The sequence below is a fragment of the Bacillus sp. FSL R10-2780 genome (assembly GCF_038006125.1).
Classification (GTDB): domain Bacteria; phylum Bacillota; class Bacilli; order Bacillales; family Bacillaceae_G; genus Bacillus_A; species Bacillus_A cereus_U.
In genome coordinates this window covers 1-57671 of the sequence record NZ_JBBOUQ010000002.1, presented here as the reverse complement: position 1 = coordinate 57671, position 57671 = coordinate 1, and the positions used below count along the sequence as shown (strand labels likewise).

Genomic DNA, 57671 nt, shown 5'->3' with positions numbered 1-57671 from the left:
TTGGCACAGCCGCTTTCTGACTCAAAGCGTTTAAACTTCTTCTAACATTAGCAGGATTAATTGGCGTTCCAGAAGGAGTACACATCACCAAGTCATTGTCTTGATATTCCTCACCTTGACTCAACTTCTCTTTTAATACGACTGCTCTATGCTTCTTTAGCTTTGCTACTGTTGATACAGGTAGTAGTATTTTTCTTAAACTTGCTTTTGTCTTTCCTCCAAGCAAAAACGTCTTCCCATCATGACTTAATGTTTGGCTAATGGCTAAATGTCCTTTTTCTAAATCAACATCTTTCCACCGCAAGCCTAACAATTCACCCTGTCTCATTCCAGTCACAAGAGCCATATGAAAGACGATAGAATACCTGCTATCCTGTGCAGCTTTCAAGAACAGTTGTACTTCCTGTTCGTTCCACACCGTTAATTCTTCCCTATCAACTTTAGGCAACTTGGTTTTAGCTGCAACATTTTTGGTGATTAACTCCAAATCTATTGCATGTTCAAGAGAGTTCCGAATGATTTTGATTATTTTCTCAATTGTTCCTCGCTTTAAACCTTCGTCTCGCAGTGAATTAACGTAATTTTGCATGTGCAATGATGTTAGCTTAGCCAATTTGATATTACCTAGAGAAGGCATGATACGGCTGTTTAAGTACCCTTTCAGTACTGTTGCTGTTTGGACGCCAACACTATGCTTCTTTGTATTAAACCAGCTTTCCAGATATTCACCATAAAGGAATTTGCTAGGTTCTACATATGTTCTAGTATGAACTTCTGAAAGCAGCTTTGTTAAAGCATTTTCTGCTTCTTTTTTAGTAATAAATCCCCTTTTCTTTTTTTGCTTTCTTTTACCTGTTAAAGGGTCAATACCAATATCTACAATATAAAAATACTTTCCTGTTTTCTTATCTTTTTTGACGCTTCCTTTCATCGTTAAGAGCCTCCTTGGAGTCCTTAACTATCTGTATATGGTACTTTAATTATAGCGGATAATCTTGGTATTACGGGCTAGAAATTTGCTCTATACTTGTATAAAGACAACTGAAAGTTATCTGCCTTTGTTTTCTAACAAATTAAATAAAAACATAGATATTTGTAGAAATAAGGAGTTTTTATATTTACAGATAATGATATAATCCCTTAAAGTTAAAATGAATAATTTTTTATTATAAAATATGGAAGATAAGGTGGTTATGTAATGAAAAAGATACTCTATTATCCAGGATTTGAAATACAAGATGAAACTTGGTTAAAATTTGCTTTATTATACTTATCTAGAATTAATACCATTGTACCCAATGAAGCAAAACCTTTTTTGAGTAAAGAATATAATTTAATATACAAAGAAACTAATTTACTAGATAAATATCCACCAAAAGATTATGAGACAGAAAGAGCAACTAATAAAGTTATTGAAATAATCTCTGCATTCTTGAAGAATCCTTTAAAGCATTATGGACCTCTTGGAGAAATAAATATCGTTAATTTCTGGAAACAAAGAGAAAATCAAAATTATGAGTTGTTTAATACAAAATTTGGTAATAAATTCGAACTCTTTTGTAGAGAATGGGGATTTGCACACGAATCAAGAAATGGAATTAAAATACCATCTCAATTAGCTACAACTTACATGGGAATCTTAGCACATACTATAGGTAAGAGGAAAAATATGTCCATAATAACAGACATTGAACACCAAAAACAGATAATAAGTTTAAGCGATGATTTATGGAATTATAATAAGGATTTTGAAGAAATCAAGTATATAAAGAATTATCTCTCTCTACTATTACCTGCTAACTTAAATAATATTCCTATTGAAAGAATTATAGATTTAAGAAACAAAGATGATTTCCAAAAAAAATTAAACGCTTTTCATTTGGCACTTGAACAACTAACTTTATCACCTAATCAAGGCTTGTCAGATATAAGTTACAAAGAAATAACAGAAAATATAGAATGGTCTATAAAAGAATTAGGAGCAGATATTTTGAATTTCGGTAGCAGCTTACTAATCACTACACTCGGAATCTCCCTAGCCTATACAGGAGGACCATCAAGATTAGAATTATTAAAGGAAAGTTTGGGATTCATACCTACGGCGGGAACTGGATGGCAGCTTTACAAAAATATTCATTCTAGTCAAAGACGATTGGCATCTCAATATATTACTGATATTCGAAACATAAATGCCCCTCAGAAAAGAACTAATCGAATACCAAACCTACCAATATTTTAGGGAGGGGTAATAAATAAGGAGGTAGATTACTAATACTTCTACCTCCTTATAAATTTAATAAGGCAATTAAGTTAACTAAATCATGAAATAGTACTCCCGTAAGAAATTTTTTTATATTATGGAGTGCCTACCTTCAAGTATAGTGTATCAATAAATGACGGAATGTCTCACTTTAAGATTTATTCGAAGTGTGTGGAGAATAAAGATATAACCAAATTTTAATTGTTAACAGAATTTAAAAGCTTATAGAGAGAAAATGGAGTAACGATGAAGCACTATAAAGTATATTTCTCTTCAGTCTAAAGCTCCCTTCAAAAAATATATCTTTTAAAACCAAGAATAAACCGTTATCTAAAAAATTACATTATATAGGGCTGCCACGTATACAACAGACACGAGGAATATTAAGTACTTTTACAATATAAAAAAATTTAAGACGCCCCTAATTTAAGCACTGCTTAGGGCGTCCTTTTATCATATTGCTAGATTTTTCATGTCATCAAGAAATTTTTCGCAGCCATTTTCACCGCTCCACCCTAATAGTTTGACAATTTCATAAGACATGTTTTCCTTAATTTTATACCCCGCCAATTGCAATTCACCTGTATTAATTAATGCATCAAAGACCGTTTCTACATTGGAATATATTTCACCTCGAAAATGAACTGCTTGATTACGCCCTTCCCAAATAATATTCACAGTATTTTGTCCCTTTATATTCCTTAGCGAGTTACCAAGACTTCTATATGTATTCAAAATGTCTTTCTTTTGGTCTGTATTATGTACTAAAATCAAAACATGCTGTGCAATTTGCAGTAATGCTGTTGAAAGTACAACCATTGACCCAAACTTTCCTGTATCTTGGGAACTTTGATACAATTCTTCAAGAACTTTTTTTGCCTTATCCCATTTTTCACCAGACATTCTTTTCCACGTTGCATTATTATCTTCAAGACATGCTTTATCAGCTAAAATAGCTTCTCTAACAGCAGTTAAGTATACTGCCTCATTATGTGGTCTTAAAGTTACACTCTGTTCCATTGAATAAATTGAATGAGTGATGCTTTTTACAGCATTGTTTACACTTGATAGAAAAACATCCATTGTCGCCACCTAATTTCCTCCTTAAAATCACAATTCCATAACTTACCATTATAATATATTACATCCAGAGACCAGAGAAAACCCTTTCATTTAGATAAAAATAAATACTTTGATTAATAAAATCAAAATTTTATTACGATTGTACCAAAAAAGGATAGCATTGTAGTAGCTATCTCTTTTACACAAATATCAATTATATATTTACTATCACTTATTAAACCCTTTTAACATTTCGATAACATTCAAACGATAATAAAAAGGATAGGCTCAAACCCTTTCTGGCATTTCATTTGTAATTTACTTTCATTAATAAATGCTTACTTGCAGAAAGCTAACATATTAAGTAGCTACCTGTAATCCACTGACTTTATACTCAACATTAACTTGCAAGTTAATTGTTTTAAACCATTTCTTTTCAAAATCAAAAAATACATAATTCATTTCACTGTTATCAACGATACTTTTGTATCTTATGCCAGTTATTCCATGATATTTTGCGCATTGCGATAAGAAATTTGGCAATAGATACTCTTGTTTATTACTAGTTGTCTTTTCAAAACTACTATATTGCACTAAAGGAGAGTCGTAACTAGATAAGTCAAGTAGGCTTACAGGTTGTAACAGCTCCCATTCTATAATGTCGTATCGATAATCTGGATTTTCGACTGCCACTTCTTTTAAAGCTATTTCTCCACTTGAACAAGTATACAACTCACCCTGACCGATAACATTAAACCTTCCATGACTAGCGAACCCGTATGGAGCTTCAAACATTTCTAAATCAACAAAAGGCATCTCTCTTTTTTTTACATCCCTCTCTCTTACACGGTATAATACTAAATCGTTAAAGGTTCGAAGATTCACTTTGTTTATTTCATTAAATATTTTTTCACCTACTGGGTGTTTCAAACCAAACATCGGAAATTTAACTAAGTATCTAAAAAAATCAAAAATCTCTTCTACTGTTAAATCTTTTATAATATCAGTAATCGCTATTACATTTGGAATATCTCGTACTGGTATCGTCTCTTTGGTCTCTTTATTCTCTAAAACATATTCCAGATTGTTACTTTCGTTACTATATCTTGGATTGAGATTATAGTTCTCTCTTGGAATTTTACTAAAAATTTTCCTTGCATCTGTTTCTTCGCTTACTAACGACATTTCCTTAATAACTGGTTTTGAAAGCACCCAATTTGTATTTAAGTTCGCTGGCATCTTCAAACTTTCAAGCGCTGCACTGATTCCACTCATTTGGTTCGCTGGCATCTTCAAACTTTCAAGCGCTGCACTGATTCCACTCATTTGATTCGCTGGCATCTTCAAACTTTCAAGCGCTGCACTGATTCCACTCATTTGATTCGCTGGCATCTTCAAACTTTCAAGCGCTGCACTGATTCCACTCATTTGATTCGCTGGCATCTTCAAACTTTCAAGCGCTGCACTGATTCCACTCATTTGATTCGCTGGCATCTTCAAACTTTCACCTTCTTCTTCTATTTCTCTCATCTAACATTTATTATTTTCTTAATAACTTGAAAGCTCTATCTTTAATACTTGCATAATTCTTATCGAACTGAAGGGACTTAGCACCTAAATCCTTTCCAATATATTCTCTATCATCTAATTCTTTTTCCCAACACCTTTTCGGTATATTTATCCCTATTCTACCTATCATGTCCCGTCGTTCATTTAAAGCATCACACGCTAAATCTACTATTTCCCCATATTCTGTTACTACCCAAGCATGAAATTCTATTGGGGGCTTCCAATCATAAAATATTGGAACACCCTTCCATGTAGAAGACCCTGCAACAACGTAACTTTTTATACTCGACTCATTTAATAAATCTTTTACCAAGGTAGAAACATATAAGCAAGTTTCTCCCCTTGTTTCACCTATATCATTAAATGTAGAAATAACTATTTTAGTAATATTATTTTTAATCTCATCTGGAGTATTGCCATCTTTGGGATATTTACAGCAATCAGAAAATTGTATTCTACTCCCGCATGGACACATTCTTTCTTTCTTTTTAGCCATCTCCTCACTCCTTTAAATTAATTTTACTTACTAATTTTTATCGATTTCTTAACTAAATTTGAATTTTGTTGCTACATCTCTCCTACAAAACATAACTTAATAACTTTTTATCCATTTTCTTCAATTATACAGGAAAATCATAACATAATCGTAATAGACTGTTAAAGATGTAAAAATGAGAACCTCAGTTAAGAGACCCTCTTTATCACATCTGACCGTATCTAATTCTATGAAACACTTCAAGAGGATTGTTTGTAGTTCGTTCCCATTTGACAGGCTGTCCCCCCTTAAACTGCTTCTCCCATTCCTTGTGTTCTCGTTGTTTTTGATGTTCATATTCAGCTATTATCTCTTTTGCTGTAACCTTTCTTGTCCCATGTCCCAAAACAGCATCAAGCTTCATGTGTTTCATACCATCATCACCATACTTTTCTTCATAAACCCGAATCTCATCTCTAATGGTTTGCATAACATCAAGATATTCATAATCTGTAATTTCTGTACAATATCCAATTTCCAGAAATTCTTTTTCGTATTCATAGAATTCTTTTTCAACATAGTACTTGGAAGGTTCGATATTTGGTTTGGCTTTAATGTTGTTGTCTTGCTGTGCTAGATTTTCTAATTCAACCTCTCTAAAGGCTTGATTTTGATTGTTTTGTACTTTCTTAGTCAATTCTATATGTTGTTCAGTGTTCACACAGGGTTCATAATTACGAATCCCATTCTTAACACTTTTCTCATGCTCTGCCTTCGCTGAGAGTGACAGTCCTAGCTGTTCAAGTTCTTTCCTTTCATATTCATCAATCATTTTTTGAACTGCTTTAATTTCATCGGATTCAGTGACACTCGTACCATGTAATTGAAGATGGAGGTTTCTAATACACTCTACATATATATCACTCTCAAGTAGTGCTATATAAGGGGATTTCTCTTTCCCCTTAAAATAAGCCCCTTCTTCCATACGCTGCTCATTAGATGCGATGATTTCTTCCTCTGATGTACCGAGTGCTATCAGTAACTCTTTCACATCTTCTTCAAGCTGAAGTTTCTTGGCATGCTTCTTCTCCAAATAATTGTGATGCTTTTTTTGAGCATTATCTACAACATAATCAAGTAACTTAGAGTGGTATGTTTGTTCATTTTCATGTAAATCAAATGAATCAATCTCAGTAGGATAATGTGCCATAATATATTCTTCAAATGCATATTTGTTTAATACTTCGATTCGAAACACTTCATAAATATACTGCAATTGCATTGCATCACCTTCTGCATCTTCTACATTCTTGATATATTCAAGCCACTCAGCTTTAAAAGCTTTGGTCTTTGGGCAGTTCTTAAACATTAGTGAATGTGTTTTAGAGATTTCATGCTTCTTAAGCAACTGTTCTTCAATGAATTTTATCTCCATGGCAAGGGATTCATCAATTTCAATCGGCTTATCAGAGCCTTTTATCTTTCCTTTCCATGAATATATTCTGCTAATTAGTTTCAACTTCTCTGCTTGATTAAGTACAGTCTGTATTTGTCCTTTAGCAACCTTAGTTAACGTGTAAGCAAGGTCTTGGAATATCTTCTCTTCCCCATCCTCTATAATTCCTAACCTAATCATGGATTGCTTATATGGTTTAATTGCTTCTTCACTGAAAACGCCATTCATGATATCTTTTTCAGCAGAGGATATAAGTCCAAAATAGGTTGCCCACCCATTTCTAGTCCTTACCTTGTTATCAATATCATCCATCTTACTCATAACCATGAGTGCTAAATGCTTTGAATGAGATGGTGCTATTCCTTTATTAAATTGTCGTCTGTCTTCTTTCTTAGCTTTTACTTTTCGCTTCTTATCTGTGATGATAATTCGGTTCTTACCAATACCTTTGTCCCTAACCTCTTCGTAATAGCATTTAATTTCTTTGATAAGAGAATCGTATTCACGTTTGTTTAAATTCCCATTATTCTTATTCAAAGATTTCATCTTTTCTGGTTTAAACTTCTTAACTGCATTTTGTAGTGTCCATTCTTTTGCCATCTTTTTACCTACTTTCTCCTTATTTTTATTAATGAATTTGAGGATTAATTTCTGTGCAAGATTTACCTCTATATAGAGACATTTTTATATAAGTATTTAGAGATAAATCTTGCACTGTTTTTTTGCCTTAGATTCGCCTTATCTTTACTAACTGTTTTGTTATTTTCAGTTGATATTTTTTAATTTACGTTTATCTGAATCCGATTCAATGTCATAACCTAAAGACATCCGTCCATGTTTTCCTAAGACAACGCAAAAAAGGAGCGAATCTACACACAATCTGCTCCATTAGAAAACACACTTATCCCTGTCAAACATAGGCGGAAAATTAGCCTACTCCTATGATTACATCATAGGCATACAGAAATATATAAGTGTGCCTCCTTAAGAGGCGATTGCATGTAAATTCACTCCTTACATAGTTTATTTGTTTGATATCTCATTTAATTATTAATGTTTAAGTTATAATATTATAATACTATAAATACTGTAATGCAATAGATTCTTTCACATTTCTTATCTACTAGGAATGTGTAGGATATTCTATGGGATATGTGTATATACGTTTCGGGCTTTACTTTAGAAATACTTACCATCGAGGTATTTTTACTAGATAAAAACCATCAAAAATCCGTCTCGTATCGAGAATTTTACAGCTGTTCCTGGTGTGGATTGAGGTGCTTATAGCATTTCAATCCATACCAGGAGCATAAAATGTGGAAAACACCCCCCTCCTCTGTTCAACTCTTATATGACACACCCATCCTCTCATGACTACTTATAACGCCCTCAATTGCGCTGATGCGTACACAACAACACCTAGCAAAAATTACAATTGCAATTACAGTTGTCACAATGTGTTCCTATCCGTAAAATAATGATATGCATGGGAAGGAGTTATAGTATGCCAACTTTTCAATATGGAACTACAGCTATTGAGTATGACATCGAATATGCCGACGATAAAAAAGACGTATCAATTATTGTTGGATGGAAGGTATTCGGCTCATCGCCCCTACAGGCATTACTATTAAGCAAATTGAGGATATTGTGCGAAAGAAAGCACCCACTATCTTCCAGAAGCTAAAAGAAGTGAATGAGATAACTGAGCCTCCTTTTCCAAAGGAATTTGTTAGCGGTGAAAAATTTGCTTATTTAGGACGAAACTATCGATTAAAAGTATATAGAGCAGAAGTTCTACAAAAAGTTCAGTTAAATTTCGTAAGAGGAAAATTCATCGCAACCGTTCCAGTTGGAATAGACGAAAAGGAGAAGAGACAGCAATTGCTAGACTTGTTCAAAACTTGGTATCTTGAACACGGTAAAGCGAAGGTACAGTCACGTTTAAAGCTATATTGTGCTAAGATGGGTATTACAACCTAACGATGTGCAATTGAAAGAGCAGAGAATGCGTTGGGGTACTTGCACACTTGAGAGCAATATCTATTTAAATTGGCGAATTATCATGTCACCAATGTCCATTGTAGACTACGTATTCGTGCATGAATTGGCACATTTAAGATATATGAATCACAATAATGAATACTGGAACTTTGTACGTTCTATTCTATCCGACTATAAACAACGTAAAGAGTGGTTACGTGTTAACGGCCTTACTTTGACTATATAAATAATCTAGTTCTTTCAAGATAACGAAGACATTTCCTTTTTTGTTTTTGTGGAATTAAAAATCATATTTATAGAAAAATTCCACAAAAAGTATTATCCTAATATGGATGGCTTTTCCAAAGGGGTAAAAGTCTAAAATTTCATATGGGGGAATAAAGATGAGCAAAATTGATTATCTGAAACAACAATACGACACACAAAAGATTGTTGAAGTGGGAAAAGATAAAATCCAAGGCGACTTATTTCTAGTTGAGCAGAAGGATAAAATCCTACTCGTAGGAATTGGGGAAGAAAAAATTGACGGTAAGTATATAGTTTATGAGAAAGCTACAACCCTTTCCGTCCAAGATTCTTTTAATGCAGTAAAGGACATCATAACTATGTATCAAAACATACTAAGTAAAAACCAATAAGAAAAATTATCATAAATAAGACAAAGGGGTGTTAATCCTTTGTCTTATTTACATTGTTAACTTCCCATAAACTACAGAAAAGATACGATACATAATTGAATCTATAATCATTTAATGTCCCATTTCCTGTAATACAATTGCTGCCAAATCAATCCATTGAAGTGTTAAAATCTCCAGCTTTTCCTTTGGACAAGGACTTACACGTAACTGTTTTTTAATTTTCTTACTCATCTCACATTTTACGTCTTCTTTAAAGGGGCTACTAGCTATTCTTCAGCATAATGTAATCTAATTTAACATTGTTGAAAAATCAAATATATTCCTCATCCCATTCCATTCGTTCTTTTCGACCTTTAATAATTGACCTAATTATATCTTCTGCTTCTTCCATAAAACTTAACATCTCATATGAACTAAACCTTTGCTTATTAAAAATTATATTATCTAAGATACTTTGATAAACATCCTCACCAGACCCCCAGTAAGAGTTAGGATAGAATGCACTGTAGAGCATATTTAATTTTTCCACATCATAGCATCTAAATGTTAATACTTCGACCACATTAAACCAAGCAGGTATTACTGGTAATTTTCTCAATATACCCATAACTAAATCAATCCACTTTTCATCCGCTTCTAATAATTCCATAAGCACATCATAAATTTTACTATCATTATTTGTTAATTTAACAATTAAGTCTATAATATCCTCTTTAATTGAACTTTTTAACATTTTGTTCATAAGCCCTTTGTAGAAATTACTACTACCTTCAAATTGATTAATAAACATAAAGTAATCACTACGACTTGCTAGCAAACCATATTTATAAGAGCGTACAAGTTCTTTCTGCTTAATCCTACCTTCGAGATACTCAAGAAATACTGCCAGCCCCTCTATATTAACCAGATGTTTCATACACTCTGATAAATGATAGTCTAGAGTATCATTAGAAATAGAATATAAACGAATTGTTCCAAAGACTAATTCTTTAAAAAACCCCGTATCTGTTTTAAAAAACTTATAAGTATCCTGCTCTTCTTTTGGTTCTAGTAACATCAGTAATTCTGAATAAACATCCGTTCCACAACGTTCTACAATTGCTCGTATACTGTTTTTTACGAATTGCTCATCTATGTCTTGATAATGACGTAAAGCGTTTACCAGATGGTATTCAACTAAATGGTCATTAAAATCAATTAGCAAGGTAAATACTTGTATATCTTTAAAGTCTCTACTAGGCTGGTTATTCCAAGCGTAACTTAAAGCCACTGCTCGACAATATTCCATTTCATTCTCTGCGATTAATTCTAAGCATATTTTTCTCTTTAAATCAGGGGCATTTATCCCTATTCCAGACAATATATCTTTTAAATATATCTTTAGCGATAAAAATTTATTTCCCTTTAGTTCATCAATTATTTTGTTGCCCAAGAATAAATTTCCCTTACCTAAATTGTGTAATATCTCCCCAATCATCGGCAAGTAAGATTGCTTGTCCATTAACAGCAGAGACTGTGACAATTCCATCTTGTTTAAAAATTCTAGGTAATTTTGTATATTTATCTTCCTAGCAGTATTTAGGGCAAATTCTTTCTGCTCTACCTCTACCTCTACTTCTCTCCAGTCCGTACTCAATCTTTTCCTGTACCAATAAGTTCCTTTCACTTTCTCAAATCTTGTTAGTTCCTCATTTTGTAACTTGGTAAGTAATAAGTGTGCTTTCTCATATTTGTAGACACGACTTATCCAATGTATAAGTTCATATATCTTACTCTCAATAAGTAAGTTATCTTTGGAGTTAACAAGTCCCTCTATATCCTGTAAAATAATGTTTGCATCGAAAGTTGTAAGGCTTTCTGTAGGAGCCTCTCCATGCCGCAAATATTCAAAGGGATACGATAATACTTTAACTATTTCCAATCTATGAATATCAGTAACCCATTCCTCTTTAAAAAGTTTTATTAACAAATTAAAAGTCCTTGCTCGTATCTTAAGTAAATCGTCAGTGACTTGAAGCCCACCCGATTGCATAATAAATTTATTTTTATCTATATAATCCATGTAATCATTTGAATAGTGATTTTTGCACAACTGTGAGAGCATATCTATAACCAAACTAACCTCATCTTTAGTAACCCTTTTAGTTAGCCATCTCTCAATAATGTCAAGTATAATCTTCTGGTGCTGGTAAAACCATACATATCCACCTTCACATTCCATAGGTGGATGATATTTAGTAGCTTTAGACAGAAAATCGCTAGCGGCTATTTTAGCCTCCTGTAATCGTCCATCTAGAACTATTTCTCTAAGAAGCTCTACTACAAACCTTAAATGTGTATCCCACGCTGCGTAAATTACTTTTTTACATATATCAACAATTATTTCTGCCTGTGCATCCGAAATAGTACTCTTTTCGGTTCTCCAATAACGATTAATTACCTGAAAACACTCCTTTGGACAAGCTGGGACATACTTATTCATCCAATCTAAATATTTCAACTTTACTCTTTCTTCAACATCACTTTTCAATATTTGCAATGTTTTATTTGGTAAATTATATAAGACGGTCCTTAGCCTCTCACTTTCATATCCCTTAAGAAATAATGCAACTAGATTCTCAATAATATTATTAGCATGAGTTTCTTGAAAAGCGTCAAACATCTGTTCAAAGTTTATGACTTCTGTTAAATCTGATAGAACATATCTAAATAGTATATACTCAGAAACACTATCGTCAAAAATCTTAATTATGGAATTGTAAGGTGAAATTTCAATTATTTCATACTTATATAAATTGTTTATCGAATCTTTAAATTCAATATCATTGTTAAATTGTAAAACCTCTTTAATTTTACTTACTAATTCTGCATCATCTAATTGAATTGTTCTGAGCATGGATATTATAGCTAACAAAGCCTTATCTTTATAGTTTTCACTGATTAAATTGACTAACTCTGTAAACACACCTTCAAAATAACTCTGAAAGAGATTAAACGCTTCTTTATTGGTGATTATCCCAGCTTCTCTCTTCATAACTTCTGCCATTATAGCAGCCAATCTAGGATTCCCTTTGCAGGTTAGAACTATCTCTTTACGATATGATTCTATATCAATTTTAAAGGGTTCCTGTTGTAATATTGTATCTATTTCTCTATTAGTTAATCTTTTTAAATTAAAACTAAATATTTCATCTATGCCCCATGACTTAACCTCTTTAGTAACCATCTCTACATTATAACTACGAACATTTAAAATAATAAGAGGTTCTGTACTCAATGAATGATTAAATAAAAGTTCCTTGAGCTCGTGTAAATTCTCTACCCTATTTGCATCGTCCACCAGCAAGATATATCTCATATCTTTATTTAGCTCCACTAACAATGAAATACTTGAATTATAAATACTATCATTAAGTACAAGAATTTTATCGTAACGGTCTTTCAGAAGAATTTGTTCAGCGAGTTCAATTGTAAATCTTGTTTTTCCGATGCCAGGAACCCCATCTATAATAACTATCTTACTTCCTTTTAAAATCTTTTCAGTCAATTCATCTAATGCTTTGTTTCGACCAATAAATAGATTAGAAAAAGGAAGTTTTTTGCTCTTCTTCACCAATCTACTTTTAAATTCATCTAGCCCCATCAACTTTGGAATTGGATGGATTATACTTTTAATCATTTCTTTATTCTCTTCTACAGAAATAACTTTCTCTACATCAAAAAAACTGGCAATCAAATGTGAATGCTTTTTTAGTTTAATATTCAAATCATTTGCAGTGATTTTATGAACTTTTATTAACTTTAATATATTTATAAGTTCTTCTCTAATCGTATCTAAAGACATATCCTTGAAAGCCTTGTAAGCCTTTATTACTTCTGTAGTCCATGACTCAAAATCATCCTCTATATAAATTTGAGAATTAAAGCTGTTTAACAATTCTAGTGCTGGTTCTGTAAAATCATTTGATACAGCAAAATAATAGGAAAAACTTTTTGGATTTTCAATGAGTTTTTTGTCCAATATATAATGCAGGACAAATTTAATTATTTCTTTTGCAACTTCAGGTTTTCCTACACGTTTACTATATTTCTTACACTGTATTGCCCCCGCTACTTTCCCCTTAAAGTGTAATGTACAATCCCTACCTCTCTCTCCAGTTCCTTGCATTAAATTAATTGAATCAAATTGTTTTTTTAGTTCTCCACTGTTAATTTCTTCTTTATATATAAAGTATAATAGTACTTCAAATCCCCTATCTGTTAAGTCATTATATGGAAATCCTATACCATTTTTATAAACTATTGGTTTTTTAGTGTAGGATTTCTTCTCTTTTTCAATTTCATCAGATAACAAATACATAAATATCCTCCCATTTTGATTCATAGTCCAACCTCAAAATATACCAATCCCACTGATATATTTAGCATATCTTACTAAACAATGGACTAATATCAACTCTTGTCCAAACTTCACTTGCAGACATATTTTTATAGCAAGGAGAATAACTAAATATCTCCATATCATTCTGTCGTTTAATTTCTTTACTCACTTATTAGATACACTTTCAGTTGAAGCCATCACCATAATACGTATTAATCTTTACTCACCTGATAAAGTAAGTAATTTTATAGAATATATATCCCCTGTTAAATCCATAAAACAATCCTTTAATGTTGTTTCAGTAGATAAACTTCTAGGATACCTCGGCTGTTTATTATCATGTACATCAAAGCATTTTAATGCTCCATGGTAATTCATAATTAGTTGTTTAAATTTTAGGTTTCTACTTACTCTTGCCCATTTCTTTCCCCATGCTAATACAACCATTGATGAACTTTCAACTGCCTCTTTTATATATCTGAAATTTACTTGGTCAAATACTTTATATTCCTTTTGCAATTCCTTTTGACTATTGCTTGTCCTAGCAAACAAATTTACAACTTCTATTGCACCATAATCTCCATGTTCTAAAATCTTTGCTACACATTTACTGAGTGATTGACCAAGTATGAATGGATTAGGGTCAAGTGTACGAGGGTTATACATAATAATCGTCACTTTATCCTTTTGACCATCCCAGGCTCGTATCATTGAATAGCGACAATTCTTATCTCTATCTACAACATTATATGCTTGAAGATTTTTCGACCAAATTGTTGTAATTGTGCTCATCTTCTCCTCCATACACACAATTATCATCCATATTTTAACACATAGCTACTAGTAACAGAATTATAGTAGTGTTAATATTTTATTTTGACACATATATTTTGAATACTTCATTTTCTTCTAATTATATAATAACAATAAAATCTTATTTTAGATTCTCAAATAACAATTACCTCATCCTTTTCAAAGCATAAATAGTGAGAACATCAGATGTTCATATTAGCTTCATATATCATGAAGTGTAAATTACTGTTCTTCCCTCATAACAAAATAGGGATAGAGCGTTGTCCTCTCTCTACAAAAAAAGGAATGAATATCTCATTCCTTTTACCATTATACAGCCAGTTAAGAACATAATTTTGTGGTCACAACTGGTCACATAACTTACAATAACCATTGCTTTTTTAATAGAATTCCGTTTATACAAACCCGTGAAAATGCCTTAAAATCAGCGTTCATCCCATAACATAGCTATGAGAGCGCCACTTTGACAGGGTGGAGGTCGTGAGTTCGAGCCTCTCTGGGGTCATAAAACTCAATAGTATCAAGGCTTGAGAGGACATTCTCAAAAGCGAAAACTGTGGGAGTCTCCATCAGACACCACAAGTTAACAGAGGACTACTTCTAGTCAGCAAATCAGCTGGCTCAGAGGTAGCCCTCTTTTTTTGTGTCTATGAGACAGCTAACTAGTCGGCTACTCCTCTTTTTTTGTTTGCTGAGGAAGGAAACTATATAGATATAAGTCTGTATGGTTATTGCTGAAAAGTGAGTCCATCGAGGTGGGGGTTTTGCTAGTTAGTAGGATTCTTTAACAGTCCTACCTCTGTAGTTGTAACCAATCGAGCAAAACTTTATCGTTCCCCCTGAGCTGGATGCCTCACTTCTTTTTTGGTACATCGCTCCACAGGAAGAACCAACTCCCTATAGCTACAACTAACAAGGCGACCGAGCCAGCAAATCACTTGTTCATTACTATCTCCATAATATCCATTAGTTTCCTACCTCCCAATTGCTACTTTATAAGTTGTTCTCTTGTAGGTACCCACATGAGACACCCTAAATCGTATATTCGTTCCAGTTAATTTATTTTCAACATATAGAGTTTGGTATTTCTTATTAAAGTTAGCTACAAAGTTCATTGCATCAGCACCTATGAGAACGACTCTATCGTCACCGATATAAAACTCAATAGCAGCCTGATCTAGATTATCGTGCCCGTTAACCCACTTCTTAAACCACTTAAACATTTTATATTCCTCCTCTTAGTTTTCATAAATAGTTATTCTATTTATTCCCAATTCCCGCCTATCAATACCACCTGAGACGGCACCTATTTTAGTCTCCTACTTTTGTCGAATACTAGCTCACAAGTTTTGTCTGAATAGTACACCTTGTTAGTTTGCTGTCTCAGTGAATCTATTAGTTAATAATCATTTACAATATCTCCCTTGAGAGTACCAACTCAAAAGCCACACCTGTGGAGGTTGTTGCAAAAAGGACTTGACCAATGAATATAACTCCTTTAGTATTTTCCGTAAGAAACTCTAATTGAAGTAGTTCTCAATGAGGATAATAACTTGAGAGCTTTGATACATATAAGTTTTATCGACTCCCTTTCTTTCATCTGTTAGGAAAATTGCCTTGGCAGGGTGGAGGTCGTGAGTTCGAGCCGTTTCTGGTGCAAAAACCATTTGATAGAGACATAGAACCTACATGGATTGTTCAATGACAGATTATGATCCAATTCCAAACAACTTATGTATGAATCCGACTTCATTTTGGGCAGACTTCACCTGTGGGTGAAGTTGTCCTTTTTTCATCATATGCATGGCTTCAACGCCACTCAATATAAAAGTGGCTGTTTCATACGACTTGAATCCTAACATAGAACGCACACGTTTCTTAATGAAACGGTGATCCTGTTCCACTATATTATTGAGATACTACTTGCCTTATTTGTATGCCTTCAGGCATACGTTTCTCTTCTTTTAGCTCTTGAATCACTACGGGATAGGCTGGGTTTTTGTCTACTGTTATAACACGAGGTTTACAAATATTAGAAGCAGCCAAGGCTTTCTTGAAAAAGCGCTTGGCTGCTTGTTTATCTCTTGATTCACTTAGATAAAAATCAATGGTATTCCCTTCTGAATCGACTGCGCGATATAAATACATCCATTGACCTTTTACTTTCACTTACGTTTCATCGACTCTCCAGGAATCATTTGTCGTCTTAAGATGACGTCGTACTCTTTCGTCTAATTCAGGTCCATATTGATGCACCCAACGCATAATGGTGGTGTGAGCAATAGACAAACCTCGCTCCTCCATCATTTCTACCAAATCACGAAAACTTAGATTGTACCGTAGGTACAATCTTACCGTTAATAAGATAATATCAGGCTGATAGTGCTTCCATTTGAACAATTTTTCCTTTTCCATACCGATCACACACCTTTTTTAGAGTAATAGTATCAGTATGTCCTAGATTTAGAGATTCCTTGCAATTGCCCTGAAGTTATTGCACCAGAACCAAAAATCGTATCATCAAAAAATTGAAGAAAATGTTAATGAGACTTTGTCGGGCTTAGCGTGGTGAAAAACGAACTATAGTATTGGTTCGTTTTTTATTATGCACTTTTGCATACAGGATTATTTTCTCTTGTAAATAGGTAATAATAGTATATAATAAAAATAATGTTTTACCAATAAAAGGTAAAATGGAAGGTGGGATAAGTAAATAACCAAAACGTATTAACAGATTTATTCTATGTAAATCATGATACATATATGGAATCAAAACTATGGAATTTTATGTAGAGATTAGATTACTACAAGATAAAAGATTAATAGCGAATACACTCGAGGAAAAAAAGCGTTCGATTAGATTAATGTTATAAAACTACTTAATGTGATATCTATCGAACGAATTGAGAATATACTTAGGGGGAATTTCAAGTGAAAACATTTGGTAAAGTATTATTAACAGGAGCTTTAGCTTTAGGCGGTTTCACGGTTATGAACATTAACACACTTGAAGCACACGCTGACGGAGCAAGCGAATACTGTCGTTATATCTGTGGTCCTAGCGAAACGGTGAATGGTTTCACGATTCAATTACACGCTACGGAATACAGCTTCGGACAAAATATGATTGCAAAAATGACAAATGACAGAGCTGAAGATGTGCGTTATCGTGTAACTATTGAAAAGAAATGGGCGAGTGGTTGGGATTACTATGACAGTGATTTCCGTTTTGGTTCTGAATTACCAGCTGGCACAAATGAAGAGTTATATACTACCACTGGCTGGGGTGGAGAACTTTCAGAAAATGGAACATATCGTTACAAAGTTGAACTTACAAATGCTGACGGTTCTATAGATACAATTTATACAGCAGCAATGACGCTTACAGGACGATAGCTCATGACTGAGCTCCATTATTTATGATTGTATTTTTGATAATATCATTGATAATTGCGGTGATATTATTATTAAAATAAGCTCTTCGGAGCTTATTTTTTTATATAAAAATTGAATATTAATATTCAATAATGGAAATTTCAGATGATTATTATGACTTTTAACGCTCCATTTTCTGAATAAAAAATAATATTAAATACATGAATTTAATGTGATATTATATATTGAACTCTTCAAGAGATTATCATTCACACCAATATTTAGGGGGATTTATGAGTAACCAAAATAATACTGAAATAACAAATAAAATGGAAATCGTAGTCATGATTTTAGGACTATTTTTACCGCTTTTCCTTCCAGCGCTTTTAATGTTAGCATTGGGTAAATGGATGCCAGATGAAATTGCATATACTGGAGCAATGTCATTATTCCTTTTATCTTTCGGACTGTTCATCGTAGCGGCTATTTTCACAAAGATTTTCAGCATGGTTGGATTGACTGAGAAGAAATTAGACGAATTAGGTTTTTTAGGATTTACAATTTCAGTAGTCACATCATTCCTTGCAACGTATGTAGGATACTTTGCAATTGCAAAAATCGGACTAACGTCAGTTGTAGTATCGCCTCATGGCATTTTAATTGTAGCGATTGTTTCTACAATCATTTTAACGATTTTATTAAAAGTACTTGAGAAATTTGATACGGATACAAATGAATAATATATAAAAAAAGCGATACTAATTATGGTATCGCTTTTATTTCATTCTTGAGGTGGATATGCTATTTCTTGACCATCAATATTAATCACATATGGTTCCATGTCTTTAACTTTTTTCAGCAAATGTACCATGTGCATTGAATATCTACTGACTCCATTCATATTAACATGATACATATTATTGCTATCACGTAGATGTTTACCAGTATGTGTACAGACATCCTTTATTAAGTCATAAGCAGCGTGCCAATGTGTCTGTTCTTCACCACATACTCTTTTACAAAGCTCTGAAGCTGTTAGGGTATATTGTACCGCTAATTGATTTGGGTCTTGAATGTCTGCAAATGTAACGAGTGTTTTTCCAGCTACTTCACCGCTTTCAGCTGGATTAGTAAATGAATTTAAGAAGTTTTCTCTATCCGTTAGATAGCGTAACCTTGCTATGTCCACTTCTAAGTTTGTAATAGTATCTCTTTTTACTACATTATATACGGTTTCTTCTATCTGCTTCAGAAACTCAATATCAACAGAATCTTGATATAGAGCTTCATACAGCTGTTCATAGGAGTGCACTTTAATGTAATTTACTCGTACAGATTCACCATTTCCTACCGAGATAAGCTTTTCTTTTTGCTATGTTTCATCAGGATTGACAGGGTGGAGGTCATGAGCCCGAGCCACCGAAGTCATACAACTACTTTTAAAACAGTTTATAACTTATAAAAATCTATCTCATTATTTCTTATTTCAGACCTTAATTTTTAAACTTTAAACATAAAACTCCTACGGTTGGAAGATCCGCCGGGGCCCACTTTAACTCCAATAAATTATTAACATGAACCCATATCAACTCGGCATGCTCAAGCGCTTTAGGTATACCGGATTCTATGTATGCCTTATAAGTAGCAAGATGAACTATAATATTCTCATACTCATGATCCACTTCTTCTATTTTTTCATCAACAGTAATTAAACATCCTAGTTCTTCTTTGATCTCACGTATCAACGCATCTTGCGGCATTTCTCCTTCATTAATTTTTCCACCTGGAAATTCCCAATAGTTCGGTAATGACATTGCAGGAGAACGTAATGCACATAGTATTTCATTCTTCTCATTAAAAATGACCGCTCCAACAACCGATACTTTTTTCTTCATGAATCGTCACTTCTTTCACATCTTATTTAGTACATATACTCTCTATATCTCGTCTTTTTGCTTATATCGCGCCAGCTTTTTCTCTAATTTTGCAACATCTTCATGTAGATTTAAAACATGCAGCTTCCGATGACAATTCGCACATACTCCAACAGTATTATAAATCGTATCTTCTCCATCCTCTGATAGCCATTTCACATGATGTGCTTCTAAGTATGGATTCCCTTTTTTATCTTGGAAAGGAGCATGCTGTTCACACAACTCGCATATACCTTGTGCACGCCTTTTAGCTAGCTCAGCTACATACTCATTTCGTTGATATGTTGTAGTTTTTGTAAAACGTTTATTATTACCGTAAGATACTACCTTGGTAGCTCGATCCTTTAATTTGTTATAACTTAACTCTCTTGCTTTTTTCTTTTCTTTCTCTTGACGATTTTGAATAACACTCTCAGAAAGAACTACATGCTTATTTAATAAACGGATTGGAAAAATCCATACATTTCTATCTATTGCTTGTGTATCCTCTTGGATCTCTTGAAAAGGCTGCTTTACAAGCTCTACTCTCCCCATAAAGATGTGCTTTCCTGTTTCAAATGCTTCAAATAAGTAAACATCTACTCCATTTTCTGTAGATTCATATAGAGTCTTATTTTGATTCCCTTCTAAGACTTGATCTCTTTCTTGGCCCATCCCTGTGTAATATAATATATCCTCATCCCAGCGATCATCGTAAATACCTTTTGTATGATCAGAGAATAAAACTAAAGTGTTTGTTTTTTTCGATCGTCTCATCCCTCCCATATTCCCACATTTAAATATTCTAGAGATTTCTTTATTATCATATTCTTTATCAATGACCAGTGAATGAATTTCTTCTCTCATTCTTTGATACCATTCTTTTACTTGCTCTATATCATACTCTTTTTCACGATTTCCAATTCCCTTAAATGGAAGCCCCTCTTTTTCCATAGCAAGTAATGAATCTTTTGCTATATTAAAGTAGTCGATTAACTCTCTTTGGTTTACTATTTTTTTCTGTTCCAATTACTCTCAACCTACTTTACCAATTTTTTTCATCTATTAATAAATAACCTATCTTAACTATAAACCGTTTTCAAGTAATTCCTATTATAAAGAATGTAAAAAGGAGTGGAAAATCTACTCCTTTTATCACGAGAACATATTTTTTCTTTTAAATAAAATCTAATCAAATTAATACGAATAACCCTGATAAATATAATGCTTCTTCATCACTATTTGTAACTAAGTTCATTAATTTAGTTTTAATTGAATGCTCTATATCTAATGATAATTTGATTAGTAAATATCTTAACTCCGTATCTATAACTGCTAAACTTTTCAAACTAGCAAAATTCAAATTTCGGTATTTCTTTTCATCATCTTTTTCAAAATTTTTTCTATACGCTGTAAGCTTGTAGTAAGACGAGTTTGTGGCTAAATAATTTTTAGCAGTACAAAAAAAGAACGTATGTTGATAACCTTTCTTTTAAACTCTATGTTAAGTCAATTTCCCCTAATTACTTTTATGATTTTAATGGTTATGTTTACAAAAGTTCAAGTAGATCGTATAGATGCATGTCTTGCTGGACCACGTTTATCCTTTCTTACAAACTGATGCGGTTATCTAATTTTATAACGGTGTAGTTTTAGTGTTAAGTTGTCAGAAATACACTAAATAAGCACTCTACAAATAATAGTAAATTAAATCTCGTTAAAACAAAAAGGGATGTCCTAGTACCATGCCTAGGACATCCCTTTTACTTTACTTATCTACATTTCTAAATTCTATACAGCACTATCAATTAAACAATTATTAGATATATCTTCTACCTAAAACATAGTATTATCATTAGCTGCCTCATTTGGAATCTCTTGAATTACATCCCAATGTTCGACAATCTTACCATCATTTATACGAAATATATCCACTATAGCAACTCCCTTATCTTGAGAATTAGCACGAGAATGTACATGAAGAGCAACTGTATCTCCTTCAGCTACTACACGTTTAATCTCTGCAGAGGAATTAGGATTTTTAAAAAAATCCTCCTTAAAGAAATCCATGAAGGCTTTTCGTCCATCACCAACAAAAGGATTATGTTGCTTATAATCTTCGCTTACATATTTAGGGATAATATCGATATTATGTTTATTAAAAACTTCATTATAGAAATCAACTACCATCTTTTTATTCTTTTCATTTTCTGTCGCTTCTTTTGATACTGAGGCAACATTCCCACTCTTTATTGAGTTAGCTTTGTTATTACCTGTGGAAGCTTGAAATATCAAAGTCGACACAATTCCTAAAATAAACACAGAAATAATTATTATTATTAAATTTTTCTCTAACTTCATATATATACCTCTCCTAATCATACATAGTTATATTCCATAACATACTTGAAGAAGGAGAAACCTTCCCCAAAATATGCTGTAAGGGGTAATGTTAAAAAAATCCGTCTTTCCTAACACTCCCTCTTATACACGGTATGTTAGAAACGATTAGCTCTGACTTAATACCTCATTAACAGTTGCACTGTCCACAATTTGAATAAACTTCTTAACCTTATCGTTCTCATCAAACTCATAAAGATGACAAAAATCTGCTATAAACGATTTCCCTGTTGCTTTATATGTCCCACTATATTTCCCATAAACGATAACAGTATTATTATTAAATGCATAAACTTCATCCTTTGCACTATAGTTATCCCATTCCGTGCCAAGGCGTTCATGTACATTTTTCACCACTTCATCTGGACCTATATAAGTCCCCGCATATGGAAATCCAGCAGCTTCTGTCCAAGATACATTTTCACTTAAATACGTTTTGAAAGCATCTAATTTCCCTTCGCCAGTTAACACATACGTTTCATGTAATAATTTTTGATATTTATTCATAGCATTAACCCCAAGGCATTTCTTTTGTTACAACTTTTGCACTTAATTCTAATACACCTTTATTTGCATAGTCTGGATATGCTGTTTCAAGTTTCGCCACAAACTCTGTTGAAGTTTTACTTTCTTCAGAAGCTTGAATTGCAGTTCTCAGGTAATCCATAGTTGCAGTAATTGCTTGATTATCTAATGATTTTTCGATTGATCCATGGCTTGGTACAATAATGTCAGCATTTAATGCTTGTAATACTTGCAAGTTCTCAATCCATGCCTCCATTGCTGCTTTTGAGCTAGTATCTGCTAAGAACACATGGATTTCGTTAAATACATCAATGCCTCCAATCAATAATTTCAGTTCTCTATTAAATAAGCTAGTTCTGTAGTTATCTAAGCCTACTAGTTCAAATGTTAACCCCTGAAAATCAATAGATTTTTCCTTAAACACTTGAGGTAATACCACGTTGCTTGGTGCATTTTCTCCAAGTACGCCTTTCCAAACTTTTAATTTCCCTAAGACAGAATGAACAATGTGTTCAACAGTAGACTCTGTAGCATACGCTATGGCTTCTGGGTAAGCAGCTTTAATACTTTCTAATCCAAAGTAGTAGTCTGGATCCCCATGAATAACAAAGATTTTATCTAGAGATAAGTTGTTTTTTTTCAGATAATTAACAATTTCTTTCGAATCAGATTGAGTAAATTTTGAATTTATTAAAAATGCATCTCCCTCTTTCTCAACTAAGGTTGCAGTGACCATAAAACTTTTTTCGTCCGAACTAAACACTGTCAATTTCACATCTTTTTGATTTGTATCGATTGTTTTAAACATAGAATGTTATTCTCCTTTTGTTAAAGTTATTAAATAGATAACACATTTTTATCTTGTTCCGACAGAAGCTCACTCTTTAAAAACAAATTGAAACTATAACTGTTATAAGAAAGATTTAATTCCATCCACTTCTAGCCTTCTTTAAACATTAAATGTTATATACCTTACCCTAAAATTCCTTAATATAAATTTTTAAAACGTGCTTCAATTTTATCTGGCGTCATTACTCCACCACCAATAGGGATAATTTGATTATCCTTTTGTAAAAGCAAAGAAGGATAACTATTAACACCAAGCTGTCGAACCTTATTGAAATCATTTTGGACATCTACAATTGTTTCTTGAGCGTTTAAACGTTCAAGTACTTGTTCAGGGTTCAAACCATGCTCAATTGCAATCTTACGATATGTTTCAGGGTCACTCAGACTTTGTCCCTCATAATAAAACGCTTTTTGCATAGCCGAAGTGAATTCTAACAAACGGTTTGGCGCTAATGAGCGTAAAGCTGAAAAGCCAATTGCAGCATCTTTCGAATTCATTTTAAAAGTCCCTTCTTCCACCAATTTTTGATATGAAGGACCAAATTCTGCACCTGTAAGTTGATTAATTCTTTTATTTCCCTCTTCTATATATGAGAAATTTTTCATTGGTAAATTATCTAAAAATAACCCTCCACATAAAACCGTTAACGGCACTTCAGTGTGTTTTTGGTAAAATCCTTTAATACTTTCTGAAAAGCCATAGCACCATCCACAATATGCGTCCCATACGTATATAAGGTTATCTTGTTTTGTCTCCATTTAAATCTCCTACCTTTATTTTTATTAGCCAGTCCAGCTATCACTTAAAATTCTTAGCTAACTTTTTGGTTTGTAAAAGTACATCTTTTTTTATATCTTGTTCTTTTTTGAGGTACCTTACTACTTTTTTCACAAACTAATCCTTCCAAAGAAAGGTTAACTAAGATTTTTAACAAAAGATATCGCTGCACATTATTGCCCCAAAGCAGAAAATACTACAGTTCAAAATATGCATTGCTTTTAATACCTTAGTAACTTGTCTACACCGGGCGGCAGCGTGTGGACCACCATCCTTAATTAAATATATAAATCATATTTTTATTTTAAGTAGATACCATCTGTAACTAACTTAATTACAACTCTATGTAACCACTATAGTTACAACAATGATGGAAGTCAATTCTTTTTTACCAAAAACATTAATTTTCTACCTTTATGCTTTTAGAATTCTAGTATTAAAAACTTTCTTCTTGTTCTTAAATTTGTCCTCCCCATCTTTCTAAGAATACTTCAAAGCTTGAATAGAATACCTTATGTATGCAGAATTACATATCAATCTCCATTGAAAACTATTCTCAATGTAACTATAATGGTTTCAGGTAATGGTGTTTTCATTTCCTTTTCAAATCTCGCAATATATTAAAGGAGGAACTAGTATTATGAAAAAAGTTATTTTATCAGGGGCATTAGGAATTGCAGTACTATCAGGTATGAACTTACCAGGGGCAGAGGCACCAAAAGCGAGTGCAGCAACTACAAATTTAGAAATTCAAGAAGTTACAAAATATTACTCTATGAGTTCTTATGAAATGTCTCAAAAGGAAACATTTAATCTCAATAAAGGAGAAGAACTTACAGTCTTTGTACAAAATTCTGGGTTCCCAATTTCTTATACGGTCTTTGATACAGATAATCAAATAATGGGCACCTACAATGCTAATTCACCATATGGTCGCGTATTCAAAGCACAAAAAGATGGTAATATTTCTGTACAATTTCAAGCAGGTGCAAATTCTTCGTACATGAAGAAGATGAATTTCACAGCTAAATTTGCAGTTTCTAAGCTTAACTAACAATCAAAATTTCATTATCCTCTTTCAAAAAATTAAAAAGGTATATCCCTTCAACGGGATATACCTTTAACTTTAGTGAATTTTATATTGATCAGATAATTGCTCTTGCGCCATACGCACTAAACGTTTGGTAATTTCTCCACCTACTGAACCATTCGCTCGTGCTGTTGAATCCGGTCCAAGTGTAACACCAAACTCCTGAGCAATTTCATACTTCATTTGTTCAATTGCACTTGCTGCAGCTCCTACCAAAATCTCGTTTGAATTATTATTTTCGCGAATTTGCATTTCTTACACACCTCCGTTGAATTTGGTAATATCATGCTCTATTTCCAGTAAAATATGTAAAAAGATCAAAAAAAAGACGCATTAAGGTGTCTTTTTTCAATATGTTTTTATTTGTTAAAGGAAGTAAAGTATCCACAGGAGTAATTTCCTCATAATATACAGTTACCACAATGTTCTCTAATGTAATCATGGTTCTAAGATTTGTGCTTCTATAAATCCAAAATCCCCATAACTTCTTTTGTAAATAGTTTAAAATCTTTTAGATGTTTTTCAATAATTTGACGAACAATATCTAAGTTTACACTTTGGTAATCATGTACAGCGATATTTCGAAATCCAACCATAGCCTTTAACTTATTTGCCAGCTCTGCGCTAAGTAATCCTGCTGTAACCAATAAATCAAAAGCTTCTCGACTAGATTGGGGTAGTCCTAATTTTTTACCTGCAACAATATGCATTGCTAAATCAATACTCGCTTCACAAGCTCTTTGTATATTCAATATTATTGAATCTTGCTTTGTATAATCCTCCAAATTTTCAGGGTCATTTCCATACACATCTTGGATTCTTTTTATACAACGCTCTATTGTGGAAATTTTATTTAAAATAACCTCATTCTTCATATATAGAACCTCTTTTCTTTATATCATCGAGTACTATCTGACGTTCCTCATTCAATTTTGAATACATTTTTAAAGTTTTCATTTCAAAAATGATTTTCCGTTCTTCATCAGAACAAAATATTGTCTTTCCTGTATGTATAATCTGAGCTTGAAAAACTGTAGAAGCTTCGGATAAATCAACTAAATCAACATCTCTATGAACAATATCCGCTAACTCCTGTGCTAATAAAAAACGTTCATAATTCCCTAATTTTATGTCGCTTAAATAAGCTATATCAATGTCACTATCATCTCGTTCTCTGTCCTCTGCTGTGGATCCAAATACAATTATCCAATAGGGATTCACGGTCTCTTGTAATTTTTCTATAATAGCTGTAATCATGCTTTGAAAAATCATTTAATTCATCCCCCCTTATTATACTTGAATTTTATTATATCATAACCATTACCCAATCTTTTAAGCTGCACAACTACATAATTAAATTAAACCTTCTTGACGCTTAAAGCACTTTAAAATTATAGATTTTTTTGCTAGAAGAATCCCCTTGCAGGACTCAGGCCGCTTTTAATGATAGGATTAAGACCTAATGCTGTAAACAGAAAATTTAAAGTTCTTGTAGGTATAAATCTTATATCATTATTTAAAATGCAATAACTACACAGATTTATAAACCTTTATATTTTCCTCATTTAAATACACCAGAAAGGTGTTAGAATCATATCCTCAATTATATATAGAAATATAGTATGTCATAATGTTATTTCATTTTTGAAGTTTTCTTCACAAAATTCTTAATTTCTTTTAATGTTTTTCCACTAATATTATCTTTGATGGTTGAATCTATTTCATTTTCAATATAAAAAGTTTTCTCATTAACCTTTGTTTCAAATTTATATTTGTTTTTATCCCAATTTATTAGATTACTTTTTAGGTGTGCGATATTCACTAAATCAAATTGAATCATAAAAGGTTCTAAAGCTGGATAAAAATGTCCAAGTTTACTATTCTCTTTTAAAAAAACTATATATGTGTCACCCGATTTAGGTTTTATATACAATGGATCTTTATTTTTCACTTTTTTTGTAAACACTTTCGTAGCACCTTTCAGAATTATTCCATTGTCATCAATAACTTCATTACTTTCCTCTAATACGAGACTTTCTGAATATCTATGATTTATTAAAATTTTATTCTCTACAGAGTCCCCTTTTAAAATTTCTTTGACATGAAAATTAAACAGATGGCCTTCGACATCTTCACCTTGAATCTCATATGATGAATTGTTTGCCATATTCCATTTAGAGTGTAAACCGTCATATTCACCTAGTACAATTACATCTGCTTCTTCCACCATTTCCCTTAAATGATTTGTAGTTTTGAATGTCTTACTTAATACTATAGTTTCAGAATTCGATGAAACATTAGATATTTCTGCTATGTGTGTATTTGACCAAATTGTTTTACCAATAATAATTAAAAAAGTAAATATTAATAAACATAGACTCCATTTCATTACTTTATGTTTATACATTATAATAACGTCTCCTTAAAAGATATTTTATACCATTTTCTCAATATAAATATTCGGAATTTTTAAAAAATATTAGTCCAAAACAAGATAATGATGCTATAATTCTCTTGTTAAAAATAATCTTTGGAGGGATAATATGAATTTTAGAAAAGGGATTACTGCATTTTTATTAGGTAGTGTGTTTGTCTTTTCCAGCGTTGGAGTTTCAGAAGCTTATGTAAAAGAAGGATGGAAGCTACCTTCAAAATCAGCTACATATAAGTGGGGAGACAGATTAGACGATGGCTCCAGTATCATTAAATCCGGTTGGCAGGCTGCAGATTCAGCCTGGTACACTGCTTCTCGTATTAACTTTACAGTTTCTTCTTCTTCTGTGAACAAATTAAACTCTTGGTTTGAAAGTTCCTCTACTTATTATGGAAGAATGAACACAACTTATAATACATCCACTAAAAAAGTAACGAAATTCGCTGGTGATATTAATGCAGGGAATACAAATATTACAAAATCTAATGTTGCTAAAAGTACAGGAGTTCATGAGTTTGGTCATGCAATAGGAATAGGTCACAACAGTGGCACTTCAATTATGAACAGCAATCGAAATCGTACTACTATGCATGTCCCTCAAACCGACGATAAAAATGGTGTAAATGCAATCTATTAACAGAAAAAGGAGATGATTTCTTAATGTTAAGTAAAAAAGCAAAAACTATAGTAATTGCAATACCTTTGGCTGCAGTGATTGGTTTTGGAGGATATTCAGCATTTAATAGTCACTTCTCCCATGTTGCTGGCGAAGATAACAATGCTGAAACTGTTATTATCAGTAAGGATTTCCCTGCTACAAGTGATTTAAATCAAATGATTAATGAAGCCGATTTAGTTATAATTGGTGAATATGAAGGTCTTGACTCTAAGTGGAATATGGCACGTAATCCAAGTAATCCATCGGAAGAAGATACAGAAAATTATGTTGAAGGACATCTATATAATTTCAATATTTCCGAAACAATTAAAGGTGTGACTGAAAATAAACAAATAAAAATCAATCATCGTTTTGCTGAAACTATTAAGCTTGAAGATTCTAATGCAGTTGTTGCACCAGATGGCACAGTTACAAAAAAAGCTACTAAGATAAATACTAAAGAGGTTCAAAATAAGGATCCTTTATATATCGAACCTAAAGTTAATAAAAAATATATGATGTTTTTGAAGAAGGATCAATTATTTGGAAACTACTATGGAGCAATTGAACCATTCGCAATTACTTTTGATGAAAATAACAAAGCTGACCTTCAAACAAACATAGAAACTATTAATGAAAGTAAGATGTCTTCCAAGGCACAAATTGCAGGAAAAACAATTGTATTGAAAAATGAAATACATGAAACTATTACTGACAATATTAGCGGTAAGACCCTTAATGAATTAAAAGATCAAGTAAAACAAAATGTTAAGTAATAACCATGACTTATAATAATTTGTTCTAATTCATAAGATAGTTAAAATTAATTTATAAAAGTTGTCACAAATTAAATACAAATTACCTTGAACTACCCCTACTTTCACTTCGTTTAGAATTTTGGGATGGATGTCAGGAAATAATAAAAAAAGAAAGGGCTTATCTTTAAACAATCCTTAACATAAGCCCTTCCTTCTATCAAATTATTAAAACACATTCGTTTCTATCACAATTTACAGCAATTTTAATTGCAATGGATTACCTATTCCAAATAGCAAAGACTACAAATTAGGTGGAAAATTGAACGTTTATGCAGTTGGTTGGACTGCACTATTACCACCAATTTCCGTTATGCATACAATTGAAAAAGTATCCCATTTCTAAATTTAGAATGAGGCTATACTGAAAGTTATTTAATTTTTGATATAAGACACTTCATCTAAAATATCCACTGTAGTACTTTCCTACTCATATAGTTAAAAGGCTCTTATGCTACTACACATAAGAGCCTTTTTGACTAGTATCATAAACAACTAGTTATATAAGAATCCTGCAACAGAAAATAACAAAAAAGAATTACTTAAAGTATAAGTTACATTCTAATATTTTATTGTTGATAACTGACGGTATCATTATACAGCTTATTTAGAAGAGTCATGTACATTTCGAAGAAGTTCTTCAATAAGTATTGTTTTTTCATTCACCTTTGTGGCATATGTGAAATCACCATAACAATATGGATACCTAAAATTATTTTTATTTCCACCACAAGTGTACATCGCTGGGTTTTGATCAACTTTCATCTTAGAAAACTTTTTGGCCGAATCTTCCGAGTGTTGTTTAACTTCTTGACTGGCAATAAAATCAATATACCCTGGCCCCATATTATAGCTTTGAATAATTGTATCCATGCTAACATCTTTTTCCGTTCCATATTTGTACATTTTAGCAAAGTGTTTTACCCCTTGTTTAATGCTCAAGCTTGTCTCTTGAATTTCATTTGGCTTTAATCCAAGTGATTCAGATGACTGCATAGGGTCGTTTCCCTCACCTCTACTCTCTTGGTACATAATTCCTAATAAAACTGCTGTTTTCCCTCCTAAATTATATTTCTCTAATTCTTTTTTCAAGGTAGGCTCATATTGCAATACACGTTTTTCGGTAGCGAGCGCTTTATTTTGTTGAATATTAGTTTTATGATTAAAATATAGTATTCCAAGCATTGTTCCTAAACCTAAAATACTAATAAGGAATACTTTAATAATTTGTTTTTTACTCATATCCTTCATATATTTCTCCTCGTATAAGAAATTCAATTTTTCAATGGCGGTTGGTTATTTACAAAATATATAATAATCATCTATTTCTCTGCCCCTTTTAGACTCAAATTTATTTCTTTTAGGTTTTAAGTTTAATATAGAAATTTAAAAATAAGATAAAGATAAGATAAAGAAAATATAAAGTGCATTTTTTAGAGTACTTTAAAAAGATATTGGTACAAACGAATATGTGGGACAAGTTGTAGATATGAATGGATATAGTGATAATCGAGAGGTTATCATACAAGTTATTAATTATGGAGATATCATTCTAGAAGAAGTTTTACCCTATCTTTTTAATATACTTTATTACCATTTCATAACTTACTTTAAATTTACTTTGCTCATTTACTGCATTCTAACAATCATCATCACACATGACTTAATATATTATTGAAAAGAAAAAAGCTCTGCACTATGCAGGCTTTCTTTAAGATTTCACCGTTAAATTATTCATAAAACTTTCTATAGAATTCGCCTGGAATATACGTAAATGAGGTGATTGAACGTCGTAATGTTTGTCAGTAATTATAAGGATTGAAGGAAAGAATTTAGAACCTTTCGGTTGCCAGGATTCATTGTGCCATTCTTGGCTATGGAGGTATAACTCGTATCTGTTTATCTTATCTTGCATTATTTTTTTACTGTACACTGACTTTTGAACTTCAATAAAAAATGGGGATCTACCCCATATAGTAAAAACATCTGGCTCCATATATTCTTTCCCATACTTTGGTTCAACTTTGAATAGTTTAGGATTTTCATAATGAACGAGTTGTTTGTATACGTCCACAATACCAAGGAAATGAGGAATTTTTTGACTTGTCTTTCTGATAGAACTTGGCTGCGGAAAATAAATGTATGGGTGCTGCAATACGTTAGCATCAACATAGCCGTCTCTTCTTAATCGTTTCATAACCGTATTACAACAAGTTACCGCATTCTTTAAGCCTTGAAAATGCAAGTCAATAATATCGTCACGGGACATGCATCTAAATCGCTTCAAATCATTCAAAATTCCTTTATCTCTACTCTTCATCATCTAACACCCCAAATAACGGAATTTCTTCTTGCGATGAATTCTGGAGTATTTTCTCCTCTTTAGACATGCGATATGGTTCAACAATTTGTTTCGCCTTACTTAATTCCAAATAAGGAGCTTGCACTTTCTTTAATCCATTTCGTTTTAAAATCATTTGGCCTGATTGCTCTAAATGCTCTGAACCAGGAGTACCCATGATATTACTATTAATTGCACTATCACATTTAAAGCCAATTCTTACGGTCATATTGAGCTTTAACTTACCATCTAACACTTTCGCATCTGGCCGCTGCATACTAAGCATAAGAAAAACCCCAAGTGATCGGCCGACTGCTGAAATCTTTTCAATTGTAGTCATACACTCTTTTTCATCTTTTAGCATGGCCACTTCATCGATAGCAAGTAGAATATATGATTTTTGATAATTAGGATTTAATTTGTTGTACGCATCAATATGATCAACTTCATATTCTTCCATAAGTTTTCTTCGTTCTCTGATTTCCTTCCATAACTTTTGAAGCATTATTTTCATTTCAATTTCTTCCATACAAACTTCTTTCACATGCTTCACTCTACGCAAAAAATGAAATTCAGAGTTTTTTAAGTCACCAAGGTACAAATGCAACTTTTCAGGAGACATATATTGAATAAGTGTGGATAATACAACACGTACCATACTACTTTTCCCGCTTCCCGTTTCTCCTGCTATTAATAAGTGTGGTGTATTGGAATCAACCATATCATACGTAATCGTTTTTCCGAATTGGTCCCGGCCAACCACAACAGGAAGACGGTATTCTTTTAATAAGGGCTGCCATTCTTTATAACAGTAATTGTATGGTTTTAGTCCAGCATCTGAACGGAATACATGTAGTACAAACTTTTTCACATCCCCTTCAATCGTAATATTCCGTCCTAATATTTGCTGAAAACAGAACCACTTCTTTTCAATCTTCTGTGGATCTAATCCGTTTGGGATGGTAAATACATATCTCACGCTTTCTTTCGAAGAGGAAACATCATGTATCTTTGGATAAATAGGAACTTTGCCCCCACGCGTTTGATGTTCCGTATATAAACCTGCTTTTCCGAACACCTCCATAAGCTGATTCCTTAACCTTTGCGTACGAAGCCACTCCTTTATAATCCCCATTACTCCCTTCCCTCCTTAAAACATGATTACGATACGAACAAATACATATCCAATCAAGCAAACTCCACCAATTCGCGTTCCGTGATAAATACCTTCACTTACAAATTTAGCTGCTGATATATAGTCATGTCGCACCAAGTATTTTTCTAACATGACTGCTCCGATTAAAATCGTTCCCATAAATCCTAATGCAATGTAAGTATATAATACCTGATCCGACATATGAAGGAATGCGAAAGGACTTAATGAATTGTATGTACGGATTTTCTGTTCTTTATCTTTGTATGACCGATCCATAAACTCGCGAAAAGGAATTGTTTCTTTCCTAGCACGCATTTAAATGCCCCCTTTATAAACAGAATTTAGAATATAGATATTACATAGCTTCATCTACTTAATACCGTGGTAGTTTTACCTTGGTAGAAATCTTGATAAATACTGTGGTAATCATTCGCAACTTACTTTGGTAACCTCGTATTCTTCTACCTTAATAAATACCGTGGTAGCTGCTTTGATACATCATATTGTGTACAGCTTGTACATTATGTAAAAAACTTTTGCCGTCTATGCGAATAGTTTTTTACATTTATGTCCACAATGTTGAAAATAGGTTCAGGAGGGATTTAAGTGTTTTGGAAATTCGGAGGGAAAAACCGAACGAAATTAGGTGGTTTTTTAGATCGGAATGGCTTCACCCAAAATGATTTAGAAAAGACCGCGAAATTAAGTCGTCCTACAGTTTCAAAGGCGTGCAATGATAAAGAATACATACCTAGTCCAACTGTAATGAAAAAGATTTTAAAAGCTATTAGGCAAATAAAACCCAATGTTAAATCTACCGACTTTTGGGATATGTAAAAACTGGCTAACTAGAGTCAGTTTTATTTTTTTACAAAAACCACTTCATAAAAGAACGTACATTCGTGTATAATAAGAACAGATGTTCTTGTTGAAGGAGGCATAACAGTGTATGATTACTCAATTTTGCCAAATCGAATTGTTTTATGTGTAGATCTTCGTAGCTTTTATGCAAGCGTGTCCTGTATCAAGATGGGCTTAGATCCACTTCATACCAAATTAGCTGTAGTAGGAGATGTAAACAGGAGTGGCTCCATTGTTTTAGCTGCAACACCACCACTAAAGGCACTAGGTGTTAAGAAAATGGCAAGATTGTACGAAATACCACGACATAAAGACATTCTTGTGGTAAACCCAATAATGGGAACTTATATCAAATGTTCCAATTACATAACAAAATTAGCTTTACAATACGTTCCGATTGAGGATTTTCACCAATATAGCATCGATGAATTCTTTATGGATATTACAGATAGCATCCATTTATTCGCCCAAGACCCATACGAATTCGCTATGAAATTCAAACGTGAAATATACGATCATACACGAGTTGAATGTACCATCGGAATTGCTCCTAACCCATTAATGAGTAAGGTTGCTTTAGACATTGAAGCTAAGAAGAACAAAGACGGGATTGCTTTTTGGAAGTACGAGGATGTACCTACAAAACTATGGAGCATACGACCACTTAATAAATTTTGGGGAATTTCTCATAAAACCGAAGAGAAGTTAAATCGAAAGGGGATACATTCCATCGGTGATTTAGCCAACTATCCCCTTAAATACTTAAAACAAAGCTTAGGTAAGATCGGCGAGGAATTACACTTACATAGCCATGGAATTGACTTTAGTCGCATTTCAGAAAAATATGTTCCAGCTACAAATTCTATAGGGAAAAGCCAAATTCTAATGCGTGACTATACAATAGAAGAATTTCCGATTGTTTTACTAGAACATATTGAAGAAGTTTGTTATCGAATGAGAAGACAAAACAAACTAGCTCAAACAATCCATTTTTCCATTGGTTACAGTAAAAATTACGCTGGCGGTTTCAGAAAAACTCACACTATGAACCGACCAACCAATTTAACAATGGATATCTATCATATTTGTACATATTTTTTACATAAGTTTTATACCGGGGAACCAATTAGATCCATCAATGTTTCTTTAACCAACTTAATCAATGAAGGTGAAGAACAAATATCTCTTTTTGACAATGTAATACAACGAGAAAAAGAAATGAAATTAACGAAGGTAATGGATGAAATACGCACTAAATTTGGCAAGAATAGCATATTAAGAGGAATTTCGTATACAAATAGTGCGACAGCAAAATACAGAAACACATTGTTAGGGGGACATAAAGCATGAATAACGCTAATATGCCAAAAGGAAGAGGAATGGTCAAATGGACTCCATTCGCAGCAATGCCTGAACAGTTTGCTGGTATTCGTGAAATCATCAAGGAGAAAAACAAAGTAACTCGGCCGATCTTAGCCGCTGAAGAAAAAGAACTGATTGAGAACATGTTGTTATGTTCCTTATTAACTGAAGAAGAAATACTAATTACATATTATGAAGACGGTTATTTACTCTCTAGTTATATGACTGTTGTTGCTATTGATCCGTCAAATAGCGCTGTCATATGTACCGATGCTTTTTATAATAAGATGACACTACGATTTTCTAATATAATAGACGTAAAATAGAATAGATTTAAGTGATCAGGTTTGAATTGTTATAAAGGAGTGTATAAAATGCAAGGGAATCAGACTAGAAAGAATACAGCAAGAACAGTTATTCATAATGATATAAATAACTATCCCTACCTAAATATACCTATGATTATCAATGAAAAAGATGGAATGATTTACGAAGTTTTAAGCGTTGGTTTTCATAATAATGATGCTGTAGGAATGATAACAACGGACGGTTTCGCTACAACTAGGGTAAATACACCAATCATATCAGTAACAAACAATGATAGTAGCATTCAATTATACCGCTTACCATTAGAACTTGAATATTGGGTACTTTCTTGTATGCGTGCTGCTTCAACAGGGGAAAATCCATTCCCATGTAAAGTTGCTTTTGGAATCATTGACACTAAATTTCATGTGGAATTCAAGTGAAAAAGGAGCAATATTTTTTGCTCCTTTTAATTTTTAAAGAGATGCTATTCGTCCTTGTGAATAATCTAATTCAATTCATATAACTTGGAATGGATAACTTCTACATCGACATCAAATTTTCCAAGTGTCAAAAGTTATCGCTATGTTGCAAGAAATACTCAATCACAGCACACCACAAATCATATTGACTTACATTGGAATCAACAAAGAAGAAAAAGATAACGTTCTAGATATATTTTGTATTTAATTATGGACAAATGTATTCTGTCCAGCAGCGACCTGCCACGTTCCGAGTTCTTTGACCATCACATAAATAGCAAGACTGCCTTGCCCGTTTTCTATTATTGTCCCTTCAGAGGTTGTCGGGTATTGCCTAATATGTGTAATAGCTACATCCGAACGCACAAAGTTAATGCTTTCAACTATATAGGAAGCATATGAGTTGCGAAGTGGTCCTGCCAAGATAATCTTGTGTACTTCATTGATTTGCTTCCAACCTGATAGCCGTTCACCAAGTACATTTACCCATGTAGCGTCTGAAGTGAAGTGACGATCTAATTCATCCGCATCATGTTGATTAAATGCAACCTCAATCTCAGTGATCGTTTGTTGAATGGCATCAATTTCTTCCTGCTGATTCTCTTTTAAACCGTGAACTTTAGACTTGTTAGACATATTCGTTTCTCCTCCTATGTTAGTTTGATATCTATAGTTTATTCAAGTAAAGTTATAATAACATCCAACAATAGTAGTATCTTTCTAAAAGGGAATTCATACCACGGTAGGATGGTAAGACATATTTTGTATACCTTTACTTATATTTTTCTGCAAATTCCCCTTGTATATTATATACATGTCATGTTTACATAACTTCACTTATCAGTAGTAAAAACTCCAAAATATTTACAAATTGAAATTTTGAAATATAATAAACTTAGAGTAAAAAAACACAGTTCGGTTGGTAGTCCGGACACAGTAGTACTAAAAACTATTGTCAGTAACCTTCCCCCCTGGGATGTCCATTACTCATGCTATATAAAAGGGGGATTCTCAATGACACTTACAATTTATTTTGATGGACAATTTTGGATTGGAATTGTAGAAATGTATGAAAATAACAAACTAAAGGTATGTAAACATACTTTTAGAACAGAACCTAAGGATAGTGAAATATTAGACTTTATTTTTCATGATATGATTCCATTATTAAATAATACATCAGGTATTAAAAACTCCAATGATAATAAAAAAACTAAAGCTATCAATCCTAAAAGATTAATAAGATTAACAGCAAAAGAAATAAAAAATCAAGGAGTTTCTAATAAATCTTTTGAAGCGTTGAGAATAGAATTAGAACAAAAAAAGAAAATGAAGCAAAGTATGACGCGTCAAAAAAAAGAAGAAATTAAAGAAAGAAAAAGACAAATTAAAATTCAAAAGCGAAAAGAAAAACATCGAGGAAAATAAAGAATCATCCGCTAAATATAGCGGATGATTCTTTATTTTCCTTTGAATAGTTACCATAATTTCCGTTATCTGAAGTTCTTCAGTTATATATTTTTTGTAGTAATACGTATATGTTTCGCATAAGTTTTTTCTAAATCTCGAAGCGTATATGCCATAGACTGTAATAATAATTGTATATCATGACCAGACTTAGAAAATCCTTTTTTGTCATTTCTATCAATTGGTATTATTGCTTTTAAATATCCATCGCGTACCTCTGTTTGCATTTTTACTTGGCAAAACCTTTCTATAGCATTCACTGTACCAATAGTTATTGTTGAAACACTAGCACAAACAATATCTTCACCATAAGAGGAATAATTCGCATGACCATCAACAATAAATCCGTTAATGTGATCCAAATTGTTATGTAATATCGAAATAGAAATCATAAAAGATCAATCACCTTCTCCCTTTTTAATTCATGATAAACCCCCATCTTTTCCCTTATTGTATCATTCAGAAGAAAGGATGTATTGCGAAATTTTGGTTGTATAAGATATTCATGTTGTTCAGTTTCAAAAATGTTTTAGACTGAACATCCTTGGTCTAATGGGGTATTGCTATTCGTATTTGTCTAATTAACTAAAATAAAGATTTAGACTGACGAATCGTTTATATTTCATGATAAGAGTTTTATTAAAATAAAGTATTAGACTGGATAGTGAATATACATTTTATGTAATGGAAATAAGGAGAATTCTGAGAAATTGTATTTGATAAAACTACAGTTTAGGAATTTTTATATTTCACAACCGAAAATTGAGCCAATTGAAACGAGTGAAATTCACATACTTTGAGAACATATTTTCATATCGTATAGGCTTGAGATAGATCCCATACGGGCATGATTACTTTGCGAATGTTGCGGTGGACAGGAATTTCACACCCTCACAATGGTATCATGCCCGCCTTTCCATATAGAGATGGTGTGGTCGATCTCTTAATTAATCTAAATTTTCAATTAAGAGATCTCTGAATTTTTGATCATTCAAAGTTTTTAACACGAAATCATTGTAATGTTCACTCAGGTTCATATAATCAGTTTCATTTAAGTCATTAAACATAAACACTAGTTCCGTCATATTTCCCTCTTTATCCTTTGCATAAAGGGAGTTTGTTAATAGAAATGCTGTTGAACCACCTTTTTGCCCTACATGTATTAACCATTCCTTGTTATTTGGATTCTCCATAGGCCATTCGACAATCTTGTCTAACTCTTTCTGCACATCCTGTGGGAAATAGTCTTTACGATTCAGTCGTTCCATCAATAGAAGATAGTCTTTTGCTGATGCGGCTGGTAAATTATCTGACCATATTCTTTGAAATTCAATATCGCCTAGACATGGGATATTACGTTGTTTAAATTCAGTAGAATTTTTCATCCATTGATGAATCTTAATGGATTCCCTAGCAAATTCTTTTTGTGACATAGCTTTCATTTTTATTAAGGTTTCGTTTTTGGTTAAATTCTCTTCTTTTTTTAAATTGCCAGCAACATATAAACTAGATACAAGTGGATATAATTCTTGATGATGAGGTAATTGTAAATTTTTCATCGTTTGATTAATATTTTCCAAACCTAATTTGTCTATTAAATAATCAGCATTTGCATTAGAACTAAACTGCAACATTCCTTTTGCAATTTGTTCTAATGTTACTTGATTATTTCGAATAATGTTTTTTTCATTTAAATAACGAATCCAATTAGGGTGGTTAGAGGCATCTGTATCTTTTATATAATATGCTTCTAAATCACTTAAGGGAATTTGTTGATCAACTTTAATCGTTCCTTCAGCAGATTGTTTAGCAAATTCTACAGCAATAATTAGCTTCATCATGCTTGCTAAAGGAATTACCTCATCAGAATTTATACTTACTAGATTTTTTCCATTTCTTTGTAGAATAAAAGATACATTTTTATCTGTCTTATGTGTCTTTAAATATTCCATAACAAATTCATAACCTTCTTTTTGTTTTGAAATATTTTTATATGCGATAAAGAAAATTGAAACAATTAGTAATATGATGGCTAGTTTTTTAATAGATTTCAACACAATTTCTCCCTCTGTATGTCTAATTATTTTGTAAACTTTCCTAATATAACTTTAACATAAATTCCCATTATGTTACACACTTTACCAAGTGACATTCTCTAAAATAAAATTCACAAAGTTAAGGTGGCTCAATACAGAACTAGGAGGTGTGCTTTTATTGATTACAGTCTATTTGGGTATGGGTATTACTGGTAGCAGTTAAACTAACTAGAAGCTACTGTTAACTAAGTAAAAATCATTTATTAACTTTAACAGAATTCATGTTAAAAAGGTGTTTTCAAATATGGAAAGCACCTTTTCAGTCTACAACTATTTTTTAATAGTCTAATACTTTTTTCTATAGTCTAAAACATTTTTTTAATTAAACACATGTAAGGTTGACATAACGTCTCATTATCAGTAGCAAGAAAAAGGCGGATCCCTATTCTCACAAAGAATCCGCCTTTTTCTATTTCTATGGCTCTATTCATTTTTTTATACATTCCTATCCTGGCGTGGGTTTCAGGGTTCCCATTTGTTACTGGATTAGCCGAAAAACTGTATAAAATCTTGCATGCTCTTAGCGTGGGTTTTTTCCAAAATGCTGGCGGTACCCCATCGCTATCAAGCTAAGAAAAGCAACGTCCCCAAAATAAAAAATATATATTTTTTTGTTTTGGGGACGTTATAAAATTCTTAAGTTGATGGGTATTGATTTGCATATATTTAAGAATTATATTTAGATACAAAATGAAATTCATTTTCTTATAGTTATTTAATCCTGAATATAAATAAAAGTCTTTTAGTAAGAATCCCCCATTCTTCTTTATTTACCTATATTTATATTTTTGCTAATTTATTATAATATGGATATTGATTGAAAGTATCTTGCACAAAATGAATAACTGGTATTTTCAGGAACAAAAAACCGATAACCTTCCTCATTTTCTTAATTCACATAATTTTCAAAATTAAAACCTATGAATGTTAATATTTGTTATATAATGAAACCAAGCCGTAAGTAAGATAGTTTCCCCGTTATGAATAATGAGATAATTTGTGTGTCCCGTGTATTCGCCTTAGCCTAAAAAGAACTTGTAGTAATTCCTACAAGTTCTTTTTGCTTTTCTTATTGTATTAGAATAGAAACTTTTAAATATAGCAGAATCAATAAAGAAGTATTTATTTCTCGTTCGCTAACTAAAATTTTGCATTTTATGTAGCCTTGGAATAAATTTTGATTAAATTAACCTAATAAACCTTGATAAAAGAGGCAAATGGAAAAAGCGTGTTTAGAAAAAAGATTGATCAAAACACACTTTTTCTATATTCAATTGAATCATCCTTTTATAAAAAAGTTTGATAATTTTTGTTATCCTTTCTCAATTAAAGCGCCCGATTGTTGAATAACTTTATCCAAATATGATATAGTTCTCCATAACTAATGTAAGTGCGGTTTTATATTATATTTATATTTTAATCTCATCAAAATTATCTAGTTCTTCAAAATCTACATCAATAATTTCTGGATTATTCTTTTTAAGTTCCTCAAAGCTTTTTCTAACATCTTCTGAAGAAAGATTCATATTTTCTTCTAGGGATTTTGAGAGTCTATTCCCCATTTTCGTCATAGAAGCAAATGTTAGCCCTCCTGAGACTACACCTCCAACAACTGGAATAACTTTTGATATTCCTTTAGCAAAGGAGTCCTTAGTAACTTTCACTCCAATATAGCTTGCTATTTTTTTTATTATTGGGTAATAAAATGTCTTCATTAAAGCTTTATTCGGAAGTTTTTTCAATGCTTCCTTAGATAATTGAGATGACAACACTTTTATTGTTGCTGTTGCTCCTCCCACTCCAAACATAACACCTAAAAATAATACCAAGTCTCCGTTTACCTTTTCTACATCTAATCCATCATCATCCCAGAAATCCTCATGTCCATAAATATAACCTAATTCTTGAGATAATCTTAATGCCATGCCAAAAAACTGTGCTGTATCAGCTGGTATTGTAGCAGCCATTGCTAATCCTCCTGGTACACCTGCAGCAAATGAGACACTAGAACTTTTCATAGTTCGATTAGAGATAACCTTTTTTGCGACTTTATTTATTATTTTTTTATCGATATTAGCGTTTATTGGACCTTTTTCAATTATTTCTGCTAATTGATTTGGGGATACATTTTTAGAAAAATTTTTGGCTAAAAATTCATCTCTATTAACTTTAACTCCCGGTAACTTAACTGCATTTGTTATTAAAACTTCAATCATTCCAAATTCATTTGCCACTATTTATCTCTCCTTGTATTAAGAACCATAGATATACATATATTTTACAATAAAAGCAGATGCATTACTTATTTTTATATATTGAACAAAACGTAAAAGGAGCGGATAAGTCATCTGCTAATGACCTATCCGCTCCTTGCCCTGTTAAATAATCTACTTCAATAATCTGGCCCTTTAACGGAACAACTTATTGTCACTCAACAGTTCCTTAATAGATCTTTCAATTCCAGATGTTCTTTTTCTTTTCACTATAAATTTACCCCTTTAGATAATCTAAAGGGGTAAAACGGTGTAATTTTTTTGTAAACGGTATAACTTTATTCAAAACGGTACATCTTTTTTATAAACAATACGACTTTATTTCAAATCAATAGTTTGTAGTATTTCAGTTTTCCTTCCTTAATTAAATCACTAACTAATTTACTATCTTTAACTCTCTTCAATTTCATTCTCAACGCTTCGTGTGTGATCCCCCAGAGATCACACACTTTTAAGAAAACTAGATGTTCTTTTACTTTTCTTCATCCATCCCACTCCTTTTTTCAGAATTTTCTATCCGTTAACCAGGTTATCTTATTCAAACATCCAATTCTATCGATTTCTATTACATAACCTTACAAATTTGTAATAAACATCAACATCACTAATCACTTTCCATCATCAGTAGATAGTAGTACTTATTTTTGCGGAGCATTATGACCATTAAAAATAAAAATAGAAGCCAGTCTCAATAAAGAGAACTGACTTCTATTTGGGTAACCATAATTATCATAGAACTTTTACTTTAACAGTTTGTCTTCCCCAATTCATGGCCTTACTTTTTGAACCTACTAAAACATCAATACGATTACCTTTAATGGCACTACCGGTATCACCAGCGATTGCTTCACCATAATTTTCTACCCATACTTTTGATCCTAACAGTTACGTGCTTTTTGGCTACGCCAAACCGAAATTCATCTCCCACCTATCGTTGGGCTACGCCCTGCGCACGCTTGAGGAAGGAGAATTCTTTCTGGTAATCCGTTAAATTCATTTTCTTTTGTTAGAATTTCGTAAATACGGTTTGTAAATCTTTTCATCAGAATCGTTTCCGTACTCTCTATTGATTCACTGCTTTTGCTACAAGGGCAGCATATGCTTCTGCACCTGCTTTCGTTAAATGTACGCCATCTGGTTCAAAGTATGCCTGATTTCCGGCACTTGCTGCATACCAATCAACTAACACCACATTTTTGTAAGCTGATGCTGCTTCTTTTAACTTCTCATTCACCAACGATTCCCACGGACGTGGTACTCTCGTATTAATTAATATAATTTTACGTTCATCCCCAATCACTTTTATTAATGATGCTAATTGCTCCTTAGTAAAGGCTCCATTTGTACCTAATCCAATAATGACATGATTTCCTAAATTCCCCTCATTCTTTAGCTGTTCCACAGCAGGGATTGCTTTGGACATTTGCCGCCCTATTTCCGCATCAATCCTAATATTAGGAAAATTATTTTTTAAATACGGAGCAATATCAATCATGATTGAATCTCCTACAGCTGTAACTGTTAGAGGGTCTTTAGGCTGTGCGGGAATCCCTTCTTTTTGTTCTTCTTTATTTTGAGGTGGTTCATTAGCTGGTTTATCCCAAACTGCAACGGGATGTTTAGCCTGCTCTTCTTGCTCTTCTTGCACTGCTTCCACCTTATCTTTTGAAGGATTCTCCTTTGCTTTACTAGCTGTTGTTAATCCAAAAGTAGCTATCGAAGAAATAAATACTGCACATATTAAAGCTAACTTACCACTTACAGTTAAGTTTCTTATTTTCAAGCTCTTAATCCGAATATTCTTCAATGCGCCTTTTCGTATTGGATTTTCAATAAACTTCCACGAAATTTGTGCAATAACTATAATTAGGAGAAATTGAAGAATTGCTCTTGTAATCGAAAACTCTCCAGCATTTACCTTCGGAGTCGTCAATGTAATAATCGGATAATGCCAAAGATATATTCCATATGATCGCACGCCCATCCAACGCAGTGGTCTAAATCTCAAAAATAGTGCGATTCTGCTAGCCGGATGCGCAAGGTTAGCGACTAACAAGGCTGTAGCAATTGATAAAAGGACCATTCCCCCACGGTATAGAAACGGCTCATATTGATTCGTCTTCCAAAACATAATGAGAATGATACTAAGAGCAACTCCCCCAATAACATCAAGAATAAGACGTGCTTGCGGAATAATTTTATTCGCAAGTCTACTGCTTGGCCAAATTAAAGCAAGTGCCGCTCCAATTAATAAAGAAAAAGCCCGTGTATCAGTACCGTAATAAATTCTACTTGGGTCAGAGCCTGGTTCATATAGAATTGCCATTGCTAAAGCAGATGCAATTGCTCCTAGACAAATAAATAAGATCATGCGTGATTGTTTTTTTATGTAATAAAATCCTAAACTAATGACGAACGGCCAAACCACATAAAATTGTTCCTCAACAGCTAACGACCAAAAATGATTTAGCGGAGAAGGCTGACCAAAGCTATCAAAATAAGATAATTTATGATAAATATACCACCAGTTACTAACATAAAATAACGCCGCTAATGAATCTCCACGCATTTTTTCAAGTAAAGAGCTATGAAAAATCGTAATCCATGCCAACGTTATAACGAGCATAACAAACATTGCTGGAAGCAATCTCCTTGCCCTACTAAGCCAGAATTTCTTAAAATCAATTCTCTTATTTCTCTTCCACTCCATCGCTAGAATATCTGTAATTAAATAACCTGAGAGTACAAAAAATACAGTAACCCCTAAAAATCCTCCAGGCATCCAATTAAAATTAATATGATACAAAATAACACCTAGTATAGCTAGGCCCCTTAGACTGTCTAATCCAACCATATAACGACTATTTTTTTTAAAAGGTTTAGTCACCTACAATCACCTCTATTTCTTGGAAATTAGGTTACTAATAGCGGTATAAAATGCTATTAATTTCCTAAAATCGTATAAGCTAAGCTATAAAAAACACCATTAGGGAAGGCTCTTTTATTATCATTACATACACAGTAACTAATACTTTATCACGTTATCTGTTTCTGTTGTGAAAATTTTTAAACTAGGTATTTTTGCTTATTCCCCCGAAAAAGAGACATATGCTTAATTAATTAAAAAGTACACTTTTTGATACGTTTTTACATATTTCTCTTTTTGATTGAATGTATGGTTCTGGTGTAAAAAATGATAAGTAAAAAAGAATTCAGGATTCCTAACGGATTCACCTGTTAAGCAATTAATCCAAACAGCCGGTTGATAAAAATATTCTTATTTTGGACAGACTGGTCCTGCAAATCAATTTATTCTTTTTTGAGCATATGCATGGCTTCAACACCACTCAATATAGAAGCTGATGTTTTGTATGATTTAAATCCCAACATAGAGCGTATACGTTTTTTAATAAAACGAGGCTCTTGTTCTACTATGTTATTTAAATATTTTATCCTTCGGATTTTGGTGCCCATTGGTATCCTTTTTTCTTCCTTCAACTGTTCGATAGCAATTGGATAAGCAGGATCCTTATCGACTGTTATAACACGAGGCTTTGAAACATGAAAAGACTGCAAAGCTTTCTTGAAAAAGCGCTTTGCAGCCTTATAATTTCTAGATTTACTCAAATAAAAGTCAATCGTGTTTCCTTCAGAATCAACGGTACGATATAAATACATCCATCGTCCTTTTATTTTTATGTATGTTTTGTCCACTCTCCATGAGTTATTCATTTGTTTGAGATGACGCCGAATTCATGCTATCGGTAAAATGGTGTATGACGTCAAGAACAAGACGCTAAAACATCTGAACACGAACCTATACGGTCTGTCGTGAGAGTGGTGATGGCACACCCCAACCTTGCACGTCAACGATACCAGAAATGGACTTCGCCTTTGGTAGCAAGAATCCTACTGATGTTAGTCAGCTTTCCCCTTTAGGTGTGGGAGTGTCAACTCAAATATCATATAGAACCAAGTTTATCTTATCTAGACTATAATAGCTTAGTCGCTCACAACAAGAGATGATAGCAATTACATTTTTCTTATTTATTTTACTACTTGAACAGATACTGGTTTCCAGCCCTGATTCTCTACCCAATCAATATCAACCTTATATTTTTTATTACTTTGCTTATCTCGTACATTACCGTAGGCTTTATTTTCACCATTATTTCCAATAAAATCAAAAATTAATTGACCCTCTGGAACATCAACAGCATAAGAAATTGCTTTTTTCATCTCATTCCAATCTACTGTTCCTTCTTTAAATTTCATTGCAGGTTTTGCTCCTTGCTCTGTACCAATTGCCTTCCAAGAATGGTTAGTTTGAGTACCCTTTTCTTGAGATATCGTTTTTTCTCCCTCTTTATTTTCATTTCCGTTCGTTTTTACAGGCTCTTCTACTTTTTGTTTCTCTTCTAAATGTGCTGTTTCTTTATCTTTGTTTTTCTTTTCTTCTATCTTTGCTGTTTCTTGATCTTCGTTTTTCTTTTCTTCTATCTTTGCTGCTTCTTTATCTTCGTTTTTCTTTTCTTCTATCTTTGCCGCTTCTTTATCTTTGTTTTTCTTTTCTTCTATCTTTACTGCTTCTTTATCTTCGTTCTTCTTCTCTTCTATCTTTGTTGCTTTCTTTTCTTGAGCAATTGCTTTCTTTGATGTATCAGAAGTGAAAAACAACTGATACGTCACTATGCCAACTGTTACTAATACCACACTAAATGCGATATTAAATATCCCCTTATTACGACGATTTTGTTGTTTTTCTTGAAACCTGCTTCCTTGTCCCATTTTTCAAACCTCCGTGTTTATTTTCGCCACTAATCTTTACGTATTGTTCCTAAGAATCTTAATATTTTTATTAAATAATGAAAATATTAAGGTTTGTGCGTTTTCAAGTATCTGACATATGTTATTCAAAAATAGTTTAATAAATTAAAGATTAATAAGTTTCTGTACTTAAGTATACTTATTAACAAATAAGCCTCTTCTTCACCGATTTATAATTTTTAAAATCAACTGTCCTCTTTAGTTTGCGCTTTCTAATGGATATGCCGTGAAACCAAAAAAAGATTTCACCTTCTTTTCAGAATAACTTTCGTCACTAGGGAATTCTATTATTCCTAATCTAACCTTTAATTCGCTTTCATGACAAAATGAATCTTTATGAAGTCCCCTTATCTTTTGTATAAAGCGCTTTTATTTTTTTCAATATAGAGCAATATTTCTTTGTTTATAACCTTCTTAAAAGCTTCTTCTCTACTGTAAAAGTCATTTAAACTATACAATCCATATCATTTAATATGTAACGTTTCTATTAATTCCACCTCATTTTCCAGACAATACTATTATTTCTGAATATTACATTTACTACGAATACACATTCCGGCTTACTTGAATTATAAATTGCGCTTATCTATAATACATTTTATTATTAATAACTTCAATACTACATATGTAGTATTGAATGGATGCAAAAAAACATGGAAATTTAATTCAAGCCCTATCAAAATGAAAATAAAAAACATCTGTGATATACACAAAGTGCTTTTCTCTTGTCAATTTATCTATTTTCTTTTTATAACTCAACTCCTTCGAATCGTACTTTTCTAGAGTTTGCTGCAATTCATTTTGTTCATATGGAATATGTTTATCTGTCTGTACATCTTCAACATCTTCAACATTTTCTCCACCTGCTAATAATCTCCTGTACTTAAAAGAGTGCCCTGTTAATAATGGTGTAATCATTTTGTATGGCCCTCCTTTTGTTTGATTACTTGTATCATAAAACAAGTATCTGAAGTTGATATGTAGTCTACTTTACTGATAAAACTAACAAATAAAAAAGGAAACCTGCATGTTCGTTATAGTGATTTTTAAGTTATATATATATTCATACAAATTTATTAATATGTAATATTACATATTAGGAGTTTCCTGTATCTTCATGATATTGATGTATTTATAATACTTATATCTTCATATTTAGAAAGGAATAAAAAATGAAAAAAATCACATCAACACTATGTATAGCTGGAATGACTTTAACTATTTTAGGAGTAGCTCCTCAAAGTAGTTATGCTCATCTCGATCAAATTGATTTAACTGAGAATGATCCTATTACCGCTCGATGGTCTGCAGAAGCACCGTATCATTCTGATAAAAGTACACATTTATGGATTGCAAAACAAGCTATTGAAATTATGAAAACAGAATCTAATGTTGAAGCAAATAAGCAGGCTGTGGACTTCTTAAATTATCCGCAATATAAAGATCTATTTTCTAAAGGATTATATGATGCAGATTATAATGCAGAATTTAACGATGGTGGAACGGGAATAGGCGGCGTTTTTAAAGGTGGATGGAAATCCCATTTTTATGATCCGGATACTAAAGAAAATTATAGAGGAGAAACAGATCCAACTGCTCTTACACAAGGCAAGAAATACTTTTATGAATCTGGAGAACATTTACGAAATAAAGACTATGAAAAAGCTTTCTATTACTTAGGGGTAGCCACGCACTACTTTACAGATGCGACACAACCTATGCATGCAGCAAATTTTACCGCAATTGATATGAGAGCTATAAAATATCATAGCTATTTTGAAAATTATGTTACAACCATTCAAGATCTATTTGCAGTTAATAATGGGGGGAATTATAACGACTCTCTATCTACACCTGAAGAATGGATTGATTATGCAGCCCGAGTAGCTAAACCTGAAATTCAAAATATTGCTAATGATAAAACATTTGCGTATTACAATAGCGGTAAGGCGCAATTGTGGCAAGAAATGGTTACCCCAGCTGTGCAGCGAAGCTTAGGAGAATCTCAGCGTAATACAGCAGGTTTCCTAAATCTTTGGTTTAAAACGTTTACTAAAAATGTACAAGCTCCAAGTTTAGAAACTGCACAAATCTATGATATAGCAGGAAATGTTATAGAAGCAGGGAAAAACTATTATATCGTACCAAGTGAATCTCCTTTTCAAGGTCTAACGTTTGAATGGTATGTAGCAAATCGTTACGATTATGTTTTACTTGCAAATAAAAAGAATGATATACAATCTGGTACACCTATAGAATTTGTATTTTACAAAGATAATGATGCAAAGCTACACCACGGTGAAAGCGTATACCTTCGCATGAAGCATTCTAATTATGATCAATATCAATATTTAAATTGGTCGAAATATTCTAGTTGGGTTCACCTTGCTGAGAAATCTGATAGTTTAGCAGACTTTAAAATTCAAATTAACCCGGATAACCCTACAGAATATAATATTTTTACAGATGGTTATCCATTAAATTATGAGAATATAAATGCAGAGAAAAGTTGGATTGTACTAGGGGGAAAAACACAAAAACCTAGCTCATGGAAGTTTGTACCTTTCAAATAACCTAAACACACTCGTTCCTAATCAGAACGAGTGTGTTTTTTGTTTTGAGGTATTTGCTTTTCTTAGGGTAAATAAGGATCAAGGTTTAAGAATTAGCTAGTAATTGTTGAAGTCTATTATACGTTGAAAAGGCGGAGTCTCTTTGAAGACTTCACCGTTGTTTATATAGGGCATGAATGGTCTCGATACCTTTTATCGTACATGAAGCATGGCGAAGATTTTGAAATCCTACAGATTTGGCAAAACGTCTCTTGACATGCCTATGATTCTGGTCAATAAGATGGCTAAAATTTTTGATTCTACAATGGATTGTAGTTTGATAAACCGAGAGACCCTTTAGAATAGAAATCACTTTTGACACAAAACAATGATTTTATATGGTGTAGTTTGAGCTGGTATACTCATTGTCGTAAAACCATAAATAGCTATTAAATTTCGATTTACAAGATTACCTGTAAAGAATTGACCATTTGTTAATAAAATTTGAGTAGAAGGAGAAATATTTAATTTTAATTTTCCATCACTACTCTCCAACTGTTCATTAAAATAGTCTACTTTTACATTTTGATGCGGTGTATATTTTGCCATAACAATCGCTTGAAATTGTGGTGGGAAAATAAGAGGAGCAGGAGCGTTGGCATCGTAAAACCCAGTTACTTTATCTCCTACTACTACCGTTGCATAGTCGATAAAATACGTATTTGGTTTCACTACAAAATTTATTAGATTCCCATAACCATTATCTACGGACATTAATTTATTACATCCTATATCTTCGTTTGATCCTGTTACAAAATCGTTAATCATAGTTATTGTACCATCAAATGATTGAAATTTTTTCATTCAAATACCTCTTTTGTTTATATAATTAAACCTCTATCGTTACTCTATAATTTTTAAAAACATGTAAATGAAATAATCCTTCTCGTATCAATTCCAAAAATAACCCAAAACCTACCGTTCCATCTAAAACCAGCAACAGACCTTGGTCCTACAAAAATTGGGAAATACCAAAACTGTTCACCATTACTAAGCCATATATAAGTATTTCGAAATAAACATAATGAAATTGCTCCTGGATCAACAGCAAATGGTGAAGCTGTTGATTGTTGAGGAATAAATGATGGGGGGGGGAGATGTTGGAGCTTGTGAACTTTGCTGTCCTGGAAAACTTGGTACACCCGGAAAACCTGGCATTCCAGGTATACCTGGAATCTGAGGACCAGGGAATTGACGATCGAAGTATTGATCATAATTTATATAAGGATAATATATTGACTCATTATACATTTAAAAACCACCTCTTTATTTTTAAAACCTTCTAAATTATTAATATGTAATGTGGTTCGTATAGGAAGCTTATTCGCTTCCTATACGAACCATATTTTAAACAAAACAAATATCAAACAGGAAAGTATACCCATACCCTTTGTTTTCCAGTATGAGGTAAAGGCTGGGGGGGAAATGGAGCAAGGGGCTAGCCTCTCCTAATGTCATAAAAAAAATAAAGAGTGAGAGAAATTCGTCACACCTGAAAATGTCCTTCTTTAAACTAATTTTCTCTGATAGCTAAATAAGAAAGAAACGAAGTCACAGACAGATTTCAATTCATCATAAAAAAACGGTACGACTTTATTTCAAAACTACACTTATGACTAATTGGTTGAGTGATCGATACGTCAATATATCTTAAAAAAGAGCTCTCTTGATAAAGAGAGCTCCTTTTCTTATTTCTTCTTCTTTTCTGTCGGTTGGCTTTGTTTAGCGAAATTAGACGAATCATCGAAATTCGGTTGTTTTTTACCAGCATTATTACTTCTACCTTTTCCCATATGTAATGCACCTCCCCTCATCCTTACTATTCCCAATAAAAAAATCCTCTTGCATCCAAGATAATTTTTTATTAGGCTCTTATTAATAATGTCCAAGTGGTATATACTTATCTAAAAATCTAAGTAGTCATATATATGGCTAAAACAAAAGAAATGGCTGAGGTTTTTAGGATAGGATTACAAATTGGTTTATTTTCAAAAACTGATGTAATTAATTGGGCTGATCAAACTATTGAAACACTAGATAGTCCTGCTAATGAAATTATTGACGTTTCTTTATCCAGTAATGATAAATTGGTCGATATTGCATCTAAATTAAAAAACATAAAGGGAAGATATGATGAAAAATTAACAGTGAAAATAATACTGGGACTTTTATGTGAGAAATTTATTATAACTGGAGAAAATGCATTGAAAATAAAACCATTTATATTTAAATTAGTACATAATAATTGCTGTGAAGGGTTCGATAATGTAGATAAACAGCTGTATAATTTTAATGAGGAAATAAATTTAGCCGAAGATAATATATATGGGAATCTAGAAGATATTAGCCAAGAAATAAAAGAGTTTTTATCTATTTATAAAGATTTTAGTATGTGTTTTCATTTACCTTATGGTGTGCTAAATGATGAATAAAAACAACAGGTCTCAAAGACTCTTAGAACTTCTTGAAGCAAATAGAAAAAAGCACAAACCTACTTATGGTGCTTTATATGACGAATGCGTCTGCGTGTTAGGTGCGGAAACTAAAGAATTATCCCCTGGAAGAGGATCAGAAATATACAAATTATTAAATGACTCTTACCCTTTTGAATGGTGGGGACGAATCAATTGGAATATGGTTGTCCTTAAACATGCCATTGACTCCATGGATCAATATCTCATCTTATCCCATTGGAAAGTAAAATCTATATCCTATAGAGTACTGGGCCTGCTCCCATTCTCTATGCAAATTCAAACGATATATTACGTAATATTGACGATGTTACGGCGGTTGGTAGCGACACTTATCTTTTTTGTCCAAATAATTTTGTTATAGAATTTTACCATGAAGGTGAAATCATCATTGGTTTTGGAAAAGACCGTATTTAATAGCCAACATACAAAGAAAATTGAAGGGATTTTTTTGTTTCTAGATATATTGATGCTGATAATGAGGTTTTATGTAAACTTAATATGAATACCTTATGCAATCAAAATACCTTTCATCATCTATATTCTTGATGTGGTACAATCTGGATATAAGGTAGAGGGAGATAGACAATGGAAGAAATCATTAAAGAGATTGTTTCCACAAGCAAAGGATACAAAGTTCAAGTTATCAAACGAAATGATGGTTTTTACACTACAGAAGTTTTTGCGTGGTTTGAGGATTACGGATATGAGTATTGGGCTCCTATTAAGCAGGGGTTATCGTTAATTGATACAGAAAAACATGCCATATCCATAGCAATGGAACACTTAAAAGTGTATTCAGGTGAGAGTGATTAGTGGGGGGCAGCCGAGATTTATTTCATTTATCAAGGTTCACTTTAGTAAATGAACAGGCCAGTTAGCCCTTATAATGGACTAACTAGCCTGTTTATTATTTTTTCCTTTTCACATATGTTTCTCATGCAATTTCCGTTCAGAGAATTCGATAAATTCTGCTAGCTTTTGTTTTTCTAAAACCGATACGAAAATATAAACTAACTAAATTTTTACAAAAAGGAATGGAATTGATTCTATTTTTGGTAAATATTTTTTTAAATATTACGATACACGAAATTACTATATTAATTTTAATAAAAGTCCCTTGAAAGGAGCCACTTATTTTACAAGGTACTGTTCTACTTCTTTTATTAATAGTTCTGCACCTTCTGGACTTAATGTTATCTTACCGTTTGCTAATGATATGTTACGATTTGATACCTCTCCTGTTAATGCACAAACACCACCGGGCTGATATTTCTGTAAAACAATGTCTTCACCTTCTACAAAGATCTCTAATGGTGATTTTTCTTTAATACCTAGCGTATTTCTAAGTTCCTTTGGAATTACCACACGCCCTAAATCATCTACTTTTCTAGTCACTCCGGTTGCTTTCATCTAGCGTCTTTCCCCATTTCATTATCAATTGTACCCAAGTTATTCTCCACTATTATAACAAGCTTTCCCCATACATGAAAATTTAGTTACATTTACAAAAGAACAAGTGGAACAAATAGAAAATTATTGGCATGAAAATAGGCTGAAGAATCGAAATGAAGCAATTCGCCAGTTCGTAGAGAAAGAATTTAATTCATAAATAATGAGTACCCTTTTCATTTTTCCTAAAAACACATGTAAAGCCTGTATCTATCTTTACATGCGTTTTTATAATGAATAAGACCTATTGTATTAACTTCTTCATCAAAACGCAAAATAAACCGATTTGGAAAGCCGTTTTCAAATCAAACCTCATTTTTTTAACGCATTTTTACAAAAAAGGAAAAAGTGCTGGATTTTTATCAACTATAATCACCCGGGTATTAGAGACATGAAAAGACCGCAAAGCTTTCTTAAAGAATCGCCTTGCAGCCTTATGATTTCTATAAATTTAATTATTTTTATGTTTAAATTTATTTCTTAAGGAACTTTTTAAGGCAGTGAAAAATATCCTTCTTATTTTTCACTATATAATACTTAAACTTCTCATCTTCAATGTTTTTATAAACAGAAAAAAGGGTAGATGATGAGCGATTATACTGGTTTAGTTAGCCGGGATGTAACCAAATTTAATATATTCTGTTCCCAAAACTCACTTGTAACTTTATTATTTTCACCTCAAGAAATCCATTCCCCTTTAAAGAGGTGTTGTATTTTAGACTCAATAATCATTAATCCCTCATGGTACCACCACATCCCTATCAAACTAACAGAACAGGTTGCCCCCAAACGATTAAAATAAATCTTTTAGGCTCACCATATCAAAAAAAGAAAATCTACAATTATCAAGACCTAATTTTATAAAATGTTTTATTATAAACCCCTTCAACATATTATATATGTCTAATATGTTGGGGGATTTTATTATTTACATTCGTTCTTCGTTATTTGGGGTCCCACCACATCGCTATCAAGCTAAGGTTGCGCCAGGGAAACTTCAGAAGAAAAGCTCACTCCTTATATAAAAATAGATAAGGAGTGAGCTTTTTTTGGTTATCGATAATGATAGGTTAATTTTACATGTATACGAGATTTATCATTATTCATCATGAACTTTTATTGATGGTATTTATATATATATTTACTCATAAGAATAGAACTAGCTTTGTATTTACTGGGGGGGATTAAGAATGAATAGGGATGAAACCTCATTACATCCTGATACGGGTGTTACGTCTGTAATGTTTGTTGAACGATCATTAAATGAAATTCGTTTTTGGTCTAGAATCATGAAGGAGCATTCTTTTTTTCTTCGATTGGGGTTTAGATGCGAGGATACCCAACTAATCGAAGAGGCTAATCAATTTTATCGATTGTTTGAACATATCGAACAAATAGCGTATTCCTATACAAATGAAACAGATCCTGGGCAAATAAAAAGGTTTAATTCAGAAGTACAACAAGCTGCAACCAATATTTGGGGATTTAAACGAAAAATTCTAGGATTAATTCTCACATGTAAATTGCCAGGACAAAATAATTTTCCACTGTTAGTTGACCATACAAGTAGGGAAGCAAATTATTTTAGAAAACGTTTAATTGAATTAAATGAAGGTAAATTAGATGCCCTTCCTGATGCTATTATTAAAGAAAATGTTTTCTTTTTAAGGATTATGGCAGACCATGCTAAATTTATTGGTCATCTTCTTGATCCATCGGAAAGAAAGCTTGTAGATACAGCCCGGAATTTTAGCAATGATTTTGATGAATTGATGTATCAAGCAATTGACTTAGAATCTATGAAACCACAATCTCAAACAGTTCCTCTTTTAGATCAATTTTTAGATCAAAATCGTGTGTCAGTCACATCTCTTCGGGATTTTAAGAAAACGGCACGTGATTTAATTGAGCAATGTAAAATAAAGAGTATCATTCATCCATTATTAGCAGATCATGTTTTCCGTGAAGCTGATAGATTTCTTGAAATAATTGATATGTTTGATGCTCATCTTACAAATATTAAATCACAATCTAGATAGTAAAAGATAAGGAAAGATGCTATTTTGCCTTAAGCTGAGAAGTTAACAATTTATTGTTAGCTTCTTTTCCTTGTGATGGATTCATACGTTATTTTATTAAATATTCCCAAAGGGAGTTTTAACCCCTTTGTTTATAGTCTTTTGAATGTATAATTTCTTTTTATAAATAGAGGATATTAGGAGAATTGACGGGAAGGCAATGGTTTCGGGAATTTGAAAGTAAAATAATAATAAAAAGTTTACTTTCATGGATGATAAAGAAGTTTAATTATTTAAGGTTAATTTAAGGGGATTTCATAGATGCTTCCAGAATAGATATAATATAATCGTTATATTAGTTTATATAAATTAAAATTGTGACTTTTGGGATGGATTTAAAGAGGGAGTCAATTCTAAAACTGAAAAAGTAGAAAATCAAGAGGAAAAATAAAACTTTTATAGAAGTTTTGAAGAAAAAAAGACGACCTATTTATTGTCGTCTTTCATTTTTCTTTTAGAACAATGCTTTAATAAAAATGTTTTATAAATTCACACATATTTAGGGGTTAGCCCCTTGCTTCGCTTCCCCCAATCTTTGCCTCACATCCAAAAATAAGAGAGCTGATCCCTACTCTACAGGTTGACTACGAATTCTTCGATTCATGGTAACCCAAGTGGCTGTAAACAATATCATTAATAGTATTACAATGATATACAATCCGGTTTGAGGTATCATGATACCAATCATTACGCCCATTAATCCTCCCATTGCTCCTGCTACAATCCCGTTTAATAGGGGAATCATATCTTGAATATGAAGTTCTTTGATAACTTGATATATGAGGTTGCAGGAAGAAAATTGAGTGCGAAAACCAAGCCATTCGGTTCCTGCGTAAAATATCAACCGTACCAAAAGAGCGTCCAAGCGTTGGACATCTAGGGATGGAACACCCCGAAGTAACGCTCAGGGAGACGAAAGGTTGCTTTCATCGTGGAACTGAGAAGCTCCCACTTCAAGCCTTGCTAAGTGGCGAGTAGTTCACTACTCTACTTTGTTAGTTCAAGAAGAAATTGAGAACGTTGTTTTCCCTCATAACTTTTTGTAAACATCTGCGTAAGCTACTTTTTTATTTCTTATTAAATAATTTGATAAGAACTCCATAAACTAAACTTACTTGTATCTCATAGGAGTGTATTATTCGTGAAAAAAATTTGGATATTCCTCTTTTTTCTAATCATTTCTTTTTGTTCCACACCAATAGCCATATATGCTTTTACAGATAGTCGTAAGGCGTATGAAAAAACAGGGAAGGTAATTTGGGAAGTAAATACTAAGGAAAAAATAGTTGCAATAACATTTGATGATGGGCCTCATCCTGTTTTTACCCCTCAAATACTTGATATTTTAGCTAAATACAATGCGAAAGCAACCTTTTTCGTAGCAGGTAATAAAGTTAAAAGATTTCCTGCTATTTTAAAAAGGCAAGTAAAAGAAGGACACGAAATTGCTAATCATACTTATAATCATATATATGACAGAAATATTACTACCGCTAAATTAACAGCAGAATTAGATCAAACGGATAAAATTATCAAGCAAATCACTGGCTATAAACCAACTCTCTATCGTCCAGTTGGAGGCCTTCACAATGATTTAATTATTAATACAGCTATACAGAATGGAAAACTTGTTATTCTATGGTCATGGCATCAAGATCCTCAAGATTGGAGAAATCCAGCAGCTAGCAAAATTTCTAAATATATAACAAAAGGTGTGAAGCCTGGCAATATCATTCTACTCCATGATTGGAATGGCAGCGAATTTTCTCAGACATCTCAGACAGTTGAAGCATTAGAAAGTATCATGAGATATTTATACAGAAACGATTATGAATGTGTGACAGTATCTGAAATGCTCTATCGTTCCATAAAAATAATCCCCTCCCCTTTTGATCCTTTTTATCAGTGAATCTAGACTTATTTACTATCTATTTTTTTTAACGAATTCCTCGAAAGAATTCTCCTTCCTCAAGCGCGTGAAGGGCGTAGCCCAGCGGTAGATGGGAGATGCATTTCGGTTTGGCGTAGCCAAAAGGCTTTGCTTTTTAATGACAAAATTCATCAATGCTTATAAGAGTGCAAGCTCTCGACTCATTAAAAGGGATTTTCCACAAGTAAAAAAGAAACTTTGGAAAGAGATGTTTTGGTCAAGAAGTTTTTGCTTACTAACTACTGGTGGTTCACCAATAGACGTGGTAATGAAGTATATTGAAAATCAAGGTAAAAAGTGAGGTGAAATGATATGACAAAGCATAATAAAGCATATAAATTTCGTTTGTATCCAACAGAAGAACAAGCATATCTTATGCGTAAAACCTTCGGTTGTGTACGTTTCGTGTATAACAGAAGGTTAGCAGAACGTAAAGAAGCGTACGAAAAATACAAAGGTGAC

The 57671-nt window shown here is 32.6% G+C and carries 53 protein-coding genes and 15 pseudogenes (1 of these 68 running past the window's edge); 26 read left to right on the top strand and 42 right to left on the bottom strand.

The genetic code is table 11. From position 1 onward, the window contains the following. Positions 1 to 931, bottom strand: the 5' portion of a protein-coding gene (locus NSQ47_RS25380) for a tyrosine-type recombinase/integrase (protein WP_341038381.1). It extends 182 nt beyond the left edge of the window; only the first 931 of its 1113 coding nucleotides appear in the window; its start codon is at positions 929 to 931; the stop codon falls past the left edge of the window. Positions 932 to 1198: 267 nt separating this feature from the next. Here NSQ47_RS25380 and NSQ47_RS25375 point away from each other — a divergent pair, with 267 nt between their 5' ends. Beyond that, positions 1199 to 2239: a hypothetical protein gene (locus tag NSQ47_RS25375; protein ID WP_341038379.1), complete on the top strand. Its 1041-nt coding sequence runs from the start codon at positions 1199 to 1201 to the stop codon at positions 2237 to 2239. A 474-nt stretch (positions 2240 to 2713) separates the two neighbouring features. On the opposite strand, the gene NSQ47_RS25370 is transcribed toward NSQ47_RS25375, so the two are convergent. From NSQ47_RS25370 to NSQ47_RS25355, 4 genes are all read right to left on the bottom strand, one after another. Next, positions 2714 to 3352, bottom strand: coding sequence for a hypothetical protein (locus NSQ47_RS25370; RefSeq protein ID WP_341038377.1), 639 nt, complete (start codon positions 3350 to 3352; stop codon positions 2714 to 2716). Between the two features lie 330 nt (positions 3353 to 3682). Further along, a complete protein-coding gene (locus NSQ47_RS25365) occupies positions 3683 to 4816 on the bottom strand; it encodes an RES family NAD+ phosphorylase (protein ID WP_341038375.1) in 1134 nt (377 codons plus the stop codon). A gap of 46 nt (positions 4817 to 4862) precedes the next feature. After that, positions 4863 to 5387 carry a hypothetical protein gene (locus tag NSQ47_RS25360; RefSeq protein ID WP_341038373.1) on the bottom strand — a complete coding sequence of 175 codons (525 nt, stop codon included), beginning with the start codon at positions 5385 to 5387 and terminating at the stop codon, positions 4863 to 4865. 205 nt (positions 5388 to 5592) lie between these two features. Further along, complete coding sequence (locus NSQ47_RS25355; protein ID WP_341038371.1) at positions 5593 to 7422, bottom strand: hypothetical protein; 1830 nt, start codon at positions 7420 to 7422, stop codon at positions 5593 to 5595. Positions 7423 to 8326: 904 nt separating this feature from the next. Between NSQ47_RS25355 and NSQ47_RS25350 the strand changes: the two are divergent. Together NSQ47_RS25350 and NSQ47_RS25345 are read left to right on the top strand one after the other, a co-directional pair. Continuing rightward, positions 8327 to 9052, top strand: a pseudogene (locus NSQ47_RS25350) (M48 family metallopeptidase). A gap of 157 nt (positions 9053 to 9209) precedes the next feature. Continuing rightward, entirely contained in the window at positions 9210 to 9464 is a 255-nt protein-coding gene (locus tag NSQ47_RS25345) for a hypothetical protein (RefSeq protein ID WP_341038368.1), read from the top strand. A 310-nt stretch (positions 9465 to 9774) separates the two neighbouring features. On the opposite strand, the gene NSQ47_RS25340 is transcribed toward NSQ47_RS25345, so the two are convergent. The 4 genes and pseudogenes from NSQ47_RS25340 to NSQ47_RS25325 all read right to left on the bottom strand — a co-directional run bounded on the left by NSQ47_RS25340 (position 9775) and on the right by NSQ47_RS25325 (position 17073). Then, a complete protein-coding gene (locus tag NSQ47_RS25340; protein WP_341038367.1) occupies positions 9775 to 13824 on the bottom strand; it encodes a hypothetical protein in 4050 nt (1349 codons plus the stop codon). A gap of 240 nt (positions 13825 to 14064) precedes the next feature. Beyond that, a complete protein-coding gene (locus NSQ47_RS25335; protein ID WP_341038365.1) occupies positions 14065 to 14637 on the bottom strand; it encodes a DUF1643 domain-containing protein in 573 nt (190 codons plus the stop codon). A 995-nt stretch (positions 14638 to 15632) separates the two neighbouring features. Beyond that, entirely contained in the window at positions 15633 to 15881 is a 249-nt protein-coding gene (locus tag NSQ47_RS25330) for a hypothetical protein (protein WP_000477563.1), read from the bottom strand. A 486-nt stretch (positions 15882 to 16367) separates the two neighbouring features. Then, a pseudogene (locus NSQ47_RS25325) lies at positions 16368 to 17073 on the bottom strand (IS6 family transposase). A 516-nt stretch (positions 17074 to 17589) separates the two neighbouring features. On the opposite strand from NSQ47_RS25325, the gene NSQ47_RS25320 reads away from it, so the two are divergent. Next, positions 17590 to 18054: a hypothetical protein gene (locus NSQ47_RS25320; protein WP_341038364.1), complete on the top strand. Its 465-nt coding sequence runs from the start codon at positions 17590 to 17592 to the stop codon at positions 18052 to 18054. Between the two features lie 272 nt (positions 18055 to 18326). Then, entirely contained in the window at positions 18327 to 18773 is a 447-nt protein-coding gene (locus NSQ47_RS25315; protein ID WP_341038362.1) for an epimerase, read from the top strand. Between the two features lie 41 nt (positions 18774 to 18814). On the opposite strand, the gene NSQ47_RS25310 is transcribed toward NSQ47_RS25315, so the two are convergent. The 8 genes and pseudogenes from NSQ47_RS25310 to NSQ47_RS25275 all read right to left on the bottom strand — a co-directional run bounded on the left by NSQ47_RS25310 (position 18815) and on the right by NSQ47_RS25275 (position 24479). Further along, the gene (locus NSQ47_RS25310) at positions 18815 to 19345 is read right to left on the bottom strand and encodes a hypothetical protein (protein WP_341038360.1); all 531 of its coding nucleotides are present in this window, start codon (positions 19343 to 19345) and stop codon (positions 18815 to 18817) included. A gap of 181 nt (positions 19346 to 19526) precedes the next feature. Further along, positions 19527 to 19928, bottom strand: coding sequence for a (deoxy)nucleoside triphosphate pyrophosphohydrolase (locus NSQ47_RS25305; protein ID WP_341038357.1), 402 nt, complete (start codon positions 19926 to 19928; stop codon positions 19527 to 19529). Between the two features lie 42 nt (positions 19929 to 19970). Next, positions 19971 to 20975, bottom strand: coding sequence for an HNH endonuclease (locus NSQ47_RS25300; RefSeq protein ID WP_341038353.1), 1005 nt, complete (start codon positions 20973 to 20975; stop codon positions 19971 to 19973). 163 nt (positions 20976 to 21138) lie between these two features. Further along, positions 21139 to 21372: pseudogene (locus tag NSQ47_RS25295) on the bottom strand (Abi family protein); the annotation flags it as partial. Between the two features lie 410 nt (positions 21373 to 21782). Then, positions 21783 to 22307, bottom strand: coding sequence for a nuclear transport factor 2 family protein (locus tag NSQ47_RS25290; RefSeq protein WP_341038351.1), 525 nt, complete (start codon positions 22305 to 22307; stop codon positions 21783 to 21785). 147 nt (positions 22308 to 22454) lie between these two features. Further along, positions 22455 to 22853 (bottom strand): nuclear transport factor 2 family protein, encoded by a 399-nt coding sequence (locus tag NSQ47_RS25285; RefSeq protein ID WP_341038350.1) that lies wholly within the window; start codon positions 22851 to 22853, stop codon positions 22455 to 22457. A 4-nt stretch (positions 22854 to 22857) separates the two neighbouring features. Continuing rightward, a complete protein-coding gene (locus NSQ47_RS25280) occupies positions 22858 to 23679 on the bottom strand; it encodes a cytoplasmic protein (RefSeq protein ID WP_341038347.1) in 822 nt (273 codons plus the stop codon). A 179-nt stretch (positions 23680 to 23858) separates the two neighbouring features. Beyond that, positions 23859 to 24479: a DsbA family protein gene (locus NSQ47_RS25275; RefSeq protein WP_341038345.1), complete on the bottom strand. Its 621-nt coding sequence runs from the start codon at positions 24477 to 24479 to the stop codon at positions 23859 to 23861. Positions 24480 to 25138: 659 nt separating this feature from the next. On the opposite strand from NSQ47_RS25275, the gene NSQ47_RS25270 reads away from it, so the two are divergent. Next, positions 25139 to 25552: a hypothetical protein gene (locus tag NSQ47_RS25270; protein WP_341038343.1), complete on the top strand. Its 414-nt coding sequence runs from the start codon at positions 25139 to 25141 to the stop codon at positions 25550 to 25552. 72 nt (positions 25553 to 25624) lie between these two features. Here the strand turns inward: NSQ47_RS25270 and NSQ47_RS25265 are convergent, their stop codons facing one another. From NSQ47_RS25265 to NSQ47_RS25250, 4 genes are all read right to left on the bottom strand, one after another. Continuing rightward, positions 25625 to 25840: an alpha/beta-type small acid-soluble spore protein gene (locus NSQ47_RS25265; protein WP_341038341.1), complete on the bottom strand. Its 216-nt coding sequence runs from the start codon at positions 25838 to 25840 to the stop codon at positions 25625 to 25627. Positions 25841 to 26049: 209 nt separating this feature from the next. Then, entirely contained in the window at positions 26050 to 26463 is a 414-nt protein-coding gene (gene hepT, locus NSQ47_RS25260; RefSeq protein WP_098069280.1) for a type VII toxin-antitoxin system HepT family RNase toxin, read from the bottom strand. Then, positions 26453 to 26860 (bottom strand): type VII toxin-antitoxin system MntA family adenylyltransferase antitoxin, encoded by a 408-nt coding sequence (gene mntA, locus NSQ47_RS25255; RefSeq protein ID WP_002162056.1) that lies wholly within the window; start codon positions 26858 to 26860, stop codon positions 26453 to 26455. The genes hepT and mntA overlap by 11 nt, the downstream gene beginning before the upstream one ends. Before the next feature lie 361 nt (positions 26861 to 27221). Next, complete coding sequence (locus NSQ47_RS25250; protein WP_341038338.1) at positions 27222 to 27995, bottom strand: hypothetical protein; 774 nt, start codon at positions 27993 to 27995, stop codon at positions 27222 to 27224. Between the two features lie 136 nt (positions 27996 to 28131). Between NSQ47_RS25250 and NSQ47_RS25245 the strand changes: the two genes are divergently transcribed. The 3 genes and pseudogenes from NSQ47_RS25245 to NSQ47_RS25235 all read left to right on the top strand — a co-directional run. Beyond that, positions 28132 to 28659: a matrixin family metalloprotease gene (locus tag NSQ47_RS25245; protein ID WP_001011319.1), complete on the top strand. Its 528-nt coding sequence runs from the start codon at positions 28132 to 28134 to the stop codon at positions 28657 to 28659. 23 nt (positions 28660 to 28682) lie between these two features. Next, positions 28683 to 29456, top strand: a complete 774-nt coding sequence (locus tag NSQ47_RS25240) for a cardiolipin synthase (RefSeq protein ID WP_341038336.1) — start codon at positions 28683 to 28685, stop codon at positions 29454 to 29456. Positions 29457 to 29736: 280 nt separating this feature from the next. Then, a pseudogene (locus tag NSQ47_RS25235) lies at positions 29737 to 29841 on the top strand (DUF3221 domain-containing protein); the annotation flags it as partial. A gap of 257 nt (positions 29842 to 30098) precedes the next feature. Here the strand turns inward: NSQ47_RS25235 and NSQ47_RS25230 are convergent. Continuing rightward, entirely contained in the window at positions 30099 to 30746 is a 648-nt protein-coding gene (locus tag NSQ47_RS25230) for a lysozyme family protein (protein ID WP_000654275.1), read from the bottom strand. A gap of 217 nt (positions 30747 to 30963) precedes the next feature. Here NSQ47_RS25230 and NSQ47_RS25225 point away from each other — a divergent pair. After that, positions 30964 to 31086, top strand: a pseudogene (locus NSQ47_RS25225) (vancomycin resistance histidine kinase VanS); the annotation flags it as partial. A 120-nt stretch (positions 31087 to 31206) separates the two neighbouring features. Here NSQ47_RS25225 and NSQ47_RS25220 read toward each other — a convergent pair. Genes NSQ47_RS25220 through NSQ47_RS25210 form a run of 3 tightly spaced genes read right to left on the bottom strand, consistent with a single transcriptional unit; the run spans position 31207 to position 33307 of the window. Beyond that, a complete protein-coding gene (locus NSQ47_RS25220; RefSeq protein WP_341038615.1) occupies positions 31207 to 31782 on the bottom strand; it encodes a hypothetical protein in 576 nt (191 codons plus the stop codon). Between the two features lie 22 nt (positions 31783 to 31804). After that, positions 31805 to 32971, bottom strand: a complete 1167-nt coding sequence (locus NSQ47_RS25215) for an FtsK/SpoIIIE domain-containing protein (protein ID WP_341038333.1) — start codon at positions 32969 to 32971, stop codon at positions 31805 to 31807. 15 nt (positions 32972 to 32986) lie between these two features. Beyond that, a complete protein-coding gene (locus NSQ47_RS25210) occupies positions 32987 to 33307 on the bottom strand; it encodes a hypothetical protein (protein ID WP_341038330.1) in 321 nt (106 codons plus the stop codon). Positions 33308 to 33598: 291 nt separating this feature from the next. On the opposite strand from NSQ47_RS25210, the gene NSQ47_RS25205 reads away from it, so the two are divergent. The 5 genes and pseudogenes from NSQ47_RS25205 to NSQ47_RS25185 form a co-directional block, all read left to right on the top strand. Next, a complete protein-coding gene (locus NSQ47_RS25205) occupies positions 33599 to 33829 on the top strand; it encodes a helix-turn-helix domain-containing protein (protein ID WP_341038328.1) in 231 nt (76 codons plus the stop codon). Positions 33830 to 33937: 108 nt separating this feature from the next. Continuing rightward, complete coding sequence (locus NSQ47_RS25200) at positions 33938 to 35203, top strand: Y-family DNA polymerase (RefSeq protein ID WP_341038327.1); 1266 nt, start codon at positions 33938 to 33940, stop codon at positions 35201 to 35203. After that, entirely contained in the window at positions 35200 to 35541 is a 342-nt protein-coding gene (locus NSQ47_RS25195; RefSeq protein ID WP_341038325.1) for a YolD-like family protein, read from the top strand. Before NSQ47_RS25200 ends, NSQ47_RS25195 begins: the two co-directional genes overlap by 4 nt. Positions 35542 to 35589: 48 nt before the next feature. Further along, positions 35590 to 35964, top strand: coding sequence for a hypothetical protein (locus NSQ47_RS25190; protein WP_341038323.1), 375 nt, complete (start codon positions 35590 to 35592; stop codon positions 35962 to 35964). A gap of 130 nt (positions 35965 to 36094) precedes the next feature. Further along, a pseudogene (locus tag NSQ47_RS25185) lies at positions 36095 to 36211 on the top strand (integrase); the annotation flags it as partial. Here the strand turns inward: NSQ47_RS25185 and NSQ47_RS25180 are convergent. After that, on the bottom strand, positions 36208 to 36639 hold the full coding sequence (locus tag NSQ47_RS25180) for an SgcJ/EcaC family oxidoreductase (protein ID WP_341038321.1): 432 nt from the start codon (positions 36637 to 36639) through the stop codon (positions 36208 to 36210). The pseudogene NSQ47_RS25185 and the gene NSQ47_RS25180 sit on opposite strands and share 4 nt — an antisense overlap. Before the next feature lie 378 nt (positions 36640 to 37017). Between NSQ47_RS25180 and NSQ47_RS25175 the strand changes: the two genes are divergently transcribed. Continuing rightward, positions 37018 to 37431 carry a YjdF family protein gene (locus tag NSQ47_RS25175; RefSeq protein ID WP_341038318.1) on the top strand — a complete coding sequence of 138 codons (414 nt, stop codon included), beginning with the start codon at positions 37018 to 37020 and terminating at the stop codon, positions 37429 to 37431. Between the two features lie 83 nt (positions 37432 to 37514). Here NSQ47_RS25175 and NSQ47_RS25170 read toward each other — a convergent pair whose 3' ends face one another. The 10 genes and pseudogenes from NSQ47_RS25170 to NSQ47_RS25125 all read right to left on the bottom strand — a co-directional run bounded on the left by NSQ47_RS25170 (position 37515) and on the right by NSQ47_RS25125 (position 47584). Beyond that, on the bottom strand, positions 37515 to 37862 hold the full coding sequence (locus NSQ47_RS25170) for a ribosomal-processing cysteine protease Prp (protein ID WP_002162212.1): 348 nt from the start codon (positions 37860 to 37862) through the stop codon (positions 37515 to 37517). A gap of 555 nt (positions 37863 to 38417) precedes the next feature. Then, a complete protein-coding gene (locus tag NSQ47_RS25165) occupies positions 38418 to 39527 on the bottom strand; it encodes a serine hydrolase (protein WP_098674438.1) in 1110 nt (369 codons plus the stop codon). Between the two features lie 1448 nt (positions 39528 to 40975). Further along, the gene (locus tag NSQ47_RS25160) at positions 40976 to 41800 is read right to left on the bottom strand and encodes a bacteriochlorophyll 4-vinyl reductase (RefSeq protein WP_341038315.1); all 825 of its coding nucleotides are present in this window, start codon (positions 41798 to 41800) and stop codon (positions 40976 to 40978) included. Between the two features lie 362 nt (positions 41801 to 42162). Continuing rightward, positions 42163 to 42288, bottom strand: coding sequence for a hypothetical protein (locus NSQ47_RS25155; protein WP_445662107.1), 126 nt, complete (start codon positions 42286 to 42288; stop codon positions 42163 to 42165). A 280-nt stretch (positions 42289 to 42568) separates the two neighbouring features. After that, positions 42569 to 42721 (bottom strand): annotated as a pseudogene (locus tag NSQ47_RS25150) (3D domain-containing protein); the annotation flags it as partial. 181 nt (positions 42722 to 42902) lie between these two features. Further along, entirely contained in the window at positions 42903 to 44726 is a 1824-nt protein-coding gene (locus NSQ47_RS25145) for an acyltransferase family protein (protein ID WP_341038313.1), read from the bottom strand. 350 nt (positions 44727 to 45076) lie between these two features. Next, positions 45077 to 45592: pseudogene (locus tag NSQ47_RS25140) on the bottom strand (IS6 family transposase); the annotation flags it as partial. A gap of 294 nt (positions 45593 to 45886) precedes the next feature. Further along, positions 45887 to 46627 carry a YrrS family protein gene (locus tag NSQ47_RS25135; RefSeq protein ID WP_341038311.1) on the bottom strand — a complete coding sequence of 247 codons (741 nt, stop codon included), beginning with the start codon at positions 46625 to 46627 and terminating at the stop codon, positions 45887 to 45889. A 282-nt stretch (positions 46628 to 46909) separates the two neighbouring features. Next, positions 46910 to 47124 (bottom strand): annotated as a pseudogene (locus NSQ47_RS25130) (sodium:proton symporter); the annotation flags it as partial. A gap of 208 nt (positions 47125 to 47332) precedes the next feature. Continuing rightward, positions 47333 to 47584: a hypothetical protein gene (locus NSQ47_RS25125; protein WP_070139019.1), complete on the bottom strand. Its 252-nt coding sequence runs from the start codon at positions 47582 to 47584 to the stop codon at positions 47333 to 47335. Positions 47585 to 47838: 254 nt separating this feature from the next. On the opposite strand from NSQ47_RS25125, the gene NSQ47_RS25120 reads away from it, so the two are divergent. Next, positions 47839 to 49239 carry a zinc dependent phospholipase C family protein gene (locus NSQ47_RS25120; RefSeq protein ID WP_002162074.1) on the top strand — a complete coding sequence of 467 codons (1401 nt, stop codon included), beginning with the start codon at positions 47839 to 47841 and terminating at the stop codon, positions 49237 to 49239. A gap of 85 nt (positions 49240 to 49324) precedes the next feature. Here the strand turns inward: NSQ47_RS25120 and NSQ47_RS25115 are convergent. From NSQ47_RS25115 to NSQ47_RS25105, 3 genes and pseudogenes are all read right to left on the bottom strand, one after another. After that, positions 49325 to 49564 (bottom strand): annotated as a pseudogene (locus NSQ47_RS25115) (DDE-type integrase/transposase/recombinase); the annotation flags it as partial. A gap of 23 nt (positions 49565 to 49587) precedes the next feature. Further along, positions 49588 to 50082, bottom strand: coding sequence for a hypothetical protein (locus tag NSQ47_RS25110; RefSeq protein ID WP_002162075.1), 495 nt, complete (start codon positions 50080 to 50082; stop codon positions 49588 to 49590). A 53-nt stretch (positions 50083 to 50135) separates the two neighbouring features. After that, a pseudogene (locus NSQ47_RS25105) lies at positions 50136 to 50529 on the bottom strand (collagen-like protein). Positions 50530 to 51206: 677 nt separating this feature from the next. Here NSQ47_RS25105 and NSQ47_RS25100 point away from each other — a divergent pair. From NSQ47_RS25100 to NSQ47_RS25095, 4 genes and pseudogenes are all read left to right on the top strand, one after another. Further along, positions 51207 to 51710 (top strand): hypothetical protein, encoded by a 504-nt coding sequence (locus tag NSQ47_RS25100; protein ID WP_341038307.1) that lies wholly within the window; start codon positions 51207 to 51209, stop codon positions 51708 to 51710. Continuing rightward, positions 51700 to 51897, top strand: a pseudogene (locus NSQ47_RS28290) (hypothetical protein); the annotation flags it as partial. The gene NSQ47_RS25100 and the pseudogene NSQ47_RS28290, both read left to right, overlap by 11 nt. A gap of 116 nt (positions 51898 to 52013) precedes the next feature. Continuing rightward, the gene (locus NSQ47_RS28285) at positions 52014 to 52166 is read left to right on the top strand and encodes a CDI toxin immunity protein (protein WP_435868787.1); all 153 of its coding nucleotides are present in this window, start codon (positions 52014 to 52016) and stop codon (positions 52164 to 52166) included. Between the two features lie 171 nt (positions 52167 to 52337). Then, on the top strand, positions 52338 to 52565 hold the full coding sequence (locus NSQ47_RS25095) for a hypothetical protein (protein ID WP_070139016.1): 228 nt from the start codon (positions 52338 to 52340) through the stop codon (positions 52563 to 52565). A gap of 318 nt (positions 52566 to 52883) precedes the next feature. Here the strand turns inward: NSQ47_RS25095 and NSQ47_RS25090 are convergent, their stop codons facing one another. Next, on the bottom strand, positions 52884 to 53162 hold the full coding sequence (locus NSQ47_RS25090) for an AbrB/MazE/SpoVT family DNA-binding domain-containing protein (protein ID WP_000648339.1): 279 nt from the start codon (positions 53160 to 53162) through the stop codon (positions 52884 to 52886). A gap of 70 nt (positions 53163 to 53232) precedes the next feature. Between NSQ47_RS25090 and NSQ47_RS25085 the strand changes: the two genes are divergently transcribed. Next, positions 53233 to 53361: a ribbon-helix-helix domain-containing protein gene (locus tag NSQ47_RS25085; RefSeq protein WP_215582991.1), complete on the top strand. Its 129-nt coding sequence runs from the start codon at positions 53233 to 53235 to the stop codon at positions 53359 to 53361. A 189-nt stretch (positions 53362 to 53550) separates the two neighbouring features. Here the strand turns inward: NSQ47_RS25085 and NSQ47_RS25080 are convergent. Together NSQ47_RS25080 and NSQ47_RS25075 are read right to left on the bottom strand one after the other, a co-directional pair. Then, positions 53551 to 53646, bottom strand: a pseudogene (locus tag NSQ47_RS25080) (IS6 family transposase); the annotation flags it as partial. 28 nt (positions 53647 to 53674) lie between these two features. Further along, positions 53675 to 53809, bottom strand: a pseudogene (locus tag NSQ47_RS25075) (sporulation protein YhbH); the annotation flags it as partial. A 582-nt stretch (positions 53810 to 54391) separates the two neighbouring features. On the opposite strand from NSQ47_RS25075, the gene NSQ47_RS25070 reads away from it, so the two are divergent. The 4 genes and pseudogenes from NSQ47_RS25070 to NSQ47_RS25055 all read left to right on the top strand — a co-directional run. Then, a complete protein-coding gene (locus NSQ47_RS25070; RefSeq protein ID WP_131245497.1) occupies positions 54392 to 55240 on the top strand; it encodes a DUF2935 domain-containing protein in 849 nt (282 codons plus the stop codon). A 1180-nt stretch (positions 55241 to 56420) separates the two neighbouring features. Next, positions 56421 to 57188: a polysaccharide deacetylase family protein gene (locus NSQ47_RS25065; protein WP_340826996.1), complete on the top strand. Its 768-nt coding sequence runs from the start codon at positions 56421 to 56423 to the stop codon at positions 57186 to 57188. A 139-nt stretch (positions 57189 to 57327) separates the two neighbouring features. After that, positions 57328 to 57510, top strand: a pseudogene (gene tnpA, locus NSQ47_RS25060) (IS200/IS605 family transposase); the annotation flags it as partial. Positions 57511 to 57521: 11 nt separating this feature from the next. Then, positions 57522 to 57671: helix-turn-helix domain-containing protein (locus NSQ47_RS25055; RefSeq protein WP_341038612.1), on the top strand; the 150-nt coding region annotated here is incomplete at its 3' end.

Bases quoted from the DNA above. Each gene is read 5' to 3' on its own strand.
- NSQ47_RS25305 (WP_341038357.1), bottom strand. From the start codon at position 19,928: ATGAAGAAAAAAGTATCGGTTGTTGGAGCGGTCATTTTTAATGAGAAG.
- NSQ47_RS25285 (WP_341038350.1), bottom strand. From the start codon at position 22,853: ATGAATAAATATCAAAAATTATTACATGAAACGTATGTGTTAACTGGC.
- mntA (WP_002162056.1), bottom strand. From the start codon at position 26,860: ATGATTTTTCAAAGCATGATTACAGCTATTATAGAAAAATTACAAGAG.
- NSQ47_RS25275 (WP_341038345.1), bottom strand. From the start codon at position 24,479: ATGGAGACAAAACAAGATAACCTTATATACGTATGGGACGCATATTGT.
- NSQ47_RS25110 (WP_002162075.1), bottom strand. From the start codon at position 50,082: ATGAAAAAATTTCAATCATTTGATGGTACAATAACTATGATTAACGAT.
- NSQ47_RS25190 (WP_341038323.1), top strand. From the start codon at position 35,590: ATGCAAGGGAATCAGACTAGAAAGAATACAGCAAGAACAGTTATTCAT.
- NSQ47_RS25280 (WP_341038347.1), bottom strand. From the start codon at position 23,679: ATGTTTAAAACAATCGATACAAATCAAAAAGATGTGAAATTGACAGTG.
- NSQ47_RS25210 (WP_341038330.1), bottom strand. From the start codon at position 33,307: ATGCGTGCTAGGAAAGAAACAATTCCTTTTCGCGAGTTTATGGATCGG.
- NSQ47_RS25360 (WP_341038373.1), bottom strand. From the start codon at position 5,387: ATGGCTAAAAAGAAAGAAAGAATGTGTCCATGCGGGAGTAGAATACAA.
- NSQ47_RS25265 (WP_341038341.1), bottom strand. From the start codon at position 25,840: ATGCAAATTCGCGAAAATAATAATTCAAACGAGATTTTGGTAGGAGCT.
- NSQ47_RS25245 (WP_001011319.1), top strand. From the start codon at position 28,132: ATGAATTTTAGAAAAGGGATTACTGCATTTTTATTAGGTAGTGTGTTT.
- NSQ47_RS25315 (WP_341038362.1), top strand. From the start codon at position 18,327: ATGAGTAACCAAAATAATACTGAAATAACAAATAAAATGGAAATCGTA.
- NSQ47_RS25355 (WP_341038371.1), bottom strand. From the start codon at position 7,422: ATGGCAAAAGAATGGACACTACAAAATGCAGTTAAGAAGTTTAAACCA.
- NSQ47_RS25135 (WP_341038311.1), bottom strand. From the start codon at position 46,627: ATGGGACAAGGAAGCAGGTTTCAAGAAAAACAACAAAATCGTCGTAAT.
- NSQ47_RS25230 (WP_000654275.1), bottom strand. From the start codon at position 30,746: ATGAAGGATATGAGTAAAAAACAAATTATTAAAGTATTCCTTATTAGT.
- NSQ47_RS25070 (WP_131245497.1), top strand. From the start codon at position 54,392: ATGAATAGGGATGAAACCTCATTACATCCTGATACGGGTGTTACGTCT.
- NSQ47_RS25270 (WP_341038343.1), top strand. From the start codon at position 25,139: ATGAAAAAAGTTATTTTATCAGGGGCATTAGGAATTGCAGTACTATCA.
- NSQ47_RS25090 (WP_000648339.1), bottom strand. From the start codon at position 53,162: ATGAAAGCAACCGGAGTGACTAGAAAAGTAGATGATTTAGGGCGTGTG.
- NSQ47_RS25250 (WP_341038338.1), bottom strand. From the start codon at position 27,995: ATGTATAAACATAAAGTAATGAAATGGAGTCTATGTTTATTAATATTT.
- NSQ47_RS25125 (WP_070139019.1), bottom strand. From the start codon at position 47,584: ATGATTACACCATTATTAACAGGGCACTCTTTTAAGTACAGGAGATTA.
- NSQ47_RS25175 (WP_341038318.1), top strand. From the start codon at position 37,018: ATGACACTTACAATTTATTTTGATGGACAATTTTGGATTGGAATTGTA.
- NSQ47_RS25335 (WP_341038365.1), bottom strand. From the start codon at position 14,637: ATGAGCACAATTACAACAATTTGGTCGAAAAATCTTCAAGCATATAAT.
- NSQ47_RS25195 (WP_341038325.1), top strand. From the start codon at position 35,200: ATGAATAACGCTAATATGCCAAAAGGAAGAGGAATGGTCAAATGGACT.
- hepT (WP_098069280.1), bottom strand. From the start codon at position 26,463: ATGAAGAATGAGGTTATTTTAAATAAAATTTCCACAATAGAGCGTTGT.
- NSQ47_RS25100 (WP_341038307.1), top strand. From the start codon at position 51,207: ATGGCTAAAACAAAAGAAATGGCTGAGGTTTTTAGGATAGGATTACAA.
- NSQ47_RS25340 (WP_341038367.1), bottom strand. From the start codon at position 13,824: ATGTATTTGTTATCTGATGAAATTGAAAAAGAGAAGAAATCCTACACT.
- NSQ47_RS25330 (WP_000477563.1), bottom strand. From the start codon at position 15,881: ATGTTTAAGTGGTTTAAGAAGTGGGTTAACGGGCACGATAATCTAGAT.
- NSQ47_RS25345 (WP_341038368.1), top strand. From the start codon at position 9,210: ATGAGCAAAATTGATTATCTGAAACAACAATACGACACACAAAAGATT.
- NSQ47_RS25180 (WP_341038321.1), bottom strand. From the start codon at position 36,639: ATGTCTAACAAGTCTAAAGTTCACGGTTTAAAAGAGAATCAGCAGGAA.
- NSQ47_RS25120 (WP_002162074.1), top strand. From the start codon at position 47,839: ATGAAAAAAATCACATCAACACTATGTATAGCTGGAATGACTTTAACT.
- NSQ47_RS25365 (WP_341038375.1), bottom strand. From the start codon at position 4,816: ATGCCAGCGAATCAAATGAGTGGAATCAGTGCAGCGCTTGAAAGTTTG.
- NSQ47_RS25215 (WP_341038333.1), bottom strand. From the start codon at position 32,971: ATGGGGATTATAAAGGAGTGGCTTCGTACGCAAAGGTTAAGGAATCAG.
- NSQ47_RS25375 (WP_341038379.1), top strand. From the start codon at position 1,199: ATGAAAAAGATACTCTATTATCCAGGATTTGAAATACAAGATGAAACT.
- NSQ47_RS25170 (WP_002162212.1), bottom strand. From the start codon at position 37,862: ATGATTTCTATTTCGATATTACATAACAATTTGGATCACATTAACGGA.
- NSQ47_RS25290 (WP_341038351.1), bottom strand. From the start codon at position 22,307: ATGAAGTTAGAGAAAAATTTAATAATAATAATTATTTCTGTGTTTATT.
- NSQ47_RS25240 (WP_341038336.1), top strand. From the start codon at position 28,683: ATGTTAAGTAAAAAAGCAAAAACTATAGTAATTGCAATACCTTTGGCT.
- NSQ47_RS25095 (WP_070139016.1), top strand. From the start codon at position 52,338: ATGGAAGAAATCATTAAAGAGATTGTTTCCACAAGCAAAGGATACAAA.